The following is a 57,671-nucleotide window of genomic DNA, read 5'->3' as shown; positions in this document are numbered from 1 at the left end:
GGAACCTCTAAAAAGTTGCGGATTATTTGCACTTAAGAACATGATGATTATGGCTGAGCAGGTTATGGATACCCAAGAAGAGTTCGCTCAACATTATGATGTCCCTAAGTTCTATACACCCTCAGAAGAAGAAAAAGGCTACGAAAACGCAATAAAAGAACTTAGAAAAGAGTTTGCAAAAAAATATGTTAGTGAAATATATGAAAACCAAGTAGTTAAAGGTTTGTTTAAAGCTAAAAAAGCGCATATAATAGGAGAGAAATTATTAAATCAAAAAAATCAATACATTGAACAACTAAAAGCAGCTTTAAACAGGGAAATTGATGCTGACAAAATAACAGAAGTACGTATTGATATTAATAGTGAAGAGGAGATTAAAGAAAAATTAGGTGAATATTGTTATGTAGTCAAACTTAAAAAATTTGAAAATCCAATTTCAGTTATCTCAGCATTAAATTTGGAGCTGTATAATTACATACACCTAGTTTCCAAGGATTTAAAAAGTAATATTTTAAAAATTAGTCCTAGAAAGATAGAAGCAGCAGATGAAGTAAGCTTGCCGGAAGTCAATGATGAAGAGGTAGAAATACCGATTGAAGAAATTAATAAAAATTTTATTGAGGCTCTTAACATAAAGAGATTACCTAATAAAGATATATCCTGGTACATTAAAGAAATTACAGGTATTTACCTACCTTCTTATGAAAAGCTAAGCTTATTGCTCAATCAGGAACAACTTTATGATTTAAGAGAAAGTTTAAACATGTTTAAGGATTTTTGCGCTAGGAATATTAGAGAAAGTAAGCAAATTTATGAATTATATCAAATATTAAGAGGGCACCAAGAAATCTTGGAAAAACTAATATTAGAAAATGGTCAAGATCTTTTCTCAGTACTAACAGAAAATACTCCAAATGGAGAAATAGTATTAAAAAGTTGCATGTTTGTGGCTATAAAAGATTTAGTTAATAATCTTCAACCATCAGAAAAAATGATCGGTAATGAGCTAAGCCCTACCCATAGTAGTAGCGATGCAGATGTTAGCGAGCCTGAGTTTAGATCATCTCCGGATATTGAGGAAAATGTAAGCCCGGAAATTAATAATAATGTACCTGGTATACAGTTAAATTTCCCTAAAATAATAAGTTCACGAAATGTAATTTCTCCGGAAGAAATACTGAAGCGTAAACAACAAGATGATACAAATAGAGAAAGGTAAAAAATGAGAGGTAGCATATTTGTTACTTTAAGGCAAGATAAAAGAGTTCTCCTCAACATATTGGGTACACGGCTATACATAGGGAGTGATCAGGATTTGAAGCGAGTGCAGTATTATAAAGTGCATCTTTAAATTATTTAGCTGAGCTGATTACCTATTATTCAAAAAAATAATTAAAGAAAGTATAAGAATTGTATGGTTAATATTTAAATGAACTCTATTTCTCTTTATGCATAGTGTAGAAAATATGTAGAAAACGAAGAAAATCCAAAGTTCTCTCAATATACTAAACCTATATATTGCCTGGTGCCGAAGAGAGGATTTGAACCTCCGACCTACTGATTACGAATCAGTTGCACTACCCCTGTGCTACTTCGGCTTATAATATTTATTTATATACCTATCAATTATAAATAATCAAGATAGATTACTTAATTTCTAGCCATAGATATATTTGTATTCCCTTCCCAAAGAATAAAAGTTATGTTTTAGGCATGCCTTTTATACTTTATAGTAAATCTGAATGACTTAGTTACTCATCTTCGGAAAATTTACCTTTAAAAAGATAGATTCCCAGCTCTTTTCCAAGCGCAAAGGCTTCAGTATCACAGTTAGTTAATATAAGATGCGTAGAATTTAATGACTCAATTTTTTTATATAATAAATTAAGAACTTTTTCTTGTTCCTGATCAATTAATATCTTATCAAACTTTAATTTTATCAGATCGAACCCAAAAATTTCTGCTTCAATAAGTAAAAATATTTTATAATCGATATCATTTAAACATACTTTATAACCACAATTTTGCAGATTATTCTTAATATCCATAAACTCATCAATATTTTCAAGTACTTCGCTTATGTTAAAGGCAATTATAATATTTTTCTTAAATACTTCAGCAATTGCGGAGTCGAAGAGTTCGAATTCCTCAGATTGAAGCGTTGAAAGAGAAATGTTTATAAGGCAGCCTATGCCTTCTTCTCCTTGAGCTTCATTGATTAATCGGATTAAAAGTTTAATATCTACAATATCACATAAATATTTAAATAAATGGGGATTGTTGAGGAAATCTAACGTATGGATTAAATCATTTCTTATCTGGTTTTTACTAATTTCAATTTCTCTAATAACCATTTTAAAAGAATCATCGTCAGAGTGCATCCATATAGGTGAGTTATCAGTATAACTTTCCATATCTATTTCTGCCAAAGAATTTTCAAGACAACCGGTTAAGAGATTTGCTATATCAGATTCTATTTCAGTGGATAAATTAAATGCAAAATTATCGTTTTGAGCCTGTATTATTTTATCTTCACATCTGGCGAAAAAATCACTCCAGTCACTTTGAAGATCGTACATTTGGCAAAAGTTATTGTTTGCGATTCCGGGGCTTAGGTAAGCTAATTGATCGTCAACAAATAAATAACGCATTTGAAAAATTGCCTCTTCTATTTGTTGTAAATTTGTATTGTTGCAAATTACGAAAATGTCTCCATCCCCGAATGATACTATATCTCCAACACAAGTGCTTAGCTTATCCCTTAAAACATTAAGCGCTATATTAAAATGCTCCTCATTTTTATGTTGTTCTTCAAGGCCGGCAAGGTTAAAAATTAAACCGATACGGGCATTTTGTTTGGTATGCTGATTATTAATTATATTTATTAATTTTTGCTCTGCTTGGCTTTTATGAATATACATAATTTCTATATTTAAGAGATATATAACCAGTATATGAAAAGTTTTTTTTGTTTACAACTCTAACAATTGATAGTGACACCAAAACTTAGGATAAGTTCTATTTAAATTATATAGTGCCTGCTTAGCTTTTTCCTCATCTGAAAAAATACCGAAACAAGTGCTGCCGCTTCCGGACATTCTGGATACTATACACCCCGTTTGTTTAGCGACGATATCCAGTGTTACCGAAACCGGGGGGGCAATGATTAATGCAGGTGCAGTAAGATCATTTTTGCCGTAATATATTTGCTCAATCGCGGATTTAGCGCTAATTTCCTCCAAATTAGGAGTAAAAGATTTAACGCTTAGTTTATAAACTTCTTTTGTATTAACGTTGACGGGAGGCTTAACTAATAATAGGGGTAAAGAAATATTAAGTTTCAGGGGTAGGAGTTTTTCCCCTCTGCCTGTAGCAAAAGCACTATTATTATATATAAAGAATGGAACATCAGCGCCTACATTATAAGCAATATCCGCCATTTCCTTCATGCTTAGATTAAGGTTATATAAAGTATTTACCAACCTTATGGTGCTTGCCGCATTACTTGAGCCCCCGCCCATGCCTGCGGCAATCGGGATTTTTTTCTTAATCAGTATTTCTACCGGTTTTAAGGTGCCTACATATGCCTCTATTGCTTCAAAAGCTTTTAAAGCAATGTTTCCTTCCCTTATTTCAGCATTTTCAGTAATGCAGTTTAAGGCTAAAGATTCTTTAATTGCAATTATATCGCCGCAATTCAGCAGAGCAAAGTAACTTTCCAGAAGATGGTAGCCCTGCTCATCTCGACCGGTAACATTTAAAAATAAATTTACCTTAGCAAAAGCAATTTCTTCCAGTTGTGTCATTTTAGCTTTCTATGCAAAAATCATTAATGAGATGAACCGCCGCTACCATTATAAGTATTCATTTGCTCAAAAAACATTTCATTCGATTTAGTTGATTTTAACTTTCCGATTAGAAATTCAATAGCATCGGTAGAACCCATCGGATTTAATATTTTTCTTAATACCCACATCTTAGAGAGAGTAGATTTATCAACTAACAAGTCTTCTTTTCTGGTGCCTGACTTAGATATATCAATCGCCGGGAAAGTACGTTTATCAGCAATTTTACGATCAAGAACAATTTCAGAGTTGCCGGTGCCTTTAAATTCTTCAAAAATAACTTCATCCATTCTCGAGCCGGTTTCAATAAGAGCAGTTGCAATAATAGTAAGTGACCCGCCTTCTTCAATGTTTCTTGCCGCTCCGAAAAATCTTTTAGGTCTTTGTAAAGCATTAGAATCTACCCCGCCGCTTAAAACCTTCCCTGATGAAGGAGCAACGTTGTTATAAGCACGTGCAAGTCTTGTAATCGAGTCTAAGAGAATTACTACGTCTTTCTTATGCTCAACTAATCTTTTTGCTTTTTCAATTACCATTTCTGCTAATTGTACGTGTCGATTAGACGGTTCATCAAAAGTTGAGCTCACAACTTCCCCTTTTACCGATCTTGCCATATCGGTTACTTCTTCCGGCCTTTCATCAATCAAAAGAACGATTAATACGACTTCCGGATGGTTTTCGCTGATTGCATGCGCAATGTTTTGTAGTAAAACAGTTTTACCGGTTCTGGGTGGAGCTACTATTAAAGCCCTTTGACCTTTCCCGAGCGGAGCTACCATCTCAATTACTCTTGAGCTTAAATCTTTTGTCGGCTTATGAGTTTCCAGCCTTATCTTTTCATCCGGATAGAGGGGGGTAAGGTCTTCAAAGTGGACTCTATGGTGAATGCTTGTGGTTTCATAAGCATTCACAGTATTTACTTTAATTAATGCAAAATATCTTTCACCTTTTTTTGGCGCTCTTACCGGACCCACTACCGTATCTCCGGTTCGCATACCTAATCTTCTGATTTGGTTTGGCGATACGTAAATATCATCAGGACCGGGAACATAATTATTTTCAGATGAACGTAAAAATCCATATCCGTCTTGTAAAATTTCCAGCACTCCTTCCCCTATCATTACACCGCCTCTATCAGCAAGACGTTTTAAGATAACAAAGATAAGGTCATTTTTTGCTAAGCTACTCGGATTTTCAACTTCTAAAGATTCCGCAAGATCCAGAAGCTCGTCAGGAGCTTTTTTCTTTAGATCTTTAAGGTGGAATGTCATTTCAGGCTCGGGTTCCTGCTTATCAAATGCCTCTTCTTCAGCGCACTGTTGATTAGGGGCTTTATCTTTTTTATCTAATTCTAACTGATCATTTTTAGGTTCATTTAAAGTATTATCTAAGGTCTCTTTATTTTCATGTTTCTTTATTACTTCTTCTGGAGCATTTAAAGTTTCTTGTTGCGGTTTAGGATTAACAGCTTTTAAAATTCGCCTGCGTCTTGGAGATGATCCTTTTTTTTCTGCTTCTCGGGTAATTTTATTATCGTCAGAAATTAGCTCTTCGTTTAATGCTACTTCTTTATCATGTTTCATAGATTATTATAATCCTCATTAAGTCTATTAAAATTTATGCTTAAGCATGCTTAATCCAAGTCATAAGTCTAATGGGAGCTTTTATAAGGCGTACCCCTAAAGATTGATAGGCTTAAGTCTTTTTATTGATTAAGAAAAAGATATGTTACGCCATTATAATATCTTTTTAATCTTGGATATGTCAAATCTTTTTTGTGTAAATATTGCTTTTTGTTTAATAATAGTCTTCTTGCCTAGTTTATGAAATATATGAAATTAATGATTAGAAATGTTTCTATCTTCATTCAAAACATCAGCGATTTCTTGTAAAGTTTGCTCATTATCTTTTATGAGTCGTTCAGCATATAGTTTAAGAGCGTTTAGATTTTCTTCAGATATATTATCTAAATCCCCATGTTCAGTCTCAATAATTGGTTGAAACCTGAAATAGTCCGTATGCGGATTGTTATAATTAAAGGTATAACGCATTTCATAATCGGTTACCGCATTAACAGCATACATCATTGTCGGAATAATCTTTTTTGCCCATCCTAAAAAGCCTGAATCTACAACCTTTTCACGAGCGATATATTTGCCTTTAGCGCCATAATTGGTACCTGTACCTAACGACACTATGAAAAACGGAGTTTTTATCCCGTAAATTTCCGAAGTATATACAGCTGCGGAAAGGGTAGGGTTATTCACTGATATGCCCCCATCAATAAACACATGATTAGAGGTTTTTAGTATATTATTAATTTGGGCGGGTTTAAAATATCCGGGTGCCGCGGAAGTAGCGCGTGCTATATCTTTAAGTAAATAATTCCCTTCCTCTGTTTTGCGTGCTTTATGGGTGTGGAAGAAAAAAGTCTGATCTCTTTCAATCTCATAAGCCGGTATACTTATATTACTTAAAGTATCCTTTAACTGAGTATTACCAAAATATTTACTTAATAATTGTTCTAAATTCTTTTCCGAGTACTTAGCTCCCCACCAGCCAGCACCACTTTTAACATTTTGCCAAATTGAATTTTTAAATACTTTGTTACCTAATTCCAAATAAAGTTTAAATATGTGATCGGCTTGATACTTCGGTTTACCGCTCTCATCCGGGGTATTTAGCAATAAAACTATAATTCCTCCCGTTGAAGTGCCGGTCATTATATCAAAACAATCCGTAAGGTTGCGTCCTTCCGTTAGCCTGGATTCCAAATTTTTTAGTATTAATGCTGGAATAATGCCTCTAATCCCGCCTCCGTCAATAGAGAGGATTCTAATATGCTTGTTTTTCGGGATGGTATCTTCTTCTGAAGTTTGGGAAAATGAATTTGGAATAACTGCAGCAATGCTTAAATAAGCAGCAAGTAATGTGAGGCATAAATTACGCAGATAAACTATCAACCGATATCTCCTAATCACTCAGGCCTTTACCTTACACTATTAACATGCAAAATTTATTATTTCCAGATTTAATTAGAGAATGAATTTTTGTGAATAAAATTATAAAAAAATCTTACAACAAACGCTATTACCTTTATTTGAATAAACCAAACTATCAAAACTAATTTGCTTTGAAAGAGCGATCCCTCTTCCGTTGGGGTCGGTAATTCTGTTAGGGTCGATTTCCATATATTTTTGTGGGGCAAAGCCTGTGCCTTGATCAATGATAGTAATTGTAATTTTGGTATCGGTTCTTTCAAATTCAAGCTTACAAACCTTATGTTTATATTCTTCACGCTGAAGCCTGCTCTTAATCTCTTCAACCCATCCGCCTTCAATTAAGTATCTTTTCTTTTCTTCATAAGTAATTCCCAGATTCCCGTGTTCAACAGCATTTAACATTAATTCGGTGACACCCCACAAAACATTGCGTTCTTTAGGGCAGCTATTGGAAATTAGCGCGGAAAGAGATTTAACTTCTTCCAAATTTCTGAATTCAAAACCGGCTTTTTTTATAAGTTTTAAGGCGCTTAAGTTCAAGCTCACGGTATCAACCAGTGCAGAATATTTCTTTGCACTTTCGAGGGCGGATCTTACTATAGATAACAACAACTCTTTTTGATAAGGTTTACTTAGATAATAAAATGCTCCTGCTTCTACCCCTTCACGTACTTCTTCTACGGAAGTTGCTGCTGTTTGCATAATAACCGGGGTAGCTTTAAATCTTTCGGTAGCTTTGATTCTTTTCAACAGTGAAATTCCGTCCATATTAGGCATCATACGGTCAAGTACGACCAGATTTACTTCTTCTTTCTCTAGAATCTCCCAAGCTTTAACCCCATCCTGTGCAGTAAGTATTTCATAACCCTCTTCTTCAAAGTATTCCAATAAAATATCCAGATTGAACTCTTCATCATCTACTGCTAAAATTTTTATTTTTTTCTCATCTCCGCTCATTTTGCTCTTACCTATGTTTTAACTATAAAATTATCATTAATTATTGTTGCGCTTAAATCTCTCGGAAGAATGATTTTAAATAAAGCGCCGCCCTGAGGGGTATTTTCCGCCCAAATCCTACCCTTATGTATTTTTGTTATATCCAGGCATATTGCAAGGCCGAGTCCGGTTCCACCACTGTTTTGCTTGGTTTTACTGCTTTGGTTAAATTTTTGGAAAATCAGTTCCAACTCTCCTTCCGGGATCCCGGTGCCGTAGTCTTTAATGCTAATAAGTGTTGCCGGGTAAACATTGTTTTCTCGTTCATACAAAGTATCTTCAATATTAATTTCTATGGTAGAATTAGGGGGCGAAAATTTAATTGCATTTGAAAGCAAGTTTATTATAAGCCGCATTACAAGTTCAGTATCCAGAGTTATTTCCGAATTTGATAATTTATTAGAAAATGAAACATGTAATTGTTTATTTTCTAATAATGCAGAAAGCTCATTTAATGACTTGTTAATAATATCAACAATATTAGCTGCTTCAAATTTGGTTTTCATTTGGCCGGCTTCCAATTTGGAAAGGTCCAGCAGGTTGTTAAGAAGTTTAAGTAATCTGTTGCCGCTTGAATATATATTATCAAGATATTTTATTAGCTTCGATAGGTCTTTCCCTTCATTGTAACGATCCAATATAATTTTTGTATAACTTAAAATTGCATGCATAGGCGTACGCAACTCATGGGACATATTAGCCAGAAATTCGCTTTTTGCATGGTTGGCACTCTCAGCTTTTTGTTTGGCTTGAATTAATTCCTGGGTATTAGCCTTAAATACTTCGGTAGCTCTGGCGATTTTCCCTATTTCATCAAATCTATGCATGGAAGGTATTTCAAGATTAGTAACTACCCTACCTTGAGAAATACTGGTTAAGATTTTAGTAAGGTATGAGAGCGGACGCACTAAATGGTTTGCAGTATAGAAAGAAAGAAATATTGCTATGCTTAAGCAGATGAGAAAGATTGCTATCGTAATTTTAATAATTTTTAATGCTTCCAGGTTAATCTTTTTAGTCGGAATTTCTAATGAAAAAAGCCAATTACCTTGGTAGCCTTCAATAATAATTGGAATAGTTACTTTATACATCCCCTCATCTTCTTTACCCGATTTATGATAAAATTTTTCTTTATCGATATTTATGCCTGTAATAAAAATTCCTTGGTCAGTGGAAAGTGAAAGCACTTCATCATTTGAAATTTTTGTTTGTTTAACAATATCTTGGATGCTTGATATATAAATATCAATCCCGACCAGAGCTATGAATTCTTCGTTCATATCATACAGAGGTTTAAAAAAAGTGACCAAATTGCGGTTATCTTCATTTCTTACTACAATATAAAGATGATTATTTTTTTTATTAGCTAAGTGATATTGCTTTTTGTATTCTTGTGTATAGTCCTGTAACTTGTTTTTTATAAATTTATTATCTTTAGCTTTGAGGAGAGTGCGTCCTGTATTTTTATTATCTGCGGGATTGCTAAGCTGCTGATTATCCTTATCCCACACTATCCAAGCCATATAAACATTATCTAAATTACTAACCGTATAATCGAGAAAAAAGTTAAGTGCATGATCATTAAGCATATCGGCATTAGACAAGCCGCCGATTACTCCGCTTAAATGCTTGATAACATGGCTGACGTTATTAAGATGGTTTTGTATTTGATGGGCATGGTAATAAGTATATTTATAGGTTTCGCTCTTTGCTTTATCTTTTGAAAATTCTCCGAGCTTTTCGGTGACAAAAATAAACACAAACAATGCCGCAATAATAAACGGTAAAATCGTTACTACTAAAATCTTTGTTCTTAAACTCCAATACTTATAAAAAAACATATATGAGTTATTAGTATTATATAATTATAAGGGTACAATAAGTATTTAATTTACGCAAAGTTTATAGTTGATATACTTTAATATATATGAATAACTTATGTAGAAAATAAAGATATGGGAAATTTAAGAATTGTTGCTTTTGCGGGAAGCTTAAGGAAAGAATCTTATAATAAAAAGATTTTAGAAATAATAGCCGAAAAGGTTGCCGGATATGATGTAGAGATTAAAATATTGGATTTAAATGATTATGAGATACCGTTATTTAACCAGGACATCGAAGATGAAGGAATGCCTTTAAAAACAAAGGAATTTAAAAAAGAAATTCATAATGCTAATGCAATACTAATTGCTTCTCCGGAATATAACGGGTCTTTTTCGGGAGTATTGAAAAATGTTATTGATTGGGTATCTCGCAAGTTAAACCCGAATGAAAGCATGTATGAAGCTTTCGCTAAAAAGCCGGTAGGGTTGGTTGCTGCAAGCCCCGGGGGCTTAGGAGGAATCAGAGGTATTATACAGTTGAGGGGAGTAATGTTTGATCTGAAAGCAGCGGTAATGCCTGAATATGCCTCAATCTCGGAAGCATACAATATAGATGAGACTAAAATTGCTAAGCTGGAAGCTTTTGGGGGAAATTATATAGAGTTTTGTAAGAAGCTAATTTGATGTTAATTCTATCTGGACAACTACTATATTTATTGATATAAAATAGGTTTTAAATTTCCAGGGGACCTTAGTTCAGTTGGTTAGAACACACCGCTCATAACGGTGTTGTCGTAGGTTCAAGTCCTACAGGTCCCACCATTCCTCTTATAGCTGCAAATTAATGCTACTCTTTAAGTCTTAGATATAGAACCAGCATGTTAATTATATAAAGTGCGATTAAGCCGAAATAAATTACGCTTTTAAAGTAAATAGGGAGACCTAATACTATGAATAAAATAAAGTAAAATAAAGAAATACAAACTACTAATTTGAAAAATAACGGACGAACCATTTCAATACTTTTATATATTGATTCTTTTATTCCCTTACCTTCAATTAATATTATAAATTCCACCATAGAAAATGCTACTACTACGATAATCCCGGGAAAAAAATATAATGTTAGACCGATATTAATTAATATAGATTTTAGAGTGCAAGCCAAATAAAGGGTAATAAATTTGTTTTTAACAAAAGCTCTTATTCTTTCAAAGCATTGAAAAATATTTTGTGGTCTAGATAAAACAACTAAAGTTATAGCGATTACAAACATAGTTTGGTTAAGTAGTATAGTTAGGGCGGTAAATATTATAGGTAGAAACTTAGCTTCCTTTAATGCTTCAGGGTTCTTGGCAAATGCGGTCAGATATTCGGTAACAGGGTAAATAGCTAAGTGAGAGACCATTGAGACAATAATTACTATTATTCCGATCTGCCAAAAATTTAAGCGAAAAATGTTAATTGATTTTAGTAGCACTTGAATGAGGGTGGCTAATGTATTTTTTTTTGCATGTTCATTTAAATTTAGAACCTTTAAACTGCTTATTTTCATAGTTATGATAATACTAAAAATCATAATTATGAAGCCTTTTAGTGGGATAAGGCTGAATTAATATTATTAATCAATCTCCCAGCTAAGCAACATTTGATAAATTATTAATTTACTTTGTTTCCTGGTTAGCTTTGTTTCCGATATAGTTACCTTTAATGCCTGTATATGCGCTTAAGCTCCTATAATTATTATTCTACAGTTACTGATTTTGCTAAATTCCTGGGCTGATCTACATCATTACCTTTAAGCACTGCAAAATGGTAGGCAAGCATTTGTAACGGAATAGTATAAAGTAGGGGGGCGGTAAAATCATCTGCTTCGGGCAACTCAACGGTCATAAAACAAAAGTTTTTGAGTTGTTCTATACCACCCTTATCACTGAATAAAATGATTTTACCTCCTCTTGCGTATGCTTCCTGTAAGTTGGAAGCTATTTTAGCAAATAGCTTATCATTTGGAGCGATTACACAAACAGGTGTGTTGTTATCAATTAAGGCTATCGGTCCATGCTTTAATTCCCCTGCCGGCATACCGAGCGCAGGAAGATATGATAATTCTTTTATTTTTAATGCTCCTTCCAATGCTATAGGGTAGGCAATACCTCTGCCGATATAAATAATATTATTAAGATGAAGAATGCTCTCAGCCAGGGTTTTAACATTTCTATCCAAGTTTAATGTTTCCGTAACTTTACTAGGAGTTTCATGCAGTTTTAACAGCTCCTTTTCAAATTCTATATTGCTTAGTAGACCTTTCGCATAACTGATATAGAGAGAAAGCAGAGATAATACTATAAGTTGGCATGTAAATGCTTTAGTAGAAGCAACCCCTATTTCACTCCCTGCGCAAATAGGTAAAACAAAATCAGCAAGGTTACCCATAGAGCTCTCTTCTACGTTTACTATGGCAAATGTCTTAATTCCTTTTTCCTTAACCATTTTAAGTGCAGCGAGAGTATCGGCAGTCTCGCCTGATTGGGAGATAAAAATAAATACGTCTTTAGTATCTAAAACCGGTTCACGGTAACGAAATTCCGAAGCTATATCAATTTCAACATTGATTTTAGTTTTTTGCTCAAGCCAATATTTTGCCACTGCTCCGGCATAGTATGAAGTGCCACAGGCAATTATATATACCTTTTTAACTTCATTCCAGTTAAAGTCCATTGCCTTAAATAACAGCTCTTTCTTATTAGAATCATAATAGTGATCAAAACAGCGAGCAATCGCACTCGGTTGCTCATAAATCTCTTTAAGCATATAATGCTCAAATTCTTCTTTACTGGAAACTTCCTGGATTGAGACTTTTTTAATTTCTTTATTCAGTTCATTTCCCTTCATGTCGCAAACCTTGTATTCGCGGGGGGTAATGGTAGCGATTTCATTATCATTTAAATAAATAAGCTTATTGGTAAGCGGAAATAAGGCATAAGCATCCGAGCCGAAATACATCTCATTTTCACCTATTCCGACTGCAAGCGGCAAACCTTTCTTCACCCCTATTATCCTGTTCGGATCATGACTACTGATTACAATAAAAGCATATAAGCCATGGCAACGATCGGCTGCATTTCTTATTGCTCGGTCGAGCGGCTGTTTCCGGTCAATATAAGATTGGATCAAAGTTGCTAATACTTCAGTATCGGTATCGCCGCTAAACTTATAATTTTGTTCCCTTAGCTCTTCCTTGATTTCCATATAATTTTCGATAATACCGTTATGAACCAGGGCGATATCTTTAGTTACCATAGGATGTGCATTTTCGTATGACGGAGCCCCGTGAGTAGCCCACCTTGTGTGGCCTATACCTATCCGTCCGCGAGTCGGATTCTTTTTAAAAGCCGCTTTAAGGTCTTTTACCTTGCCGGCTAATTTCAGCAGGTTAAAGCCATTGGAAAATATTGTGGCAATACCGGCTGAATCATAACCTCTATATTCTAATCTTGCGATTGAATGTAATACTCTTTCACTTACATCCTGATAATTACTTACTATGCCTATAATTCCACACATTAAAAATGCTCTTAATTATTTTTTATGTAGAATAATTAACACCGAAATAAAAAATCCGCAACCTTTAGATGGGGGGTTGAAAAGCGATAAAATACATATTGAAGTAATATACTTTATTTATTGCAGGCAATGTCCTTCCCGGCGTAAATTATCTAAGTGTTTTAAACCTCTGTTCGGAAGTTCGGATGTAAATAACTGTGTTTTATATCTTTGTGGTATCGTGCTTATATTATGCTTGGGAGGTGGGAATTTTATTTCACAGGTAAAAATTACCTGAACGGGGTGAGGAATAACATTTAAATAATAATAAGTAGTCAATAAATGTTTCTTTTCCGCACAGGGTATATGTAGGAATAATTGATTATCATCCTGAGGTGGTAAGTTTTTTTCATATAAGGCTTGGTATACTTTCTGTTCGAGTACCTTGATATAATCTGTTTCGGGCGAATAAATTAAACTATAATCGGGATAAGATTCCTGCAATATTTCCCTAGCGCAACGCTGTTTTAAAAGTTCAAGATATTTAGGTTTTAATTGGTATTCTATTGCAATATTAGGATAGATATCCGCAATTTGAGGGTGAGAAAAAAAGTATACAATATGCTCTATAATCTCAGGGGGTAATAAATCACTTAAGACTTCTTCAATAATTTTTAAGTGTAGAAATATTAATTTTCTACCCATATCATTAACCTGTTGTTGAAGATTACCAAACTCTTCCTTTGAGGATAAGCCTAATAAGGCTAACCATTTTTTAACATTACAAGTATTATTTATTTTAAGCGTCTTAATATTATAGCTAAGTAATAATAACCCAGTATTAATATTTTCTCTTATTATAAAAGCATTTTCATTCTCCGTGCTAACGGAATTAATAAGCTCGGGATTAATAGCTAATAGCTCGGTCATTACTTCCGCATTATTCTTATAAGCAGCAATTAAAAAAGCATTGTAACCTTCGTTATCGGATAGGTTAATAAGATTGCAATGAGTTTTCAGTAAATATCTGACCACTTCAGGGTTTTCGCCTACTATTGCAGCCATCAACCCGTTTTCTCCGTAAATATTAACTGAATCTACATAATTACGATTAAGCTTTAGTATTGCTTTGACTAAATGTAGGTTGCCTATGAAAGCTGCATATATAAAACAGTTATTTTTATCCTTATCCTCGGCGTCTAAAATAATTTTGTCATTACGGTGTGCTTCTTGAAGCAAGTAATTTAAAACATTCAGCTGTCGGCGTAAAACTGCCCATAACACTATATTAGCCTCATATATATCATCTTTGATCAAAATATATTCATAAAAAGGCATCGTTTTCAGGCTATTAATTATTTCTTCTTCACTACCATAAAGCATATGTTTTAATAAAACTTTTAACTTTTGATTTTTCTTGATATAGGCAGTTCTTAAAGGGTGATAATTAAATTCTTCCCGCTGTATGCTTCTTCTATTTCGGGTTTTCTCAGTATAAGTGATCTTTAAGGATCGGTGGTTAAGCATCTTGGAAATAAGAATGTGTTATCATAAATATAATTATTATTTCATTAATTCTAAGTTTATCAACTATGCTTTTGAAAATGTTATAATTAAGAAATAAATGACCTTTTGGTGATTTTATAAATTATTACTTGCTTTTAGAAAGCAAACAGTATAGGAATATACAAGCAAATGCAGCGACCCCTTCGTCTAGCGGTTAGGACTCCACCCTTTCACGGTGGCAACGCGGGTTCGAGTCCCGCAGGGGTCGCCATTTTCTTTGCGGCTATTTCATAAGCCCAGATAGCTCAGTCGGTAGAGCAAAGGATTGAAAATCCTTGTGTCGTTGGTTCGATTCCAATTCTGGGCACCACTTTAAATTACCTATCTGCCTTTTGAATCATTATTTGCTGAGATAAATTTTTCTTTTATTGTTTCAGTAAAACTTTTTAATAATCTCGAACTCTAGTTATTTCACCCCATATCCCTTTAGCTTTCTGTGCTTGGTGGTCTTTAAGTGTAGGAAGTATATCAGTAAGGCTTGTAGCATTATAATAAAGAAATCTATAATTTTCTTAATCCTTGTCGGAAAAAAATATAAAACCTATCGTGCTTATAAGACCGAAAATAGCTATTATTTTTGGTGTGTCATCTTCTCAAGCTTGTAACAGCTGCTTCATCTTCTCAAGCTTGTAACAGCTGCTTCATCTTTCATAACTTTATGAGTAAACTTACCTATGTCCACTCTTGTTTCCTTTGCGCTCTTAGTTAAATCCTTAGTTTGAGCCCGTTCCTGTTCTCGATCTTTGCCAGTAACCTTATCAATTAACTTACCAATAAAATTTTCTAAAGATTTCCTTAACGGGGATTTATTCAATTCATCTTGAATTCCAATCTCTTTAATACAATCTTGTCTAGGAGTTGACTGAATTGCATATTCTTTAAAATCAATTTTGTTTTCTTGTTTGTTCTTTATCATAAAAGAGTTGATGCTCTTTTCCATTTTAGTAAGTAATTCAAGCATTGTACCTTCTTCAATTCTCTTGGGCTTGAATTCTATACGATCATCTTCATGTATTGGGGTAAGATCTAAAGTTCTACCATCAACTCCTTCCTCATAAACTCTTTTTGTCATATTTTTATACATTTTATCAAGTAAGCTTTCTTTATCTTCCTTTGTGCATTCGGGGATTGTTTCAGCACCGAATGTCTGAGATCGAGATGCTTTAAGTTTAATCATTTCATCTAATGTATCTGTAAAGACTTGATTGCATATTTTATCAATAATTTTCTTCATTTCTATTGGATCTCTTTCAACCGGCATAATTATATCTTTTATAAATTTAACTTACATAAATAAGTATATTCCAAAAATAGTTAATAAATGATTAATAGTATTGAAAATTTTGTTTTAGTTGACGGCTGCTAATTTTCTAATGGCTAAGGGCATCAATTAAAAATTACCTATCTACCTTTTGAATCATCATTTTCGGATATAAATTTTTCTTTTATTATTTGAGTAAAACTTTTTATTTTATTCCATACTTTGCTTATAATATCTTTCAAGCCTTCTATCTTAAGGGGTTGATTGTTTTCAAATGCTTTTGGATCAGTTGTGAGCTCAGTAGTAGCTAAAGGGGAAGAATTATTGCTTTTAATCATAAATGGAGAAGTCGATAAATTGGATTTTATAGATTTATCTGTAACCTTTTTTGAAGTTTCAATTTTCTGAGCGGTTAAAGGAGGATACGTTTCTTGTGATTGATAGGTAGATTGTTGTGCACTGTTAATCTTAGGCTGCTCTACATTTTGAGCGGGTTTCGGCTTATAAACGGGATTATCGCTAAAACTCAAATTATTATCAATAAACATTCCTTCTTGCTTGGGATAGTCCCGGGGAGGAAAGAGAATAAATTTTATGCTACTTAACACTTCTCTTACTTTATTATTTGCCGAATCAAAAGTCTTGGTCAAAATATCTGCTATATTTGTCTTGCGTTCTATGCCGAGAGTCTCTTCTGCCGTGCTTAATACCGTCTCTTTTAAAGCTTTATAATTTTTGGAATTATCATTATCTCTAAATTTTAATTTTTCATTAGCTCCCAATATAGCTTCAAAATATCCTTTATGTTCTTTTATAACCTGCTTTAAAGTGACATCTTCTCCTTCTACGTTTTCATATGAAAGCTCACCGTTTTCTTTATAACTTTTTAAGCATAAATCAGTTTTTATTTGGGCTGAGAATTTGCTTAAGTCTTCTTGCCTGGCTTTTATAATAACTTTGTAATGCTCTTTAATAATTCCTAATAATTTCTCTTTATTTATCTCGGTATCCGGAATACGTAGTTGTTTTGTCGGCATACCTAAGAGATTGCCGAATGCTTTAATTGCTTTAAAATTATTATACTCGGCAATTTTTTCAAAAGCATCATCAATAGTTTTAGTGTAATCATGCTTAGCTACTTTATCGCATTCTGCCGCAAAGGCGGGGGTAATTTTATATTTCCTGCCATATTCTCTAAAGTGGTTAGTAGGCCCTAAGCCGGGTATGTGTCTGGTATGGGAATGCGGATGGATTTTTTCTTCAAGGGAAGCATTGGCGCCGCCGAAATCAATACTGACAAATTTTCCCATACCGTTTTCAACTTCCACTCCTAAGTTTCCTGAATGCATATCCATATCATTGGTTAGCAACCTCGGTACTACCGATTCGGCAAAACCCGGCAAACTACTTAAAATCTCATTAATAAGAGCGGCTGTATTTTCTATACCGAAAGTATTCACTAATACATTTTGCGTTCCCATAAATTTCGGCCTATCTTCCGGCGGGATTAAGCCCTTGCTTGTATAAGCGTATTTAAAGAGATCTCCTTGGTAATTATTAAAAAATATGGAAGCAATATAAGGATGAGTCGGTTTTCCTGCTTCATCCGTAACTTTAGCAAAAAACACTTCCGCCTGATGCTCGGGATGGGTGGATCTGTGCATTTGAGAAGCTAAAAACTCAGCTATATTTTTAGCGGGATTCGGGTCTTGTTTAAATAAAGCGGTTCGATTAAGACTTTGATATACGCCGCCTAATTCCCCGGCTTCATTAGCACCGCCTCCTTTAGCGTCCTTGTACTGCCAAACCTCGGGTTCAACAGCATTAGGGGAAGACTGAGTGACAAACTCGTTATTTTTAGTATCAGAGTTATATCTATATAATGTCTCTCCATGCTTTTGATCTTTTGCCATTAATTAACCTTCATCTGACTTCTTTTTATCAGATATTAGTGAAAAAAAGTTAACAAAAGATTAATTTATATAAAAATGATTGTTTAACTACCTGGCACTGATTTTTTGATGACGAGGGCTGAAATCAAGTGATAGTATATCGTTTATCTCTTCACTCTTGTCTAAAATGGGGTGAACGCCGAGTATAGGAGAAATTCTTTTCACAATCTCTCCTGCAACCGGAGCGGAGACGGCTCCGCCTGAGAGCATACCGTTATTGTAAGTATTGCGTTTTGCTTCATCAACCATGACTAAAACCAAATATTCAGGCTTATGGATCGGATATGCGGCAACAAATAAAGATAAATTAGAATTTTTGCAATAACCTCGACCACAGATTTTTTCGGCCGTACCACTTTTTCCGCCTAAAAAATATCCGGGTACTTCAGCCCTTCTTCCTGAACCGCCGGTAACTACCAACCTTAGCATCTTACGCATAAGTAGCGAGGTTTCTTCTCCGATTACTCTGGGGTATTCGTCTCTGGGCGCATGATGTTTAAGTAGAGTAGGTTGTACTAACACCCCGCCGTTTACGGAAGCTGCAATAGCTCTTGCCAAATGAAGCGGAGTGACTGCTATGCCGTGCCCATAGCTGATCGTGACCATACTTACTTCATTCCATTTCTTTTTTGGCGGATAGCGAGGGGAGGATACTTCAGGAATTTCAATGCTTAGCTTGTCCAAAACTCCGAACCTCTGCATGTATTCCTGCTGATCCTTAACTCCGATATAAGAGGCTATTTGAGCGGTACCGATGTTTGATGAATACATTAAAATCTCAGGTATGGAAAGCTCTCCACCTTTACCTTTATAGTCATTGATTTTAAAATTTGCAACCTTGTAAGGAACGGAGACATTAAAAGCATCATTAACTTTTACCCTTCCTAAATCAAAGGCTGAGGCAGTGGTCAATACCTTAAATACCGATCCCATCTCATAGGAGCCTAGGCTAATTTGATTAAATCTTTGTCTGTCGTTGGTACCTTCAGTTCTATTAGGGTTAAAATCCGGTAGGCTTACCATCGAAATAACTTCTCCGTTATTAACATTCATAACCAAGCCTGAAGCACCTATGGCTTGATTTAAATCAATGGCACGCAATAATTCTTCACGTACTATATTTTGTATTCTTAAATCAAGAGAGAGTTCCAGGGGAAGTTGAGTCGACTCGGCCAAATCGTAATTAAAAGTTTTTTCTATACCTGAGAGTCCGTTACCGTCAACATCAGTAAACCCGACGCTATGAGCAAATAAGTGAGTTTGCGGGTAGACCCTCCTCTCATCTTTAGTAAAATATAAACCCGGAATTCCAAGATCATGAATGATTTGCTGCTCTTTAGGTGTGAGGTGTCTCTTTACCCATGCAAAATTTTTATTTAATTTAAATTTAGTTATTAAGTCCTGATATTTTAAGCTTGGTAAAGCTTCGGAGAGTTTTCTTGCCGCCTCATCCGGGTTAATCAGGTAACGGGGATTGGCATACAACGAAGCAGTAGTAATGTTGGTTGCAAGCAGCTCTCCGTTTCTATCGGTAATTGAAGCTCTCTTTAATAAAAATTCCTTAGAAGGTTTTCTACTTGAAGTAATTTTTATATCTTCAATTGATGAAAAACCAGTTAAATAAAAAAGTCGAGAAATTAAGGCTAAAAAAGATAAGGTTAAGCATATGATAACAAAAGTTAGCCTACTGTGGCATATATCCATGGCTTTTTCATAATTTGCAGATTTAGCTCTCTCAGTAATCTGCTGGTTATGCTGCTTTGTTCGAAGCTGCATTTTATTCCGTCCCCTCTTCCAAAAAAAGTTTGTTTATTTCCCCTAAATGCACACTTTTAATCCTCGTCGGATCTATGGATACTAAGTTTAAATTTTTTTTGGAAAGCTTAGCTAAACTTTCCGGCTTAGTAATATAGGATAATTCAGCTTTTAAAATATGTATATCTTCTTTCGTCTTAATTATTTCATTGTCGACTGAATTTAGTTCTTTGCGTATTTTTTGTACGCTATATTTAATTTCAAATAGCAATATTGAACTTAAAATCAGTGCTAGAATTCCGATCAAACTTGAAGGCTTAAATAAGGCGTTAATCATTTTATCCTCCTTATTGCTCTAAGTTTGGCCGATCTGGCTCGGGGGTTGCCTGATACTTCTTCGTTTGATGGGGTTAAAGCTCCTTTAAATACAAATTCGAAGTTCGGTTCGTTATAAAATTCAATCTGAGGTAGATGGCGATTGGTATTAATACGTTTTCCACATAACTCATTAAAATATTCTTTAACTATTTTATCTTCTAATGAATGGAAAGTGATAACTAATATTTTTCCACCCAAAGCTATATACTTAGCAGCAGCAATTAATGCATTTTCCAATTGAGTAAGTTCGTCATTAACAACAATCCTTAATGCCTGAAAAGCTTTAGTTGCAGGGTGGATGGAATGGCCATACCTACCGTTTCCGCGAGCAATTATCTCTGCCAGCTCACAAGTTGTTTCGATAGGTTTTATACTGCGGGCTTTATTAATCAGATAAGCTATTTTTCTTGATTTTCTCTCACCGCCGAATTTAAAAATTATATCAGCAAGATCCTGTTCCGAAGTGCTGTTCACTATGTCGTAAGCAGTAATGCCGCCGCTATTTTGATCCATCCTCATATCAAGCGGTGCATTTTTAGCAAAAGAGAAGCCTCGCTCGCCTTGATCCAGTTGCATGGAAGAAACTCCGATATCAAACACTATACCGTCAATTCTATCTAAATTATTGTCGAGTATAATATTTTCTAAACTACCGAATTCCCCGTTTATAAATTTAAAACGTCCTTCAAACTGCTTGGATAAATCATCTGCAAATTTTGCTACACTGCTATCTCTATCAATACCATGTACCTTGCAGCCGGCATTAGTTAAAATTTCTTTAGTATACCCGCCGGCTCCGAATGTTGCATCGATATATATACCTTCATCCTGAGGGGAAAGGGCTTCTAATACCTCTTTTATCAATACGGGTTTATGAGGCTTTGAAGTTTCTGAGGAGTTTATAATCTGCATTTATTCCACCCCTCTTTTTTGCTTTAAAGTTATTTTTTTGGAGATAGCGTAATCTCTTGACTTTTTAGAATGCTCCAGAAATTCCTCAATCGGCCATATTTCAAATGTTTTTCCCTTACCTACAAAAGCTGCTTCATTTTTTATATTGCCGAATTTAATTAAACGCTCAGGTAGAACAATACGTCCTTTACTATCAATGTTAAGCAGCTCTGCACCACCTAAAATTGCAGTTTCCAACGCATCGCGCTCTAGTGAAAAGATATCTAAATCTTCTATGTATCCCTGTAACTCCCGCATTCTTTTTTCCGTACAAACTTCAATAGCATTATTAACAAATGAGCAATACCCGTAAACAATCATACTTCCCTCAGTCTCAATTATGCTCCTGAAGGGAGCCGGAACTGAAAGGCGGTTCTTATCATCTAACTTATTTACATAAGTAGAAATAAAAATTCCCATATTATGCATGACTAGTGTTTATTAATAGTATTACACAATTTTGTATTGAATAATAGTGTTTTTTGGGAGTAAATGGGGTATAATGGGAAAGAAATGAGTATATACGGATAAGCGATGGAGCAGATAAACAGCAATAATATGAAGAATTTACGATTGGCAAGTTATGCCGTTGATATTGCGCATAGCCAGGGAAGACGGCATAAAGAAAGCTATGAAGGATATCTTTTACCATACCAAAATGACCGAAACCGTATAATAAATTCCATATCTTTCAGAAGGCTTGAGTACAAGACTCAAGTATTTATAAATTATGCGGGAGACCACTATAGAACTCGATTAACCCATAGCTTAGAAGTCGCTCAAATTGCAAAAGCTATTGCATATGAGCTGAACTTAAATGAAGATTTAACCGAGTGCATAGCTTTAGCTCATGATTTAGGCCACCCACCCTTCGGGCATGCAGGTGAAGATGCCTTGCAGGAAGTAGCAAAAGAATTCGGTGGATTTGACCATAATGCTCAAACCTTAAAAATTCTAGCCTATCTTGAACAAAGATATGCAGAATTTGATGGTTTAAATTTAACCTGGGAAACTTTAGAAGGAATTGCCAAGCATAACGGTCCGTTAACCGGGAAATACAGTAAGCCTAAAAAACTGAGTAATATATATACTGACATAACTAAAGTATTTGATCTGAAACTTGAAACTTTTGCTTCACTTGAAGCACAGGTTGCATCGCTTGCCGATGATATCGCTTATATAAATCATGACATTGATGACGGATATAGGGCAGGGTTTATTACCATTTCGGATCTTAAATCTTTAGACCTATTGGGTGAAATATTTACTATGCTTGAATCTACTTACCCGAACCTCTTTGTTTCAAAGATGATAAGTGAAGCACTAAGAAGATTGAAAAAACAAATGGTTACCGATTTAGTTGCCGAGATTAAAAGAAGAATATCTTTTTACAACATTCACTCAGCTGAGGATATTAGAAACATGCATGAACCGATTGCGGCTTTTTCAAAAGATATGGAAGTGATAAAGGATAAAATAAAAGCATTTCTGTTCGAAAGGATTTACCGTCATTATAAAGTTAATCGTACTAAAGTAAAAGCTTTTCATGTGGTGAAAAATTTATTTGAAACCCTAATGAAAAATCCGAATTGTATGCCGACCGATTGGTATGAGAAGCTGGTTGATTGTGATGAACAAAAGAAAGCTGAGATTATAATAGATTATATAGCAGGCATGACGGATAGATATGCTATTGAGCAATATAAAAAGCTCTTTGACCCTTTAGAATATTGATATAAATTACAAACGAAAAAGATAGTTAAGGACATATGAATATAAAGCTTAGCAGCAATATGGAATGCTTTCAAAGAGGAGAAGAATTCTTAAAAGTATTACATTATATAAAAGATAATAGCGCTCCCGATTATAAGCTGTTTAGCTTTAATTCAAGCTATTATTATAATTTAACTAATTTGCTGGAGCCTATTGCAAGGCAAATCAAGGAAGATTGCCGTACAGTAGTAATGGTCGGGATGGGTGGGGCTATATTAAACCCTAAAACTTTTGCTTTATTTAACCGAAATGCAGATTTAAATATAGAATACCTGGATACTTTAGACCCGATTTATTTTCAGTCATTTATTAAAAGGATTGAGCTTAAGCAAACGAAATTTTTAATTATCAGTAAATCCGGCGAAACACTTGAGACAATCTCTCTATGCCTTACATTAATCAAAATTTTTGAACAGCAGGGGATAAAAAATATCAATAAACATTTTATATTTATTACTGGGTTCAAGGATAGCACCTTAAAAGAAATTGCTATAAATTTAGGCAGCACTATTCTTCCACACGAAGAGATCGGCGGGAGGTTTGCCTCGTTTACCAATATTAACCTGCTACCTTTAATGCTTATGAATCAAGATGCTCATGCATTTTGTGAGGGGGGAGAAGAGGTGCTTAGAGATTTTCTTTATAACAGAGAGGAAAGCTTAATAGCTAAGGGGATGCCTTTTTTAACTAACATGGTTGAAAATAAGTATAGCATACATATTAATATGTCATATGCGAAGTCTTTACATAATTTTTTGGAATGGAACAAGCAAATAATTGCTGAAAGCTTGGGTAAAGAGGGCTTCGGAATTACCCCGATGTGCGCGCATGGCCCTGAAGATCAGCATAGCCAGCTGCAACTATACCTTGATGGTTCTAAAGATAAATTTTTCTCTCTTTATAACTTCGCGATATATAAAGCGCCTAATTTGCCGGCGGTAGAGTTTCAAGGGATATTTAATAAAACTATAGAAGATTTGATTTTAGCTCAGTATAAAGCGTTTGTGGATATTTTATCAGAACATAAGATACCTACCCGTCAAATCACCATGTTAGATGATTCTGCTAAAAGTTTAGGAGCCTTGATGATGTTCTCAATGATTGAAACTATAGTTTTAGGGCTGATGAATAATATAAATCCTTTCGGGCAACCGGCTGTGGAAGGGATGAAGCAATTAGTTTATAAGTTATTAAAGTAATTAACTAAAATCTCAAGCGAGCAATGACATATTGAAATAACTTACGGAAAGAATGTGATTAAAGAATTCCCGGTCATTTCTTTAGGTTTTCTTATGTCAATCAACTCCAAAAGCGTAGGCGCTATATCAGATAATGCTCCGTCTTTTAACTTTATATTCTTTTCCCCGATGTAAATTAAAGGTACTTTAAATAAAGTATGAGAAGTAAACGGTTCAAGGGTATCCGGGTTCTTCATTAATTCCGCGTTACCGTGGTCAGCTGTAATTAACATTTCCGAATCGGTTTCTTGAATAACGATTAGGATTTTACCTAGGCAATCATCAATAGCTTCTATAGCTTTTACTGTAGCTTCAATATTACCGGAATGACCTACCATATCAGCATTAGCAAAATTAACGCAAATTAAGTTGTAAGATCTGCTTTTGATAGCCTCAATTAATTTATCAGTTACATCATATACTGACATTTGAGGCGCTAAATCATAAGTTTTAACTTTCGGAGAGGGAACTAAAATTCTTTCTTCACCTTCAAATGGCTCTTCTCTTCCGCCGCTTAAAAAAAATGTAACATGGGCATATTTCTCGGTTTCCGCTATCCTTAGTTGCCGCATTCCATGCTTTGAGATCACTTCTCCTAAAGTATAAGTAATATTTTCAGCAGGAAAAAGAGTGCTTAAATATCGGTTTAGCTCCTCTGAATATTCAGTCATTCCTACTACTGATGCTAGTTTTACTTTATTTCCACGAGGAAAATCTTTAAAATCTTCTTCTACTAATGCGGTTAAAATTTGTCTAACTCTATCAGCACGGAAGTTTGCCATCAGTATAGCATCATTTTCTTTTATCCCTTGGTAGTTGTTTTCTACGTGGGGGATGATGAATTCATCGGATATATCCTGAGTATAGCTTTGCTCAATAACTTCCTGCGGAGTATTAAATTTTGGTGCTTGTGCCTTAATTATAGCATTATAACTAAGTTCAATCCTATCCCATCTTTTATCTCTATCCATTGCATAGAACCTTCCGCTTATACTTGCAATTTCTAACCCTGCTTGAGTAATGAAATTTATATAACCTTGTGCGCATTTCGGAGGGGTATCCCTACCATCAGTAATTGCATGGATTAAAACTTTAATATTATGTTTCCGGAGTATTTTGTTGAGAGCGACTATATGATCAATATGCGAATGCACTCCGCCGTCAGATATAAGCCCGATTATGTGGCAGGTTCCACCGTTTTCTTTTAATGTTGCAATCAGCTCCTTTAATGCTTCATTATCTTCTAATTGTTTTGATTCAATCGCATGATTTATTTTAGGTAAGTCTTGGAACATTACTCTTCCGCTGCCTATAGTCATGTGACCTACCTCGGAGTTACCCATCTGCCCTTCAGGTAAGCCGACATCTAAGCCACTTGTTTCAATTAAAGAGTGGGGATAATTTTGTAATATATATGAGTAATTAGGAGTATCAGCGCCTAAAATCGCATTATACTTCGGCGAAGGGTTATAACCCCAACCGTCAAGAACTAATAAAATACGAGTAGTCATATAATTACTAAATAGGGAATATTAATATAATTCTTAAACCATTATAAGGACTTTGAGCAAGTTTAATTTTTCCCCCATGCGCTTGAACGACACTTTTTACAATTGCAAGCCCAAGTCCATAACCCTCTTTGCTGTTAGAGGTTTTTTGGAATGGTTTGAAAACCATTTTTCTATCCTGCTCTTCTATACCTTTGCCGTCATCGTCAACTGTGATATAGAGGTTATCATCCAGCTTATAAACTATTACTTCTATTTTACTCTTTGCATATTTAATAGCGTTCTCAATTATATTATTAATCGCACGTTGGAATGCATTAGGGCGGAGAGGCATGTGCTGCATATTAACGGAAGTATTGATAACCAATCGGGCATCATTAAACTTTGCTAATGTTTTATTTAATAAAGCTATTATTTCTGTTTCAACCACCTCTTCATTACCCTCACCTTTGGCAAAATCCAAATAACTTATGACCATTTGCTCCATTTCATTTAAATCTTGGCTTATTTCTTCAGCTACTCCCTTATCATCCAGCATAGCAGTCTGCAATTTTAACCGAGTAAGCGGTGTTCTCAAGTCATGTGAAATATGGGCTAGAAGTTCAGTCCGATATTTTATCTGTCTCTCAATTCTTTGTTTCATTTTTATAAATGCATTACCGGCAGTTCTGATTTCTTTAGCACCTGAGGGTTTAAAGAGTTCTATATCATGTCCTTTGCCGAATTGGTCGGCGACTTCTGCAAGTTTAGTAATCGATCTTATTTGGTTTCGCATAAAGATGAGGGATATTATAATTAACAGTGAAGCAACTCCTATCATCCATAGCATAAATATATAAGTGGTAGGGCTTTTTATCCGCTTGCTTGAAAAACTTATTTCAATGTGTTTCTCTTTTATTTTATAGCCGATGACAATTGATGATTTATTGCTAATATAGCTTATATAATTTGGTTGGGTTTTAAGCTTTTCCAGCTTTGTTTTAAATTCTGAAAGGTCTTGGTCAAATTGCTTGGAAGAAAACTTATTTTTATTTTGTAGGAATGTTTCCTTAGTTAAAAATTTTACCTCCAAACCTAGGGGGCTTAGTATATTTAAAGCCTTCTTATTATTTGATTTTGTGCTGTTTATGGTGTTTAAAACTGTTTCCACTTCTCCAACCAGTGCATCTTGCATATGAGAGGTGACATTCTCCCAATGCCTTTCATAAAATATTATGGTGATCACTACTTGCAGCAACACCATAGGGAGCATGATAATTAACAAAAATCTTCCGAATAATGAACTAGGGGTGAACTTCATTTCTATTTGCCGAATTTATTAATTCAACAATTAACTTAAATCAAACAACTGGACAATGTAAACCTAACTGATATAGAAATAAATTTAGATAAAATGCAACCCCGAAAGTCATGAAAGCATATAATTTTTTAGAAAATCATTTTAAAGAAATCTCAATTATAAATCAAATTTCAGACATACTCGGCTGGGATAAAGAAGTGATAATGCCTATCGGGTCGTTGAGTGCTAGAATCGAGCAGTCATCTTATCTTATAAAACTTGCTCATGAGAAAATTTGTAGCTCACTAATAAATGAAAAAATTACTGAAGCTTTAGAGGATATGAGCTCACTAAATGATTGGCAAAAAGCTAATTTGCTTGAGATAAAAAAAATCTTTGATGACTATGCTTCCGTGGATAACAGCCTAATGAGAGAATATTCCTCACTAAGGCAAGAATGTGAGATGGTTTGGCGTTCGGCGCGAAAAAATAAATCTTTTATTGAAGTTAAGCCTTATTTTGCAAAGCTATTATTAGCGGTGCGTAAGATTGCAGCTGTGAAAGCGGATTATTTTAAAGTTTCTCCTTATCAGGCATTAGTAAATGAATATGATTCTAATAGAAAAGTTGAAGAAATAGATAGTATATTTTCCGAACTTAAAAACTTTTTACCCCAATTTATTGAAAAAGTAAGAAGTACTCAAGGCGAAAAGCCGAAACTGGGCGGGTACTTCCCGATCGAACTTCAGCAGCAGTTAGGCATAGAGATCATGAAAGATTTCGGTTTTGATTTTAATAAAGGAAGGCTCGATACCAGCACTCACCCTTTTTGCGGAGGGATACCTCATGATATAAGACTTACTACGAGATATGACGAAAATGATGCATTTATTGCTTTACAAGGCATAATCCATGAAACCGGACATGCATTATATGAGAAAAATTTACCTCTCGAATATGCCTATCAACCCGTCGGGCGTAACCTCGGAATGGCTATTCATGAAAGCCAGTCTCTGCTTACTGAGATGCAAATCGGAAGAAGTGATGAATTTGTTGAGTACCTTATCCCTAAGCTGATTAAGTATTTTTCGGTTGATAAAACCAAATTCAGCCAAGATAATATTGCAAAATATGTTAAATATGTAGAGCCTTCTTTTATTAGAGTTGATGCTGATGAAGTTACCTACCCGCTGCATGTAATAATGCGCTATGAACTTGAGAAGCAGCTTATAGGTGGTGATCTGGAGGTTGGTGATTTACCCGCCGCCTGGAACGATTACTTTAGGCAAACTATCGGGTTAACCCCTGATCATGATGCTTTAGGTGTTTTGCAGGATACGCATTGGTATAGCGGGATTTTCGGGTACTTCCCAAGCTATACGCTAGGTGCGGTTACTGCGGCTCAATTAATGAACTCAATTAAAAAAGTCATCCCCGAAATGAATGAGCAGATTAGACGGGGTGATTTAAAACCGATTTATGATTGGTTAAAAATGAATATACATTCGAAAGGGAAATTATTTTCCTCTGATCAATTGCTTGTTAATTCCACCGGTGAAAGTTTGAATCCCAGGTATTTTACTGAATATTTAGAATCTAAGTATGTACACGGTTAAAGCCTTTATAATTGGGGGTATAATTCAAATCCTACGGATTCTAAAGTGAATGCAGCATAATCCTTTGCTTCCGGGGGGACTTCATCTTTCTCGTATGTGAAGTAATCTTTTACTAATCCGGCTGTCGTTAAAATTACTCTGCCTTTAATTGAGGAAATCTCATGAATGTGAGAATAAGCTGCATCTAGTATATTACCGCTTAAAAAGCCCATGGCCATACCCAGTAATTTTGGAAAAATTATATCAATAACTCCGCCTTTTATAGCTTTGTCTATTCCCAAAACAATAGTCATAAATGCTGTATTTTGTAATATTTCAAACTTACCGTTATTACTTGAAAAGGTGCTGTATATTCCGCTTAATATTCCGTATGAGGTGCTTGCTATGGCCGCTGAAGCGAAACAATAATAATCATTGGAAAGTGCCCATAAAATTGCAGCATCAGAAGCTATGCGTACTTCGGGATCTCTAAATGTTAACATGAAATAAAAGCCTAATATGAAATTTAAGCATAGTTTAAAGATATTTAAACTATTAACAAGTAACTAGCAATAGAATAAGTAAATTTTTTTACAACTATCGGTTTTGTTCTTTTTCCTGAAATGATTGCACCATTAAAATTAAAACTCCAATTACAATAAAAGAATCAGCTAGGTTAAATGCCGGGTAATGATATTGTTTAAAGTAAAAATCTATAAAATCAACAACCGCTCCGTATGTAATCCTATCAATAATATTGCCTAAAGCTCCCCCGATAATCAGGGCAATAGGGAATAAAAGCTTATTATCATCAGATCTTATAAACCATATGATTAGTCCGGCAATTATAGTAAGAGAAACTAAGATTAAGATAATTTGGCTTTGCTCCAAATCATTAAACATCCCAAAGCTAATTCCGTGATTCCAAACTAGCACTATATTTAAGAATAACCCTACCTCTATAGCATGCGTCCCATTATGGTGAATAAAGAAATTGAGCACCAGGTGCTTGGTGATTTGATCGAGTGCGATTGCAATAATAACAATTAAAAGTAATTTTATCAGTTTTCCGTTTAGCATTTTATTTAACTCAATGTTGAAAGGATGAAATGTTGTTTATCAAGATGGAATGTTTCCATCTCAATCAGCTTTTTCTGTAATTCAAAAAAATAATTCAGCCTGTCTTCTAAATTACTGTCATTTAATGATAATTTAATCTTGTTTATTATTGATTTAAGTAGCATGAATTTTACTAAAGACCAGTTTTCCTGCCCTGTTTTAATATTCTCGACAAATTTTAAGATATCAATAATAGAATTACTATTTAAAGAGTGTTCCAATTCTTTTAAAAATTTGATTCCGTACTCGCTATGTATTTCAACCGCAAGTTTTAGATTGCCGCTTGTGATATTATATAGTTCTTCAGCTTCTTGCGGACTAATATTTTCCAGGTTTTGCTCCAATGCTGTTTTAAAATCTTCAAATGATAAAGGTTTAAGTTTTAGGTTAAGGCAGCGAGAGCGAATGGTAGGGAGGATTTTAAATGCTGAACTCGCAATTAAAAAAATAATTGTATTTTTTGGAGGTTCTTCTAAAATTTTAAGCATAGCATTTGAGGCACTAATGTTCATATAATCCGCGCCGTCAATAACTACAACCTTATATTTTGATTCACTTGCGGTTAGCCTTAAAAATTGTATTACCCCTCTGACTTCTTCAATGGTAATAGTCGGCTGTTTTCGAGGTTCTCCGTCTTTTATTTCAGCATCAATTATGATTAAGTCAGGATGGGTTAATCCTTCTATCTTTTTAATAACCGAGTTTCGGGTAGAAATCTCCAGATTTTTCGGTTGATACAGCGGGTGTTGAAGTAGAAATTTTGCAAAATGGTAAGTAAGAGTTGCTTTACCTATCCCTTTTTCTCCGGTAATCAGCCATGAGTGATGTAATCTTTTATTTTGAAATGAATCCAGGAAAAGCTGTTTAGCTTCTTGATGACCATAAATTTTATTATTTCTAAGCGGGCTTATAACCATTAAATTACCCCTAAGGCTTTAAGCTCATTATCAATCTTGATACAATTAGGATGAGTGAGTGTAAGAAGCGGTAGCCTTAATTCCGGAGTCGAAATCAGCCCCATCCTGAAAGCAGCATATTTAACCGGTATAGGGTTAGTCTCACAATACATTAAATCTATAATTTTTTGGTATTTCTCCAGCTCTTTTACCGCTTCGGCATACTGCCCGCTTAAGGTTAAGTTTTGGATATTAGACATTGCCTCAGGAAAAATATTGCCGATAATTGAAATGCAACCTTTTCCACCGTTTAAATTAAATGCTGCTGAAGTTGCATCCTCTCCCGAAAGTTGTAAAAAATCATTATCGCTTAGCATAGCTTTTAAACTAAGCGGCCTGGAGAGATCCCCGGTGGCATCTTTAATGCCTACGATGTTTTTCAGTTCAGCTAATTTTGCTATGGTTTCATTATTGATATTGACAATAGTACGGCCCGGAACATTATAAACAAAAATCGGTAAATTTATACTATCGTTTATATATTTAAAATGTTCATACATGCCTTGTTGAGAAGGCTTGTTATAATATGGGCACACTATTAGGGCTGCATCTGCGCCTAACTCTTTTGCTTTTTCCGTATATTGCAGGGTTTTAATTGTTGAATTACTTCCGGTCGCGACGATTAAAGGTATTTTTGTGCCGCTATTATCAATCTCTTTGCGAGATAACTTAATTAATGCCGTCCTTTCTTCATCACCAATAGTTGCGCCTTCCCCCGTGCTTCCTAAGACAACTAACCCATGTACTTTAGACTTAATCTGCCATCTTAAGAATCTTGCAAAACTTTCATAATCAACTTCACCCTTTATAAAAGGGGTTATAAGTGCGGTTAATAACCCTTTAAACATAGCATATTTCCTTACTTAATGTTTTTCTAATCTAATATTAGGAATTGATATTTTTATTTTTGTGCCTTGGTTAACTTTGCTTTCAATCTCCATTTTTATATCATGTAAATCTAGGATACTTTGCGCTATAGTCAACCCTAGTCCTAATCCGCTTTTAACCTTAGTTAATACATCGCCGGTGGTAGAAAACATTTCAGTAATTTTATGTAAATTATCTTCATGGATACCTTGGCCTGTATCGGAAATTTCGATAATAATACCTGCGACGGATTGTAAAGCAGAAATCAGAATATCTCCATTCGGTTTATTAAACACGATACTATTATTAATAAAATTCAATAATACAATTTTTATCTTTTCAGGATCCAGATAAATATATGGTAAATTATGTTGAATATCTAGCTTTAAATTTAGCTTATGTTGTTTGATTTTAGGTATTAATGCATTAAGTGCATTATCTATAATTTCCTTAATACTACATTTGCTCTCATTTAGTTTGACATTACCTGATTCGAAATCCGCTACTGCTATAATATTATTAATTTTTCCCAATAAGTCCCGCCCGGATTGATGGATGATTTGAATATATTCAAAATATTCAGGAAGCATAGGGCCTGCAAACTCTGAGCCGAGTACATCGCATCCACCTATGATATGATTTAGGGGAGTCCTGAGTTCGTGCTGAATATTTCTGATAAAATCTAATTTAGTTTTATTCATTGCCTCAAGTTTTTTAAGTAAAAACTCAAGTTTCTCATTAGCTTCAACTAATTCCGCTTTTTGTAAAATCACTTTTTTTAAACTACTTGCCAAAAGAGATATTTCTTTGGTTGTATATTCATTAATTTCAACTAAACGATCATTAGAGGAAATTTTTTCAGCTACATCCGACAATTCAATTACAGGTTGAACTACAAATTTATTAACAAAAATAAGAATTATTATGCATAGGCAGAAAATTAAGGAAAGGTTATAAAAGGTCTTTTTAAAGCTGGTAAGTAGTAACTCATCCCAGATTATCTCATTGAAAACTACAACTATATAAAAATTTTTTAAATTACGAAGTTTTGTTATAAATATGCTTTCAGCATCTTTAGACCAAGGTATTGCCGTAATATCAAGATGATTATAATTTTTTGAATTAATAAATTTTTTAATAAAATTATTTAAATTCTCCGATATGATACTGCCCTTTGACTTGATGATAACCTTGCCTTCTTTATCAATAATAAAAAAACTGATATTTTTATTATATATTTCGATATTCGAAAGGTGCTGTTCAAGTTTAAATAGCTCAAACCCTGAAGTTATGGTTCCCAGGTACTGTCCTGCTTCATTGGTTATACCCATCCCGAACGGTATAACTTTAGTTCCCGTGACAATATCCGTTTTATAAGATCCTATACGCAGCTTCCAAGGTTGAGTAACCGTATCGGGGAGAAAATGTCGAGTAGAAATATTTTTATATGGTGATTTCATAATGCCGAGTCCGGAATCCACCCTTATATTAAAAGCATTATCACTCCAAATTATTGCGCTCCAAGTAACTAATTCTTTAACGCTGGATTGATCATGGAATGTATCTAATAAATTTAAAATTTTTTGGTTATCATCAGCATTGAATTTTACGATTAGCTCTCCGATGTATGAAATAATGCTTCTTGCATTATCAAAAGGATCGGTAAAACTTACCTCAATGCTTTCAGCTGCATTAGTTAATTTATCTTTTATTATGGAATAATTAATGGATTGTAAATTGCTGATATACCAGGTGATTAAGATTAAAAAAAGTACTACTTCTAATATTATAAATTTGGTAATAAATTTAGCAGGCTTTTCTTTGTGTTTAATATACTGGTCTTGCAAGGCTATTTCCTACAGTAATATTCATGGTCGGGGCAGAGAGATTCGAACTCCCGACCCTCTGGTCCCAAACCAGATGCGCTACCAGGCTGCGCTATGCCCCGAACAGATCTAAGTGATATAGCAAGTTTTTTATTATTTTGCAAGGTGATAATTACAAGGTTTTGATAGAAAAAGCAATTTTTTACTATTATTAATTCTCTTAATAAAGTTACAAGCGATAAAAAGAGGGTATAAATCATTTGAAAGCTCAATGTATTTATAATTACTAATTTAACTACCTAAATAAATATGATATTTTTCCTTCTAAATTATAAACTAATATTTCTTTTAAAATGAGCATCATCTCCATTCAATCACATGTGGCATACGGCTATGTAGGCAATAAAGCGGCAGTGTACCCTCTGCAATCGATGGGGCATGAAGTGCTGCCGATAAACACGGTACAATTCTCCAACCATACGGGTTATAAAAAATGGCAAGGGGAGATATTTACTAGAGATCATATTAGAAACATTATCAGAGGGATAGAAGACATAGGTGCCGACAAAGATTGCCAAGCTATACTATCGGGCTATATGGGTAGCCATGAAATATGCTCGGAAGTATTTGAAATAGTAAAAAAGTTTAAATCTAAGAATGAAAATATTCTATATCTTTGTGATCCCGTAATTGGTAACACCTCATGTTATGTGAAGCCTGAAGTATTAGAATTTTTTAAAGCAAATCTACAAGCTGATATTATAACCCCGAATGAATTTGAAGCTGAAATTCTTTCAGGGATTAAAATAAAAACTACAAAAGATCTAAAAGATATAGCTGAATATTTTCATGATAGGGGGGTAAAGATAGTAGTGATTACAGGCTTAAATCTGAAAGAGTTATCTGAGAGCGGTTTATATATCTTTATGTCGGATCAAGTGCATACTTTTGTAACAAGAACAGTAGAATATAATTTTAATACCCCTCCCAGCGGTACCGGCGATTTATTCTCCGCGCTGTTTTTAGGTAATTATCTTTCAACTAAAAGTGCAGTACAATCCTTAAAGCGTAGCGTATATTTTATTGATCAGGTGATAAAAAATACTTTTACCGCTAAAAGCAGAGAGCTGAAGATTATAAGTGCTAACTATGCTTGCATTGATGAAACTGCTCTTCCTGATGCTATAGAAGTTTAATTATAAATAATTTTTTTCTTATTAGGTTGGCGGTTAATAATACTGTAACCATACTTAAAACTAAGATTATTAATCCGAGGTTTACGGGGCTTCCGTTATAAATATAATTTGCTAGCCAAGTAACCGCGGAACATAATAAATATCTTATACTCATGATTAGTGAGGAAGCTGTGCCTTTAATATCAGGAAATATTTCTATTGAGCGGGCAAAGATGAGTGGGTAAAGAATAGCAAAGCCTATGCAAAAAAGAGCCATCATTAAAGTAAGATAATTTTCCGAAGGGGCGGCAGGCATCATGGTTGAGCTAATTGAAATCAAGAATAATCCCAAATAAATTGATTTTTTAACTCCCAACATATTCGTGATGTTACCTGATATTAAACTGGTTAAGGCAAACGCAGCGGCAATTATGCCTTGATGGATTGTATAGGTAAGAATACCAAGCTTAAAAGTTTTCATATAAAGAAACGGTGCGATTGCGACAAATGCTATATAGCAGCCATAGAGCAAGCTTGGAATTACAGCAGTGCTGATAAAGACAGTGCTTGATAATATTGCTCTAAAATCATTAAGGGTTGCGTTTAAGTTAAATGATTTCTTTTGTTTTTTAGTTTCCGGTAAAAAAAGTAATAATAATATCCATGACATAATACATATCAATGCAACCGCTGCATAATTTCCGCGCCAACTAACTGCCTGATTAATAAAACCGCCTAGAACCGGGGAAAGTGCCATGAGAGTAGTGAATACGGCATTCATAATGCCATATAGCCTTGCCGCTTTATTTGTATTATATAGATCAGCTATAATAGCTGAAACAACAACTGCAGAAGTTGCAGCTCCCGCTCCTTGAATAAAGCGAAACAAAAGTAGCCAATTTATTGATGGCGCAAAAACACAAGCAACAGCACCAATTGTAAGGATGGCATTGCCGATCAGCATAATGCGCCTACGCCCGAAGTTATCGGATAAAGCCCCATACACTAATGAAGCTAAGCAAAAAGCAAATAAGTTATAAGTAATAGTTAACCCTACTCTATATTCGGGGACGATAAAATATTTCGCTATATCAGGAAAACTCGGTGCAGATATCTCAAGTTCTATACAGCTGTTGATGAGTGCAATTATAAGTAAAAAATTTAGTGTCATGCAAATACCTCTTGTTAATTGGTTCGGTTAATCTGTTATGTTATGATTGATTGTGTTTTTATGAATAGGTAGCAATAGTATTTTTATAGCTGCTAGCTTTATAAGTATATAGATATTCGGTTTGTAACCTAAGTTTTAGCTAAGTATTATAATTAATAAGTATGATTTAAAGCTAGTCGTTTATTTTAAAGATTTAGCTTATAATGCTAGATGTAACTGTGTATTATTCTTTTTGCTGTTTTTTACTGCACCGGCTTAGTCTTATGGTATATGTGCCAATATTTTAGAGAAATTGTTAAGAAATGGTTTATATTTTGTTAACATGGTTGACATAATAATTTTGCTCTTTATAAATTTAGGTAGGTGATTACTACATATATGTAGTGAAAATAGAGATTAATAAACCACCATAAATTTATGAGGTAAATAATGGGATTATTTGAAAAATTGGATCAAGGTAAAAAAATGCAGAAGCTCCAATTAAGCTTGATATCATGGCAACAAACGCAGCGGCGCGGGGCTATTCAGCTAGCTTTCTTGATCAGTTGACTACTGCAGGGGGTGAGCTTATTGCAGGAGATGTTACTGCATTAGCGCGCGATGCGAAAGTAGCTGGACTAAACATACTTAACACTAATAAAGCAACAATAGGCTTTAGTGCTGATATTACTGATGTAGCTACAGCTGGAACGGCGAGGACTGAATTAGAAGCTAACAAGGTTCAAGCTGCTGCAGTAGATGTGCTTAACACCAATAAAGCAACCATTGGTTTTACAGCAAATATTATTGATGTAACTACCGCCGGAGACGCAAGAGTTGAGTTGGAAGCTAAAAATGATAAAGTTGCTGCAGTGGGTGTGCTTAACACCAATAAAGCAACTATTGGCTTCACAACTGATATTATTAATGTTGCAACAGCCGGAGCTGCAAGAGTTGAGTTGGAAGCTAAAAATGATAAAGTTGATGCAGTGGGTGTACTTAACACTAATAAAGCAACAATTGGCTTCACAACTGATATTACTAATGTTGCAACAGCCGGAGCTGCAAGAACTGAATTAGAAGATAACAAGGTTAAAGCTGATGCTTACGAAACAATAGATACCGCTAATACAGCGAATTTTAAAGCTGCTACAACAGTTGCACAGCATGCTGCCGCTGTAAATGAGGCTTTAGCTCAATTAATAGTGATATGTCAAGGTGATGGAACCCCAACTCAAACAGAACTAACTGCTGGTGTATATACTGCATGTAAAGCTGCTTGTGATGGTGCTGATGGCTTCCATTTTGCTACCGGTTGGACAATAGACGGCAGTGACCTTTGCACATTGCCGGTATAATAAGTATAAAATCAGTTCTTATTTAAAAGAATAGGAACTGATTCAATAATTATAAATTTAATAAAAAAGGACAAATATATATGAAAAAGAAAATTGTAAACTTAGCAACATTTGCAGCTATTGTCTCAGCTCCGCTTTTAGCAAATGCTGAACTCAATGCACCCTATCTGAAACTTGATCTAGGTATGTCTATGCCTACTAAGCTAAAAGGTGAGGATTATGGTAACAAAAAGCCTGATAATAGTGCACACTACGGGATAGGTTTCGGGTATAAAATTCATGAAAACATGAGAGCAGATTTCACTCTTTCCAGAATGCATAATTTCAAATTTTCTGAGACACTCAGCCAGGGTGCCAGATCGGCAGCTGTTAAGCAAAACCTTCATAGTAATGTAGGTATGTTAAATGTTTATGGTGATTTCGGAAATTATAGCGGTATTGCACCATATGTAACCGCCGGTATTGGTTTTTCTCATAATAAGACTAAAGATTTTAATGTTACTAATGCTAACCAATATTATAAAGGTGCTGAGAAAGTTAACTTTGCTTGGAATTTAGGTTTAGGTGTTTCTTATAAAATGGATGAAAATGTTTGTTTAGATTTAGGCTCTATAAATATTATGATTTAGGTAAAATAACTACTTCTGAATCTTTAGTAACCAATTCAAATCCAGGGTATTCAGCAGCACTAACCAGCAAGCTTAAAGCTCATGCTATCACCGTTGGTGTAAGATATAATTTCTAATATATCTTTTTTAACTACCACTAAAGTGCGCTCGTAATAAACCTTACGACGCACTTTTTTTATATAGGGACTCCCGTAAACATGTTTACTTAAATATAATTCAGATAAACCAATCTAAAAATTATATTTATGGATAATAAATCTTCTACTTTTTTAAGACTTTCACAAAACCAATCCCAAAAAGAAATTATTATTAATGAAAATTTCGTATTACTGGATAAGCTGTTTAATAAATATATAAAGAGTATTAAGCTTTCATCACCGCCGCTGGAAGAGGTACAACATTATTTATATATTGTTGGACAAGATGCAAAAGATGAATGGAGCGGGAAGGAAAATAGAATAGCATACTACCGAGATACTTGGCAATTTATAGAACCAAGAGCAGGGGCATTTTTCTTTGTTTATGAGGAAAAAGCTTTTTACGGATTTAATGGTAATAACTGGGAGAAGCTCACTTAGGGGTGCTTTGCTTAAATTTTCTGATCAGCTCATCAAGGTTTATATCTTTAAAGTTACCTTGTAAATTAGCCACCAATGCATTTATTTGAGCTAATATAGCATTTTGATCTAGTTTCATTATCGCGCCGTAAGCAATCGCCGCAAGCAGCGCCATGGTAACTATTAAACTTTTTAAAGCACCGAACATTATATATTCCCCCTTCTTTATCACCAATATAATTAATTATAAAAAATTAAACAGTTTTCTTCCATATATTTTAATGCCTCAGTCATTCCTTTCAGCGAATAAAAATCTAAAGCGGTATCATCCGAAACATTATAGCTTCTGACACTTAAGCTACGCCCGTCCTTAATCATATCTTCTATTATTGCCTTATCCTGCGTGCTTGAATAAGTCCAAGCATAATTAGGCAGGGCAGAATTAAGCAGGTATGAACGGTTATTGGTTTTTAAAATTATCTCATTGTTTTTATCAATTAAAAATCCGGGGTTTAAAGATATGGAATATTGCTTTTTCCCTTTAAATGAAATAATCAGATAGGGAGCTTCCCTCACGCCTTCAAATGCTTTTGTTCGATAAGGCGACGCAAATGCATAGCATTTTGTAGTGTTATTAGAAACTTGATGATAAACTTCCCAATCCTGAAAAGTTTTAACTAATTTTAGTTCTGTCTGAGGTACATACACGTACCTTTGGTTCAAATCCTGCTCATCGGCATTTGCATTTGCTTGAGTTAGTAGTAGAAGTAGTATAAAAATAAAACATCTTTTCATTGCATGCGCCTTTTAAAATGCTAATATATCTCTTTAATTATAGATAGTAATCTTTAAAGGTTAAGAAATGATTAATCTTAAAACATATATTCGATATTTTGTCATTATTTTTTCGACAATTTTAGCTGATAATGCTGCTTATGCTTTTGAAACCAGTGCTAAACAGGCTTATTTAATGGACTTTAATACAGGGACATGTTTGTTTGACAAAAATGGCGAAAAAAGAATGGTTCCGTCTTCTATGACTAAGGTTATGACTGCTTATGTAGTTTTTAGTAACTTAAAAGAAAATAATATCGACCTTCATGATGAATTTTTAGTAAGTGAGAATGCTTGGAGAACAGGCGGAACAAAAATGTTCGTGAATTTAAATTCTAAAGTTAGGGTTGAAGATTTATTAAGAGGAGTGATTGTCCAATCCGGCAATGATGCATCTAAGGTATTGGCGGAAGGTATACACGGTGAGGAAAGCATATTCGCTGAAAGCATGAATGAGCATGCCAAGCAGATCGGGATGCATAGAAGTAACTTTAAGAATGCTTCAGGCTTGCCTCATGAAGAGCATTACTCAACAGCAAAAGATATTGCTGTTCTCGCGGCAGCTATAGTTAAAGATTTCCCTGAGTATTACAATTATTTTTCAGAGGCTGAATTTAAGTATAATAATATTCATCAATATAATAAAAATACCTTATTAGGTAAGAAAGGGGTAGACGGGTTGAAAACCGGCCATACCGATGCAGGTGGGTTCGGTGTGGTGGTATCGGCAAAGCGGGACGGCAGAAGATTAATTGCAGTTGTAAACGGCTTAAACAGTGAAAAGGAAAGAATAAGGGAAGCTGATAAGCTATTAAGCTATGGTTTCAGTAATTTCTTTAATAAAAAACTATTTAGTGCTGATGAAGAAGTAACAGTGGTAGATGTTTGGTACGGTAAGCAAAATGAACTAGCAGCAGTTGCTGCAAAAGATATAGAAGTAGTATTACCGAAAATTATCGGTAAAAAGAATAAACAAACTACTAAGGTGGTTTATAATTCACCTATAAAAGCTCCGATTAAGAAAGGAGATATAATCGCTCAACTTAGAATTGAAGAGAATAACCAAGTGCTCTTTTCTACGGATTTAGTCGCAAAAGAAGATGTAGCGCAAGCAAATATATTGGGTAGAGCTACGCAAAATATCAGATATTATTGGAATAAATATATCAAATCTAAATAAAATATGCGTATAGAAAAATAGAATGCATAATTATATATAATATCATTTTTTTAATTAACTAAAAATTAACTTTTATATACTATTATATAATAATTATTGTTATATTGAGAAAGTAGATATGTTTTTTTTTCCAACTGAACCAAGCCAAACTAGCCGCAGCAATACAAAATTTTTAGAAAAAGAAAAAGTTAAAAAAGCTACGGAAAAATTTAAAGAAGGTTTAGAAGATAGAATTGAGGATATCATTGAACAGCTGAAAAAAGATAGATCAAATACGAAAGCAAACATTCCTGAAGATATAAAGAATAATGTAAAAAACAAATTAAAAATAGAACTTGCTGAAAAGGTTGGTGAATACTTTTCAAATTTAGATGTTCCATTAGAAGTTAAATTCGATCCTGCTAATAAAGCTAGTCCTTTTTTTATAGTTTCTGCTATAGAAAGCTTGAAAAACCCACAACAAGACTCGAAAGGAGATAATAACCAACATGCTTCTCAAAATATCCCGCAAGAGTTACAAGAAAAAATTAAGGCTGCTAACCTTTTAGAGGATAAGTTAAATAAAAATTCTAGAGAGCTGGATAATATTATTAATTCTTGTGTAGATAATTTAGCAGCAAGTATAGAACAAGGAAAGGGTATTGATTCGGCTAAAAAAGACCTGCAATCTAAAATAGCAATAGCTGTGGGGACTATAGTAACCGTCGTTGCTGCCGCAGCTGCAATTGCGGCCGGAGTCGCGCTTGCGGTTCTTGTACCGGGTGCAGGCCTTGTCGCAGGGCTTATTCTTGCTATAGAAGGACCTATGGTAGCCGGGGTTGTAGGTGGGTTAGCTACTTGGGCAGTTAATGAGGGCATAAAATATAGTAAAGGCGAGGTGACAAGAGACGGGGTTAGCCAACTTGAATCTATGTGTAAAGTAATGGAAAAAGCCGGAGAATTAGTACAAAAACAACCTGATAGAGGAAGAGCATAACAGATATTAATTACTAAAACTTAAGGCTTTTGCAGGAATCATTATCTTTTATCAATCATAATAAAGTTTCTTATCCCAGCGTTTATGAACCCAAAACCATTGGGTCGGGTCTTTTCTAATCCATTGTTCCATTTTTAGGTTAATTCTACTCGTAATGGAATGAGTATTTTCTTCTGTACTTGCAATTATAGCCGGGAAAATTTCAATTTTATATTGCGCTCCCCTAATACGTGTAACGCAAGCAAGGTAAATCGGGATATTAAACTTTAAAGCCAGATTCGCCGGAGCCGAAGTAGTTCGGGCGGGAAGATTAAAAAAAGGTACTTCAATGCCGTCATTAGTCTTCTGATCAACCAGCATGCCGATTAAGTGCCCTAATTTTAAGCTCTCCATAATTTTGCGTATACCGCCGATCCCTTTTTTTATTAAAAGTATTCCATGCTTGTGGCGCGCTCTGCTAATTATATAATCTACAAAAGGATTATTAGCCGGCCGATAAACCAGTGAAAGATTTAAATTATTTTCCTTCAAGAAACGCGGAAAAATTTCCCAATTACCATAATGGGCGGAAAGAAAAAGTGCACTTTTGACCTTTTGAAAGCCTCCGTTTGAATAATCGCATATGGTTACCTGCTCGGTAAACTTTTTTGAAGACATGGTTTGCCAGTGAGGAATCTCACCAATCACTCTCCCTAAATTATTCCACATTTTTTTTATTATTTTATGTTTCTCTTGCTCGCTAAGGTTCGGAAAACATAAGGTAAGGTTTTTATAAGCTACCTTGTTCGCTTTAAATAGACATCCTATTATTTCAAGTAATTTACCGCTTAAGGAAGATGCAACTTCCAGAGGCAATAAGTAGCAAACCAGAAAGTATATGCAAGCAAGTAAAGCTTCCGATAAATATTTTATTTGCTTCAGCATTTATGAATCTTTGTGATATTGATCATCAGCAACTAATGCACCAAGCTTAGTTTTGCCCAATATATGTAGATGAAAATGAGGTATGGTTTGCATTCCGTCACTACCATGGTTGGTAATTAATCTGTATCCGCTTTCAGCAAGGTTGAAATCATGTGTAAGGGTTCTAACCATTTTAAAAAAATGTGCAATTTCCTGCTCGGAGGCTTTTAGAATGAAATCATCATAGGAAGTATATTCTCCCTTCGGAATTACTAAAATATGAAGTGGAGCAGCCGGATTAAGGTCATGGAAAGCAATTATATTATTATCTTCATAAATCTTATTACAAGGAATCTCATTTCTTATAATTCTAGCAAAGATATTATCGCTATCGTATTTCTTCACTTTTATCCTATTAATAGTTAAAAGAAGGGGCTTTCTGTTGCCCGGTAGCCCCCAAACCGCTAATGATTAATTCACACTTAAGCTGCTAGAGCCATAGGAGCGAATCTTTCATTGCTAGCAAAATTATCGTTTGCATTTACTATTTTGACCCATAATCGGTGGTATCATACCGGGTAAAATCTACTTTTTTTAACGCCTGTCGAAGCTAGTTCGCCCCCATAATTTTTTAATGGTGGAGGCGTCGGGTACCGCCCCCGAGTCCAAAACGCCTATTATAAGCGACATTTATTACCATAGTCATTGCTGACAATTATAAATATAATACATTTTTATGACTTCTTCAATCTTTATCGGACGAAAATAATCATTTTACTTGATGCTGCTAACCGGCAGTTACCAATATAGATTTCTCTTCTTCTTTTAGTTCTTCATTTTTGAGCTTCTTCGGAAACTCTAAAGTAAATTGAGTATATTTATTTAGCTCTGATTTACAGTAGATACCCCCTTCCATATCTTCCATAACCATTCTACAAAATGCTAATCCGATTCCTGTGCCATCTTTACTTTTAGTATAAAACCTATCAAATATATATGGTAAATCTTGGCTAGGTATACCTCTTCCATTATCCTCAAAAATCAATTTGTTATCCTCAGTCCAAATCTTAATATTTACGTTTTCTCCGCCGTATTTATATGCATTATTAAAAAGGTTTTGGAAAACCTGCTCCATATAATGCATAGATCCGTAAAACTTGAAGTTGCAGGGAATATTAACATCTATATTTTCAAGCTTAGCAAATTCTCTCCCGAACTCTACCAACACATGGTCTATGCAATCTATTAAATAATACTCATTTTTATCTTCAGCGATCACCGAGCTTTTCAAAGACATTAGTAGATTGCCTACCGTATTTATTCCTTGCGAGCTAATTTTTCTTAAGGTTAAGGCTAAATCTTTAAGTTCGGAACATTCCTTTAAAACAGAATTGCCGGATGAGCCGGATTCCAGAGTTGAAATCATTCTTGATAAAGTAATATCTATATGCTGAGCGCACATATCAATAGCAGCAAGAGGAGTTTTTACTTCATGTGCCATTGCGCCGCCGAAAAAACGCATTACCTCTAATTTTTCCTCCGTATCAATTTCTTTACGTCTTGCAAATAATAAACCTATTAATGTAGCAAAAACACAAACATAGATAGATAAATAAACAGTATCAAAATCAACCTGAGGGATAGGTGCACCGATTGCCGCCTCATAAAATAGATAGCCCAGTAATACACCGGTGAGAAATATTATAATAAAACTTGTCCAATCGACAAGCATTGCAAGCAACATAATAGCTAAAGTTAAGTTGATCAGCCATTCAACATCCGCACTCATAACAATAAACATAACGGTAGTTACAAATGGCAAACAATACATAAGAGTAAGGTGCCAATACAGGGGGAAATATTTCTTAAATCGTTTAGGCCAATATTCTTTAAATAATAATCCGACGCATAGTAGCCCGGCAATTAACCTTAAGCTAAGCATTACAAAGTAATTAAGCGGTTTTTGATGAGTCCACATAAAGTAAGGCACGATGTAGTTAACACAACAAAATATTCCGAACATTAGATGATTAGCACCAAAATTTTCTACTTTGGTTTTAGAATACCTGTATATATTCTTAGGAGTAGGTAAATGCTTAACTATCATCTTAATCATTTTTTCATAGGTTACAGTGCTAACTTGTTTAGGAGATTCCGTATTCGAGAGAACTTTTGTTAAGCCTTGTTTTAATATAAAAAGCGGGATGATATAACCTAAAAAACCTAGGGCAGCAGTAAATATCGGAATTGCTGACCCCATATTAAGGCTATTTGCTACTATAGATGCAATTATAGAGCAAATGCTGCATAACCAAAAAGAAGATTTTAAAACCCTATAGCCTAAAATGCCGAAAAATAAAGGTATGCCGAATATACTGAGTATAAGAGAACAACTTAATGTTAATATGCTAATAATATTATAATTCCTCATGGCAATCATCATTGCCAACAAACCTGCCGTTAAGGTACATAACTTCATGAAATTAAGTTTGCCGAGCTCAGTCTTAAGGGCTTTTTGCGGCATTACATTATGAGCGATTAGTATACCTGCGGAGTTAAGAAATGAATCTGCGGTGGACATTAAAACTGCTATCATACCGGAAATTGCTAATCCTTTTATCAAAGGAGGAAGGTAGTCGTTTATTAATGAGGGTATCAGCACTCGGGGTTCAGTACTCGGATATAATTTTAATGTGGAAAGGCCGATACAAATTACCATAAATACCATGGCAATTTGCAAAACAGCGTATGCATAGGTAATATGGGCGATTTGCTTATTATTTTGTGCCATTAAAAAGCGCTGGATGATTGAAGGAAAGAAAAGACTAAAAGGTAAGGAGAAAAATAGCCCGAGTAGTAAATATTCATAGAATTTAGGGTGATTTATAATTTGCATATGAGGTTCGGTTCCAATACCGCTAAAAACTTTACCTAATCCTCCTACTTGGTTAGTCGCCACATTAGCAATGATCGGTACCATGATAATCAACATTGCAAATTGGAGAATAGCAGTCACGGTTATCGATTTAATTCCGCCGAAAGTTGAGTAAGCGATAATTAGTCCGCTGGTAATTAATACTCCATAAGTATAGTTTATATTTAAAATATTTGCAGCCAAATGCCCAAGCGCGATTAATTGCATTGCAAGTAATGTAGTGCAGGCTATGAATCCGGCAATCCCTGAAAACTTTTCAGCCTTAACTCCGTAAAAGTATTTTATCAGGTCGCTTGCTGATATCATGCCGTCAAATCTGCCATCAAATTTTGGTGCGATATAATAAGCCATTATTAGGGCGCTTATTATCGGTCCTATCATAGCTAAAAGATAAACTATCCCATCCTCGAATATTTGAGCAACATCTCCGGTAGTAGAGCCTCCCCCAACCATCGTTGCAAGCAAAGTAATAAGTAATACTGGTGTACCGAATGATTTATTGGCAATGGCATATTCTCTTATGTTTTTGAGGTCTTTGCCGGCAATTATTCCAATTACTAAAGTAGCCATCAAAAATATAAGAACTATGGTTTTATCTATATCAAAATATTGCATTATGTAACCCTGTTCTACCACTAATTATAAATATATCGCTCCAGCTACCTAAAAATCATTTTACAGATAATAAAGTTTTTAACTAAGCTTTTAAAGCTTAAGTGCCCATATAACTTACGGCCATTAGGCAAATTAGTAATAAATTTTTAATATTATTGCAATCTTTTTATAAATAAAACATATGAAGCATGCTTCATATGTTTATGAAGAGCTTATGTCCAATAAGCTAAAAGCCATAATATATACGAAATACAATATAACTTAAGAATGGATAAATAGTTTGAAAATTAAACTAAAAATCATTACCTTAATATGTATTAAGAAAAAAATTACTTTTCAATTAAGTATCTATTATGCTTTATAAATATAAGAAGCTGGTTTTATTATTGTTATATATTTTAGGTATTTTGTTTCCTTATCTTGCTTTTAGTAGCCAGGATATAAAAAAAGTAGCCGATAACAAAGCTTCTAAAGTTATAATCGAGCCGAATAATATACCTAAAAATACTAATAAAAATTTAACCGAACAAGATCTGATTCATACTATTGCGGAAGCTATTAAACCGCCTATACCTACTAAAGAAGGAGTGGAAATTAATTATGGGTTTACTCCTGCCGTCCCGGTTAATCTTGGAGGAAACGCTTCTAAAAGTACTAATTTAAATATAAAGATTGAGAATCAATTAACTGCTGAACTACCCCTGGTTGAAATTATTAATAAAGGCTACCGAGCTGCTTTAGCCGGACACTATGAATCAGCAATTTTTTTATATAAAAAAGCTCTTGTACATGATTCGGATAATATAAATATTCTTTATAGTTTAGGTATTATGTACCATAAATTAAGGCAATTTAAAGAGGCTAAGTATTATTATAAAGAAGTACTGAAGCTCAAGCCGGATCAACCGAAAGCGCTGCATAATTTTTTAGCGGTAATTGCTGAAGAATCGCCGGAGAAAGGCTTGCAGGAACTAATGCTACTTAATAAAGCTAATCCGAATTATTCGCCGGTGCTCGCACAAATCGGTATGATATACGCAAGACAGGGAGAATATGATAAAGCTGAAAGCTATCTTAGGAAAGCAATGATTATTTCACCGCAGGAAATTCTTTATAAATATAATATTGCCGTAATGTATGACAAGATTGGTAAATACAAACCAGCATTGAAATTATATAAAGAAATTATTGAAGCAGGAGATTCAGGTGAAGCTTTACCGCAGAGCTTGAATATAATTAAACAAAGAGCAAGATTTTTAACAACAAAAGGGAACGGATAGATAATATTCGAACGGGGGAGATAATTTTATGGACTTAAACAGCTTACTTACCTACGCAAGGGAGCATAATGCTTCGGATCTGCATCTGGCTTGCGGTTATCCTCCGATAGTTAGAATCGGCGGTGTAATGCAAAAGCTGAATGTAAGTCAATTAACTACCGAAGATATAGAAAAGATCTTTTTCTCAATAGCTAATGAGCAGCAAGCTGAAATATTCAAACAAGATTTAGAGTTGGATTTTGCAATTGAATCCAACAAATTTAGATATAGGTCAAATATCTATAGCACAATTAATGGTCCAAGTATTGCGATTAGGATAATCTCTGACAAGATAAGGAACCTGCAAGAATTAATGGTGCCGGCAGTAGTTGAAAGGTTTACTAAAATTAAGAAAGGATTAGTAGTTGTGACTGGTGCTACCGGAAGCGGAAAAAGTACTACACTTGCAGCTATGATTGAGCATATTAATACACAATACAGCAAACATATCATAACTATTGAAGACCCGATAGAGTATAAATTCACTTCTAATAAAAGTTTAATAAACCAAAAGGAAGTAGGCGCTAATACTCACTCATTTGCTAAAGCACTCAAAAGTGCATTGAGGGAAAACCCGGATATAATAATGATAGGGGAGCTAAGAGACTTGGAGACCATTCAGCTTGCACTTACGGCCGCGGAAACAGGACATTTGGTTTTCGGAACATTGCATACCAGCTCGGCCGCTAAAACTATAGATAGGATAGTGGATGTTTTCCCGACCAATGATAAACCGATGATCAGGACAATGCTTGCAAGTTCTCTGGAAGGAATTATTTCACAGGCGTTACTGCCTAAACCTAACGGCAATGAGCGGGTAGCAGCTTATGAAGTTTTGATTGCAAATTCGGCAATCAGAAATTTAATAAGAGAAAATAAGCTTTACCAAGTTTCTTCTTTAATGCAAATTGGCAGTAAACAAGGAATGGTACTAATGGATCAATCTATTAATGCTCTTTATTCTAAAGGAATGGTTAGCGAGGAAGTTGCTAGAGATTATGCTGCACAGCTTAATAATAAAGAAGAGCAGCCGAAAACTTCGGAAAACTTAGCTTCTCCGTTTACTTATCAGGATAACGAGTTTTAATTATTATGCTAAAATCCTATCAATACGGCTTAAAAGGAGAAGAGTTGGTATGCGAGTATTTAAAACCTAAGGGTTATAAAATCTTATCAATACGGTTTAAAACTGCTTACGGAGAAATTGATATAATCGCTTGTCATGAGGACATTATTATATTTACTGAAGTTAAAGCGAGAACCAAACTAAAACACTATGAAGTTTTATCAAATAAGCAAATCAAAAGGATATCTCAAGCGGCAAATTACTATCTGGCTGAGAACGGTATTAATGATAAAAATGTAAGGTTCGATTTTATATTGTTAGAAGGCAATAAAGTAGTTTCACATATCGAAAACGCGTGGGAATATACAGAATAGTTTTTAAACTAATTATAAATAATCTTTAAATACTTATGCAATATATTTACAAAAGTAAAAAGATGAGCAACCTATAGAATGTTGCAACAGCACAATTAGCTATTATTTTGATTAATCGAAAATATTTAACTAGCTTAATATAAGCTTAAATTATAAATTGTTTCTTTATTTTATATTAAATTATATATTAACTACATAAAAACCAGGTAAATATAAAATTATGAAAAATACCGATAGCCAAGAAAATGAATCAATCACATTGCACGAAGCAGCTAGAATTGGAAATACTGCAAGGATAGAATCTTTGTTAAATGAAGGTGTGGATATAAATTCAAGAGACAGTGATAGGGACACGGCGTTAATGCGAGCTGCCTTAGTAGGAAATTTAGAAGTAGTGAAGTACCTTTTAGCTCATGGTGCAGATCCCGATTTACAAAATAATTATTATTGGACGGCGCTAATGATTGCTTCACTCGAAGGGCACTTTGAGGAAGTAAGATGCCTTGTAGAGCATGGAGCAAATATGAATTTATCAGATATTAATGGGGATACTGCATTAACAATTGCTGAGGTGCATGGGAAATTAGAAATATCTGAATACTTAGTTAAAGCAGGCGCACAACGTCTTGATGTTGTAGCATGGCAAGATAAGATTGAACAAAATTCAATCGCTTTACTCGAGGCGGCTGGAACTGGGGATTTTGTAAAAGTAAAAGCTTTATTAAGTGACGGTGTAGATATAAATTTCAGAAGAGATTATGAAAGAGATACAGCTTTAACATTGGCTGTAGAGGGAGGGTATTTAGAGATGGTAGAGCTTCTTATAGAGTATGGGGCAAATGTAAATTTACAAAATCATGATCTTAATACACCCATAATACTCGCTCTAGGGAAAAGAAGGTTTGAATTAATGAAATATCTTACTGAAAAAGGTGCTAATTTAGATTTACTAAACGTTAATAGTCACACTCTTTTAATGATAGCTACACTTAATGGGGACATAGAAAGAGTGAAATACCTTGTGGGAAAAGGTGCAAATATAGATCTGATAAATGATAATCATGAAACAGCTTTGATATATACAGTATATGCTGAGAAAAAAAATAGGGGGGTAGCTGATATATGTATCAAACAGCTGGAAATAGCGCAGTGCTTAATAGAAGCCGGTGCACACATTGATGTTAAGTTACTAAAGACCGAAAAAGAAAAGTTTTCCGCAATAGGAGAGCTATATGTGATAAATCTTCTTGAAAAGGTAGTTGCTTATAGAAACGGGATATCGACATTAACAGAAGGTATAGGTCAGCGCTTTGCTAATGGGTTGAAAGGGAACCCTTATTATAAAGACTATGCCAAAGGTTATAATAATTTATCTGTCTATATTCCTGAAGAATTAAAAGAAAAAATACTGGATGCCATACCTGATAGGCATTCACAAAAACTTGTGCGCAATCCTTCTATGTTAATGCTTAATAGTTGGGTTGAAGAAATAAAAGAGGAAAGATCGAAGCTGCAATTGAGTATATAGTATATACTATATACAGTTATTATAGTATTTGGGTTTTTCCCCATTCTTTACTTAAGAAAGGTATACTTGTAATCTTAAGCACTAGCTATTTATACTTGCTTTATATGGGTTTTGACCCTAAATTCGGTAGGAAAGTAATTTGTTTGAGGGCTTGAGTATGAATAGTTCTTTAGCTGATAAAGCTCATGAAAATTTTCAGGGAGAGGAAAAAATAATTTGGAATAAAACTTCGCTGGAGCAAGCTTTAGGCTGTGAAGTAAAAGTTTCATTTTCAGCTTGTGGGGTTTCTATAAATTCTAGAACCATTCGGAGGGGGGAAATATTTATTGCAATTAAGGGTGAAAATTTTGATGGCAATGATTTTGCATTTGACGCATTAGAAAAAGGAGCATCACTTGCAATCGTAAGCGGCGTTGATAATAATTTGCTGCATGACAATAAAAAAGTGGTTGTAGTAAAAGATACTATGGTTGCTTTAAATAAAATGGCTAAGTTTGCCCGCAGCAGACTAAAAGGAAAAGTAATCGGAATTACCGGCAGTGTCGGAAAAACCAGCACTAAAGAAATGTTAAAAATAGCTCTTGAAAATCAAGGAAATGTATTTGCCACTGAAGGCTCGTATAATAATCATATAGGCTTACCGCTTTCGCTATCTAAGCTACCTGAAGATAGTGATTATGCAATTATAGAAATGGGTATGAATCATGCCGGTGAATTAGCAGACTTAACTGTGCTTGCAATTCCGGATATTGCAGTCATCACCAATGTAGAAGCCGTACATTTAGAGTTCTTTAAGTCAGTATCAGCCATAGCTGATGCTAAATCGGAAATATTTAACAGTATGCAAGCAGGCGGGTTTGCAATTATAAATTTTGATAACCCTTATCACCAGATATTAGTTAGTAAGGCGCATAATAAACAGCTTAATGTAGTTGGGTTCAGCGAAACACAAAAAACCCCGGCACGTTTGATAAGCTATAAGTTGGAAAACGGTATTTCGCATATAAAGGCTGAGCTGTTCGGCAGAGAATACGAATATACTATAAATGCCCCCGGAAAGCACTTAGCTTATAATAGTATCGCAGTATTAGCCGCAACTAAGATTGCGGGAGCCGAAGTGGATTGTGCGGCATATAATCTTTCAAAATTTCATAGTGTAAAAGGAAGAGGAGAAATCCATAATTTAAAAAAAATTACCGTACTTGATGAATCTTATAATGCAAGCCCTGTGGCAGTTAAAGCCGCACTTAGCAATTTAGGTAATTATCAATCTAAGGGTGTAAGGCTTATTGCCGTTCTTGGTGATATGGCTGAACTTGGTGTAAATTCAGCAAATTTCCATAAAGAATTAGTTCAGGACATTATTAAAAATAAAATCGATAAGGTATTTACGGTTGGTGCGTACATGAATCATTTGCATGAAGAATTACCGAAAGAGCTGAAAGAAGCTCATACTGATACTTCCGAACAAATGGCTGAAATTATCAAAAAATATGTCAATGAAGGCGATGTTATCTTAGTAAAAGGTCGCCGCACAATGAAAATGGAAAATATAGTTGAAGCTCTAGTAAAGTAAATGAAAAGAAGTTTGTCAGAAGAAATAGCTAATTTACAAAAAGAAATCAGGCATCACGACTACCTATATTATAATCTGAATAGTCCTGAAATTTCAGATGCTAAATATGATGAATTAAGAAAGAGGCTGGAAGCTTTAGAAAAAGAGCTGAAGCGGCAAGGAGGACAAAGTACGCTTGATCTGGTCGGCTTTGAGCCGGATAGGAGATTTAAAAAAGTTAAGCATACATATCCTATGCTCTCACTTGCTAATGCTTTCGAGATGACGGATATAGAGGAATTTATTACAAAAGTTAATCGGTTTTTAGGGCTACCTGAAGATAATTCGCTTGATTTATGTTGTGAGCCCAAAATTGACGGCTTATCTTTCGCCGCCGTATTTGAAAAAGGAAAGTTAGTGAGGGGTGCAACCAGGGGAGACGGAGAATTCGGTGAGGACATTACCCAAAACTTAAAGCAGGTGATAAGCTTTCCTGAGCAGGTGGAATTAAAGGAAGATTTTGAAGTTAGAGGTGAGGTATATATGCTTAAGAGTGATTTCCTTAAGCTTAACGAGATTCAGGAAAAATCGAATAAACAAATATTTGCAAATCCTCGTAATGCCGCCGCAGGTTCATTAAGGCAGCTCGATAGCAGCATTACTAAATCAAGGAATTTGCGATATTTTATTTGGAGCGGAGATATAGGGGGAGTAAGTACGCAGCATCAACTTTTAAACAAGCTTAAAGATTTAAGGTTTTGTATTAATAGCAATATTAAAGTAGCTGGGTCAGTAGAGGAGATTGAAGAATATTATAAGGATATACAATTTAAGCGCAGTTCACTTGATTATGATATAGATGGAGTGGTTTATAAAGTTAATGATTTTGTTTTGCAGAATAGGCTAGGAATAGTAAGTAGGGCGCCAAGGTGGGCGATAGCTCATAAATTCTCAGCTGAAAAAGCGATAACAAAAATAAAAAATATAATTATACAAGTCGGCAGAATGGGGACGCTCACTCCGGTGGCCGAGCTGGAGCCGGTGAATGTAGGCGGGGTTTTGGTATCCAGAGCTACGCTCCATAATGAAGAAGAGATTATTCGTAAGGATTTTAGGATCGGTGATACTGTAGTAGTGCAAAGAGCCGGGGATGTTATACCCCAAGTAATTGAAGTAATTTTAGATCATAGGCCTTCTGATACGAAGGCATTCAGGCTACCTGATTACTGCCCGATATGTGGAAGTGAAGTTGTAAAAAATCCGGATGAAGTTGCTAAAAGGTGCTCAGGCGGGTTAAAATGTAAAGCGCAAGTGATCGAGAAATTAAAGCATTTTGTCTCTCGTAATGCTTTTAATATCGAGGGCTTAGGAGAAAAGCAAATAGAAGAGTTCTATCATGATAACTTAGTTGCTGATCCGATTGATTTATTTACACTTGAAGAGCGGGATATTAAAGCTGATCATAAAATAATGCGAAGAGAAGGGTGGGGGAAAAAATCTTCCGAAAACTTATTCAATGCTATAAACAAGTCACGTGTCATTACCTTAGATAGATTTATTTACGCACTAGGGATTAGGCATGTGGGGGAAGTTACCGCTAAGCTTCTAGCCGCACATTTCAGTAATATAGAATTATTATTAAATGCTTTTAATGTAGAAAATATTGAAGATGAACTTACCAATATCGAAGGTATCGGTGAGGTGATGGCTAAAGAAATTATTCATTTCTTTAAAGATGATTTTAATAGTAATTTGATTGCTAGGCTTTTGGAGTATATTACTGTTTTGGGCTATAGTTTTCCTAAAACAGGTGAGAACGAATACAGCGGTAAAACATTCGTATTTACCGGCAGCCTTAAAAATATGACACGCAGTGAAGCAAAAGCAATTGCCGAAAGAATGGGGGCTAAGGTTGCTTCATCAGTCTCGAAGAGCACAAACTTTGTTGTTGCAGGAGAAGATGCGGGATCTAAGCTTGAAAATGCTAAAAAGCTTGGGGTGAGCATTTTACCCGAAGAGGCATGGATAAATATAGCTAAGCAAATAGGCTAAAAATTATTTAGCAAATTTAGGTGTAAATAATCTTATTAAAGTGTTATAAAGGCACACAATTACTAATTATTTTAAAGGTAAGCCTGTGGGTAGAGAAATGCTTGAAAAATCCATTGAAAGCACTGCGGAACAACTTCACGCAATAATGGATGAATTGCTCCCTGAGCCCAGCGGGTTAATTGAGGATCAATTGTTCAAAGCATTAAGATATGTTGCTCTTTCTCCGGGAAAAAGAATTAGGCCTTACTTGGTGGTGGCAACTTCAAATGCTTTTGGGGTTTCTCTTGATTGTGCGTTAAAGACAGCAGTTGCAATTGAGTTTATCCATGCTTACTCACTAGTGCATGATGATCTACCGGCAATGGATAATGATGACTTTAGAAGGGGGCAACCGAGCTGCCATAAAAAATTTGATGAAGCTACCGCTATTTTAACCGGGGATGCGCTTCTTACTCTTGCTTTTGAAATGCTTGCACATGAATCAACCCATTCTGACCCGGGAGTTAGAACTGAGTTGATATCTAAAATAGCTATTGCATCTGGTTATAGGGGCATGGTCGGCGGACAAATGATGGATTTATTAGCTCAGCATAATACCCTAGAATTTTCCGAGGTTGTGCGGTTACAGCGCATGAAAACCGGAGCATTGTTTGCTGTTTCCTGTGAAGCTGGTGCAATTTTAGGCAAAGCTTCAAAAAATTTAAGGAATGCTTTAAGGGCCTATGCAAATAATATAGGTATAGCCTTCCAAATTACCGATGATCTGTTAGATGCCGAAGGCACAAGGGAAGAAACCGGAAAAAGTGTCAGAAAAGATAAATCTCAAGGGAAAGCAACTTTAGTTTCATGCATAGGAATAGAGAAAGCAAAGGAGCATGCGCTGGTTTTAGCTAAACAGGCAATTGAGCATTTGAACATATTTGATGGCAAAGCTAATTTGTTAAAGGAGCTTGCATACTTTATTGTTGAACGTAATAAATAGATGTAAATGCATATGGGACTAAAAAGAAACAGTTACCTATTTACCAGTGAATCAGTAGCTGAAGGGCATCCGGATAAAGTTTGCGACCAGATATCCGATTCCATTCTCGATACTTTTATTGAATCTGACCCGAATGCCAGAGTGGCATGTGAAACTATGGTGGTACCGAACCATGTTATACTGGGCGGAGAAATCAGTTCGACGCACTTACTTTCGAGGGAAGAGATTGAACGGGTAGTGAGAAATAAGATAAAAGAAATAGGTTATGAACAAGATAATTTTCATTGGAAAACGGTAAAAGTTTTAAATTTTATCGGAAGGCAATCACCTGATATAGCTTTAGGGGTTGATAGTTCAAAAGAAAAGGAAGAAGGTGCAGGAGATCAAGGGCTGATGTTTGGGTATGCTTGCGGGGAAACGGAGGATTTAATGCCTGCTCCTATTATTTATGCGCATAGGATTTTAGAGAATATCTCAGTTGCACGGAAGTTAGGAAAAATACAAGGCTTATATTCAGATGCAAAAAGTCAAGTTACTTTACTATATGACGAAGAAGGATTACCGCTTAAAGCAACCGATGTTGTGGTTTCAATCCAACATCATGCAAGTCTCACCCAAGCGAAAGTTAAAGAAATAATTTATCCTTATGTTGAAGCCACGCTGCCTAAAGGGTGGATGTGTGAGTATGATAGGCTACTCGTGAACCCGACAGGCAAATTTGTAATAGGGGGGCCTGAAAGTGATGCAGGGCTTACGGGAAGAAAGATTATAGTAGATACTTACGGTGGAGCTGCCCCGCACGGCGGAGGTGCATTTTCAGGCAAGGATCCGACTAAAGTTGATAGGTCGGCTGCATATGCGGCGCGCTACCTTGCAAAAAATATTGTTGCCTCAGGTGTAGCTAAGAAATGTTTAATTCAAATTTCTTATGCAATAGGAGTTTCACGCCCTGTTTCAATTTATGTTAATACTTATGGAACCGGCGAAGTAAAAGATAGAGAAATAGCGCTTGCTGCCCCCCAAATAATGGATTTAACTCCTAAAGGTATAAGAATTCACCTTGATTTAAATAAACCTATATATTCTAAAACTGCAACCTATGGGCATTTCGGTAGGAAGCCGGATGAGATGGGGCATTTTACTTGGGAAAAAATAGATTTAATTGAAAAAATAAAATCATACTTAGCATGAATAAAGAAAGAAAATACCTGTCATCATTTGCGCGAAGAATAAGTAGAAAATTATCTCCTTACCAAAAAGAGCTATTGGATCAATTTTTACCTATAGTATTATTTAATCAGGAAAATTTTGAAACTGTACTAAAGAGTTATACGCAAGTTAAGCTGGAAATCGGGTTCGGTAACGGAGATCATATATTAGCACAAGCAATAAAAAATCCTGAGACTTTGTTTATCGGTTGTGAGCCTTATTTAAATGGGGTAACCAGAGTGTTAGATGATATTGAAAACCTTAATTTAAAAAATATTTTGCTTTATCCTGATGATGCAAGGAACGCGCTGGAGATAATAGAGAGCGGCGCATTACAAACAGTTTATATATTATTTCCCGACCCGTGGCCGAAAAATAAGCAAAAAAAACGCAGGGTTATTAATCGAGAAACATTAAGTATGATACATGGTCGGTTAGCTGATGAGGGCGAATTAATTATTGCAACTGACCATAAAGATTATGTCCGATCTATTTTAAAAGATTTGGATGAAATAAAGTTATTCAAATTTAAAAATGAAAATATTGACCTATATAAGCAACCTGAAGGTTGGGTGAAAACTAAATATGAAACTAAGGCCTTAGCAGGCAGAAGCCATTATTTTTTATTAATTAAGCAGTAAAGCTCAATATCATAAAGCCTTAAGGAAAGCCTTTTACACAATGTTTTAATGAACATAAAAAGATTTTAAATAGCAAAAATGGCTGGGATGGCAGGATTCGAACCTACGAATGGCGGTATCAAAAACCGCTGCCTTACCACTTGGCGACATCCCAAAGTTTTAAAAACAGAAACTAATATATTACCTTACTTGCTTTTTGCAAGTCTTTTTTATATGAAAATTATTTTACAGTTATGCTTGTAAGTAGAATAAATGTATGATAATCCTACCCAGTGTTAATATTTAAGTATATTATGGAAGCAGCAAGAAATGTTACCGCTAAGCGTTACTCAGAAGCACTTTTTAGTGCCGCCCAAGGTGTGCATGCTTTAAAAGAGGTGGCTGCGGATTTAGATAAGTTGAAAGTAATCTTTAAGGAGAATCAGCAGTATTTGAAATTCATACTGCCCAAGGTAGTTCCTTCTAAAATTAAAAATATATTTTTAAATACGGCAATTTCAAAGCTTGAGCTAAATGAGATTACACATAACTTTTTAAGAGTGCTTGTTAGGCAAAATAAAGTTTATGCAATTGATGATATTCGAAAGGCGTTCTTTGAAAGCCTTGAAGCGTATAATAATGAGCTTAGAGTTTTTGTTACCAGTGCAATTGCCATGCCTGAGGCAAAAAGTAAAAAACTTTCCGATGAGCTTGAGGCAATATTTAATAAAAAAATAATTCTAAATGTAGTTGTGGATAAAAGCGTTTTAGGAGGCCTTTCAGTTAGAGTGGGGTCGCAATTATTAGATGCAACTTTAAAAAACAAACTACAAAGGATCAGAAAATTAGCTTTACAAAATTAAAATAAATTAGGAGATACTGATGAACGCATCAGAAATATCAGAAGTTTTAAAAAAACAAATTTCAAATTTTGAAAGTGATGCTGAGCTAAGTGAAGTAGGGCAGGTTGTTAAGGTTTCTGACGGGGTAGCGATTGCCTACGGCCTGGATAATGTGCAAGCCTCTGAAATGGTAGAGTTTAGCAGCGGCGTCAAAGGGATGGTGCTAAATTTGGGTGAAGATGGTGTAGGAATAGTAATCTTCGGGGAAGATAGGCAAGTTAATGAAGGTGATATTGTAAAAAGAACTGGCAAAATTATTGAAGTACCGGTCGGCAAAGGCCTCCTCGGAAGAGTTGTCGATGCCTTGGGAAATCCTATAGACGGTAAAGGTGCTTTAACTGATGTAGAATATAAAAGAGTTGAAGTTAAGGCTCCGGGAATTATTGATAGGCAATCGGTAAGCGAGCCGGTGCAAACAGGTATTAAAGCGATTGATAGTTTAATTCCGATCGGAAGAGGTCAGCGTGAATTAATTATTGGTGATAGGCAGACAGGTAAAACTGCTCTCGTTTTAGA

At 34.8% G+C, this 57,671-nt stretch carries 49 protein-coding genes, 6 tRNA genes, 1 other RNA gene and 1 pseudogene (1 of these 57 running past the window's edge); 25 read left to right on the top strand and 32 right to left on the bottom strand.

Annotated elements, in window-relative coordinates:
* A protein-coding gene (locus tag NF27_RS10440; RefSeq protein WP_039459363.1) for a hypothetical protein crosses the window boundary here: on the top strand, positions 1-1,219 show its 3' portion. The gene continues 983 nt to the left of window position 1, outside the view; the window shows 1,219 of its 2,202 coding nt (coding positions 984-2,202); the start codon falls outside the window, past its left edge; its stop codon occupies positions 1,217-1,219.
* Between the two features lie 304 nt (positions 1,220-1,523).
* Here NF27_RS10440 and NF27_RS10435 read toward each other — a convergent pair.
* The 7 genes from NF27_RS10435 to NF27_RS11520 form a co-directional block, all read right to left on the bottom strand.
* Positions 1,524-1,598, bottom strand: a tRNA-Thr gene (locus tag NF27_RS10435).
* 153 nt (positions 1,599-1,751) lie between these two features.
* Positions 1,752-2,921 (bottom strand): hypothetical protein, encoded by a 1,170-nt coding sequence (locus NF27_RS10430; RefSeq protein WP_039459361.1) that lies wholly within the window; start codon positions 2,919-2,921, stop codon positions 1,752-1,754.
* 51 nt (positions 2,922-2,972) lie between these two features.
* On the bottom strand, positions 2,973-3,806 hold the full coding sequence (locus NF27_RS10425) for a 4-(cytidine 5'-diphospho)-2-C-methyl-D-erythritol kinase (protein WP_039459358.1): 834 nt from the start codon (positions 3,804-3,806) through the stop codon (positions 2,973-2,975).
* 23 nt (positions 3,807-3,829) lie between these two features.
* On the bottom strand, positions 3,830-5,116 hold the full coding sequence (gene rho, locus NF27_RS10420) for a transcription termination factor Rho (RefSeq protein ID WP_039459420.1): 1,287 nt from the start codon (positions 5,114-5,116) through the stop codon (positions 3,830-3,832).
* Between the two features lie 567 nt (positions 5,117-5,683).
* A complete protein-coding gene (locus tag NF27_RS10415) occupies positions 5,684-6,808 on the bottom strand; it encodes a patatin-like phospholipase family protein (protein ID WP_039459356.1) in 1,125 nt (374 codons plus the stop codon).
* A gap of 99 nt (positions 6,809-6,907) precedes the next feature.
* Positions 6,908-7,804, bottom strand: a complete 897-nt coding sequence (locus NF27_RS10410) for a response regulator (protein WP_039459354.1) — start codon at positions 7,802-7,804, stop codon at positions 6,908-6,910.
* Positions 7,805-7,815: 11 nt separating this feature from the next.
* Positions 7,816-9,684 (bottom strand): sensor histidine kinase, encoded by a 1,869-nt coding sequence (locus NF27_RS11520; RefSeq protein WP_053332790.1) that lies wholly within the window; start codon positions 9,682-9,684, stop codon positions 7,816-7,818.
* Between the two features lie 114 nt (positions 9,685-9,798).
* Between NF27_RS11520 and NF27_RS10400 the strand changes: the two genes are divergently transcribed.
* Both NF27_RS10400 and NF27_RS10395 read left to right on the top strand, forming a co-directional pair.
* Entirely contained in the window at positions 9,799-10,350 is a 552-nt protein-coding gene (locus NF27_RS10400) for an NADPH-dependent FMN reductase (protein ID WP_039459353.1), read from the top strand.
* 61 nt (positions 10,351-10,411) lie between these two features.
* A tRNA-Met gene (locus NF27_RS10395) sits at positions 10,412-10,488 on the top strand.
* Between the two features lie 25 nt (positions 10,489-10,513).
* On the opposite strand, the gene NF27_RS10390 is transcribed toward NF27_RS10395, so the two are convergent.
* The 3 genes from NF27_RS10390 to NF27_RS10380 all read right to left on the bottom strand — a co-directional run bounded on the left by NF27_RS10390 (position 10,514) and on the right by NF27_RS10380 (position 14,739).
* Positions 10,514-11,221 carry a hypothetical protein gene (locus tag NF27_RS10390; protein ID WP_161791865.1) on the bottom strand — a complete coding sequence of 236 codons (708 nt, stop codon included), beginning with the start codon at positions 11,219-11,221 and terminating at the stop codon, positions 10,514-10,516.
* A 188-nt stretch (positions 11,222-11,409) separates the two neighbouring features.
* Entirely contained in the window at positions 11,410-13,233 is a 1,824-nt protein-coding gene (glmS, locus tag NF27_RS10385) for a glutamine--fructose-6-phosphate transaminase (isomerizing) (RefSeq protein ID WP_039459348.1), read from the bottom strand.
* Between the two features lie 117 nt (positions 13,234-13,350).
* A complete protein-coding gene (locus NF27_RS10380) occupies positions 13,351-14,739 on the bottom strand; it encodes an ankyrin repeat domain-containing protein (protein ID WP_039459345.1) in 1,389 nt (462 codons plus the stop codon).
* A 175-nt stretch (positions 14,740-14,914) separates the two neighbouring features.
* Here NF27_RS10380 and NF27_RS10375 point away from each other — a divergent pair.
* Positions 14,915-14,989 (top strand) — tRNA-Glu (locus NF27_RS10375).
* Between the two features lie 23 nt (positions 14,990-15,012).
* A tRNA-Phe gene (locus NF27_RS10370) sits at positions 15,013-15,088 on the top strand.
* Between the two features lie 303 nt (positions 15,089-15,391).
* On the opposite strand, the gene NF27_RS10365 is transcribed toward NF27_RS10370, so the two are convergent.
* The 6 genes from NF27_RS10365 to NF27_RS10340 form a co-directional block, all read right to left on the bottom strand.
* Positions 15,392-16,039, bottom strand: coding sequence for a hypothetical protein (locus NF27_RS10365; protein ID WP_039459342.1), 648 nt, complete (start codon positions 16,037-16,039; stop codon positions 15,392-15,394).
* Positions 16,040-16,179: 140 nt separating this feature from the next.
* Entirely contained in the window at positions 16,180-17,952 is a 1,773-nt protein-coding gene (locus NF27_RS10360) for a hypothetical protein (protein WP_039459340.1), read from the bottom strand.
* An 87-nt stretch (positions 17,953-18,039) separates the two neighbouring features.
* Positions 18,040-19,767, bottom strand: a complete 1,728-nt coding sequence (locus NF27_RS10355; RefSeq protein ID WP_053332789.1) for a peptidoglycan D,D-transpeptidase FtsI family protein — start codon at positions 19,765-19,767, stop codon at positions 18,040-18,042.
* A gap of 1 nt (position 19,768) precedes the next feature.
* Positions 19,769-20,083, bottom strand: coding sequence for a cell division protein FtsL (ftsL, locus tag NF27_RS10350; protein ID WP_039459337.1), 315 nt, complete (start codon positions 20,081-20,083; stop codon positions 19,769-19,771).
* Positions 20,080-21,036, bottom strand: a complete 957-nt coding sequence (gene rsmH / locus NF27_RS10345; protein WP_053332788.1) for a 16S rRNA (cytosine(1402)-N(4))-methyltransferase RsmH — start codon at positions 21,034-21,036, stop codon at positions 20,080-20,082. The genes ftsL and rsmH overlap by 4 nt, the downstream gene beginning before the upstream one ends.
* Entirely contained in the window at positions 21,037-21,504 is a 468-nt protein-coding gene (locus NF27_RS10340; protein ID WP_084212960.1) for a division/cell wall cluster transcriptional repressor MraZ, read from the bottom strand.
* 129 nt (positions 21,505-21,633) lie between these two features.
* On the opposite strand from NF27_RS10340, the gene NF27_RS10335 reads away from it, so the two are divergent.
* On the top strand, positions 21,634-22,809 hold the full coding sequence (locus NF27_RS10335; RefSeq protein ID WP_039459410.1) for a deoxyguanosinetriphosphate triphosphohydrolase: 1,176 nt from the start codon (positions 21,634-21,636) through the stop codon (positions 22,807-22,809).
* Positions 22,810-22,844: 35 nt separating this feature from the next.
* A complete protein-coding gene (locus NF27_RS10330; protein ID WP_039459331.1) occupies positions 22,845-24,047 on the top strand; it encodes a hypothetical protein in 1,203 nt (400 codons plus the stop codon).
* Between the two features lie 41 nt (positions 24,048-24,088).
* On the opposite strand, the gene gpmI is transcribed toward NF27_RS10330, so the two are convergent.
* Both gpmI and NF27_RS10320 read right to left on the bottom strand, forming a co-directional pair.
* The gene (gene gpmI, locus NF27_RS10325) at positions 24,089-25,597 is read right to left on the bottom strand and encodes a 2,3-bisphosphoglycerate-independent phosphoglycerate mutase (protein WP_039459329.1); all 1,509 of its coding nucleotides are present in this window, start codon (positions 25,595-25,597) and stop codon (positions 24,089-24,091) included.
* 7 nt (positions 25,598-25,604) lie between these two features.
* Complete coding sequence (locus tag NF27_RS10320) at positions 25,605-26,894, bottom strand: ATP-binding protein (RefSeq protein WP_039459326.1); 1,290 nt, start codon at positions 26,892-26,894, stop codon at positions 25,605-25,607.
* A gap of 110 nt (positions 26,895-27,004) precedes the next feature.
* Here NF27_RS10320 and NF27_RS10315 point away from each other — a divergent pair, with 110 nt between their 5' ends.
* Positions 27,005-28,489 carry a carboxypeptidase M32 gene (locus NF27_RS10315; protein ID WP_039459323.1) on the top strand — a complete coding sequence of 495 codons (1,485 nt, stop codon included), beginning with the start codon at positions 27,005-27,007 and terminating at the stop codon, positions 28,487-28,489.
* A gap of 5 nt (positions 28,490-28,494) precedes the next feature.
* On the opposite strand, the gene NF27_RS10310 is transcribed toward NF27_RS10315, so the two are convergent.
* The 6 genes from NF27_RS10310 to NF27_RS10285 all read right to left on the bottom strand — a co-directional run bounded on the left by NF27_RS10310 (position 28,495) and on the right by NF27_RS10285 (position 33,358).
* Positions 28,495-28,971 (bottom strand): hypothetical protein, encoded by a 477-nt coding sequence (locus NF27_RS10310; protein WP_039459320.1) that lies wholly within the window; start codon positions 28,969-28,971, stop codon positions 28,495-28,497.
* 94 nt (positions 28,972-29,065) lie between these two features.
* Complete coding sequence (gene lspA / locus NF27_RS10305) at positions 29,066-29,548, bottom strand: signal peptidase II (RefSeq protein ID WP_053332787.1); 483 nt, start codon at positions 29,546-29,548, stop codon at positions 29,066-29,068.
* A gap of 5 nt (positions 29,549-29,553) precedes the next feature.
* Positions 29,554-30,504 (bottom strand): AAA family ATPase, encoded by a 951-nt coding sequence (locus NF27_RS10300; protein WP_053332786.1) that lies wholly within the window; start codon positions 30,502-30,504, stop codon positions 29,554-29,556.
* Positions 30,504-31,391, bottom strand: a complete 888-nt coding sequence (gene dapA, locus NF27_RS10295) for a 4-hydroxy-tetrahydrodipicolinate synthase (protein ID WP_039459318.1) — start codon at positions 31,389-31,391, stop codon at positions 30,504-30,506. Before dapA ends, NF27_RS10300 begins: the two co-directional genes overlap by 1 nt.
* Before the next feature lie 15 nt (positions 31,392-31,406).
* Entirely contained in the window at positions 31,407-33,257 is a 1,851-nt protein-coding gene (locus NF27_RS10290) for a sensor histidine kinase (protein ID WP_039459315.1), read from the bottom strand.
* Between the two features lie 24 nt (positions 33,258-33,281).
* A tRNA-Pro gene (locus NF27_RS10285) sits at positions 33,282-33,358 on the bottom strand.
* Between the two features lie 231 nt (positions 33,359-33,589).
* On the opposite strand from NF27_RS10285, the gene pdxY reads away from it, so the two are divergent.
* The gene (gene pdxY, locus NF27_RS10280; RefSeq protein WP_068982032.1) at positions 33,590-34,432 is read left to right on the top strand and encodes a pyridoxal kinase; all 843 of its coding nucleotides are present in this window, start codon (positions 33,590-33,592) and stop codon (positions 34,430-34,432) included.
* On the opposite strand, the gene NF27_RS10275 is transcribed toward pdxY, so the two are convergent.
* The gene (locus NF27_RS10275) at positions 34,419-35,582 is read right to left on the bottom strand and encodes a multidrug effflux MFS transporter (RefSeq protein ID WP_039459312.1); all 1,164 of its coding nucleotides are present in this window, start codon (positions 35,580-35,582) and stop codon (positions 34,419-34,421) included. The genes pdxY and NF27_RS10275 overlap by 14 nt on opposite strands.
* Positions 35,583-36,076: 494 nt before the next feature.
* On the opposite strand from NF27_RS10275, the gene NF27_RS10270 reads away from it, so the two are divergent.
* The 3 genes from NF27_RS10270 (at position 36,077) to NF27_RS10260 (ending at position 38,126) form a co-directional block, all read left to right on the top strand.
* Positions 36,077-36,919: a hypothetical protein gene (locus NF27_RS10270; RefSeq protein WP_039459310.1), complete on the top strand. Its 843-nt coding sequence runs from the start codon at positions 36,077-36,079 to the stop codon at positions 36,917-36,919.
* A gap of 80 nt (positions 36,920-36,999) precedes the next feature.
* The gene (locus NF27_RS10265) at positions 37,000-37,548 is read left to right on the top strand and encodes an outer membrane protein (protein ID WP_039459307.1); all 549 of its coding nucleotides are present in this window, start codon (positions 37,000-37,002) and stop codon (positions 37,546-37,548) included.
* 245 nt (positions 37,549-37,793) lie between these two features.
* A complete protein-coding gene (locus NF27_RS10260; protein ID WP_039459305.1) occupies positions 37,794-38,126 on the top strand; it encodes a DUF2793 domain-containing protein in 333 nt (110 codons plus the stop codon).
* Here the strand turns inward: NF27_RS10260 and NF27_RS10255 are convergent.
* Positions 38,119-38,337, bottom strand: coding sequence for a hypothetical protein (locus NF27_RS10255; protein WP_161791864.1), 219 nt, complete (start codon positions 38,335-38,337; stop codon positions 38,119-38,121). The genes NF27_RS10260 and NF27_RS10255 overlap by 8 nt on opposite strands.
* A gap of 8 nt (positions 38,338-38,345) precedes the next feature.
* On the bottom strand, positions 38,346-38,900 hold the full coding sequence (locus NF27_RS10250) for a DUF1176 domain-containing protein (RefSeq protein WP_039459300.1): 555 nt from the start codon (positions 38,898-38,900) through the stop codon (positions 38,346-38,348).
* Positions 38,901-38,967: 67 nt separating this feature from the next.
* Between NF27_RS10250 and NF27_RS10245 the strand changes: the two genes are divergently transcribed.
* Together NF27_RS10245 and NF27_RS10240 are read left to right on the top strand one after the other, a co-directional pair.
* Positions 38,968-40,119, top strand: coding sequence for a D-alanyl-D-alanine carboxypeptidase family protein (locus NF27_RS10245; protein ID WP_039459296.1), 1,152 nt, complete (start codon positions 38,968-38,970; stop codon positions 40,117-40,119).
* Between the two features lie 118 nt (positions 40,120-40,237).
* Positions 40,238-41,095 (top strand): P-loop NTPase family protein, encoded by an 858-nt coding sequence (locus NF27_RS10240; RefSeq protein WP_039459294.1) that lies wholly within the window; start codon positions 40,238-40,240, stop codon positions 41,093-41,095.
* Positions 41,096-41,146: 51 nt separating this feature from the next.
* Here NF27_RS10240 and NF27_RS10235 read toward each other — a convergent pair whose 3' ends face one another.
* The 4 genes from NF27_RS10235 to NF27_RS10225 form a co-directional block, all read right to left on the bottom strand.
* Positions 41,147-42,019: a lysophospholipid acyltransferase family protein gene (locus NF27_RS10235; protein ID WP_039459291.1), complete on the bottom strand. Its 873-nt coding sequence runs from the start codon at positions 42,017-42,019 to the stop codon at positions 41,147-41,149.
* A complete protein-coding gene (locus tag NF27_RS10230) occupies positions 42,020-42,403 on the bottom strand; it encodes a histidine triad nucleotide-binding protein (RefSeq protein WP_410518036.1) in 384 nt (127 codons plus the stop codon).
* A 22-nt stretch (positions 42,404-42,425) separates the two neighbouring features.
* Positions 42,426-42,751, bottom strand: a transfer-messenger RNA (tmRNA) gene (gene ssrA / locus NF27_RS11655).
* A 34-nt stretch (positions 42,752-42,785) separates the two neighbouring features.
* The gene (locus NF27_RS10225; RefSeq protein ID WP_039459285.1) at positions 42,786-45,548 is read right to left on the bottom strand and encodes a sodium:solute symporter family transporter; all 2,763 of its coding nucleotides are present in this window, start codon (positions 45,546-45,548) and stop codon (positions 42,786-42,788) included.
* 353 nt (positions 45,549-45,901) lie between these two features.
* On the opposite strand from NF27_RS10225, the gene NF27_RS10220 reads away from it, so the two are divergent.
* The 9 genes from NF27_RS10220 (at position 45,902) to trmB (ending at position 56,274) form a co-directional block, all read left to right on the top strand.
* A complete protein-coding gene (locus tag NF27_RS10220) occupies positions 45,902-46,828 on the top strand; it encodes a tetratricopeptide repeat protein (protein ID WP_039459282.1) in 927 nt (308 codons plus the stop codon).
* 28 nt (positions 46,829-46,856) lie between these two features.
* Entirely contained in the window at positions 46,857-47,954 is a 1,098-nt protein-coding gene (locus tag NF27_RS10215) for a type IV pilus twitching motility protein PilT (protein WP_068982031.1), read from the top strand.
* A 5-nt stretch (positions 47,955-47,959) separates the two neighbouring features.
* On the top strand, positions 47,960-48,307 hold the full coding sequence (locus NF27_RS10210) for a YraN family protein (RefSeq protein WP_039459278.1): 348 nt from the start codon (positions 47,960-47,962) through the stop codon (positions 48,305-48,307).
* 220 nt (positions 48,308-48,527) lie between these two features.
* Entirely contained in the window at positions 48,528-49,835 is a 1,308-nt protein-coding gene (locus NF27_RS10205; RefSeq protein ID WP_039459275.1) for an ankyrin repeat domain-containing protein, read from the top strand.
* Between the two features lie 157 nt (positions 49,836-49,992).
* Positions 49,993-51,411: a UDP-N-acetylmuramoyl-tripeptide--D-alanyl-D-alanine ligase gene (locus NF27_RS10200; protein ID WP_053332784.1), complete on the top strand. Its 1,419-nt coding sequence runs from the start codon at positions 49,993-49,995 to the stop codon at positions 51,409-51,411.
* Positions 51,412-53,442 carry an NAD-dependent DNA ligase LigA gene (gene ligA / locus NF27_RS10195; protein WP_039459272.1) on the top strand — a complete coding sequence of 677 codons (2,031 nt, stop codon included), beginning with the start codon at positions 51,412-51,414 and terminating at the stop codon, positions 53,440-53,442. It begins immediately after the preceding gene.
* Between the two features lie 97 nt (positions 53,443-53,539).
* Complete coding sequence (locus NF27_RS10190; protein ID WP_039459403.1) at positions 53,540-54,424, top strand: polyprenyl synthetase family protein; 885 nt, start codon at positions 53,540-53,542, stop codon at positions 54,422-54,424.
* A 12-nt stretch (positions 54,425-54,436) separates the two neighbouring features.
* A complete protein-coding gene (gene metK, locus NF27_RS10185) occupies positions 54,437-55,615 on the top strand; it encodes a methionine adenosyltransferase (RefSeq protein WP_039459269.1) in 1,179 nt (392 codons plus the stop codon).
* Positions 55,612-56,274 carry a tRNA (guanosine(46)-N7)-methyltransferase TrmB gene (gene trmB / locus NF27_RS10180; RefSeq protein WP_053332783.1) on the top strand — a complete coding sequence of 221 codons (663 nt, stop codon included), beginning with the start codon at positions 55,612-55,614 and terminating at the stop codon, positions 56,272-56,274. Before metK ends, trmB begins: the two co-directional genes overlap by 4 nt.
* 79 nt (positions 56,275-56,353) lie before the next feature.
* Here trmB and NF27_RS10175 read toward each other — a convergent pair.
* Positions 56,354-56,428: transfer RNA gene (locus NF27_RS10175), tRNA-Gln, on the bottom strand.
* A gap of 139 nt (positions 56,429-56,567) precedes the next feature.
* Between NF27_RS10175 and atpH the strand changes: the two genes are divergently transcribed.
* Positions 56,568-57,116, top strand: coding sequence for an ATP synthase F1 subunit delta (gene atpH / locus NF27_RS10170; RefSeq protein ID WP_039459265.1), 549 nt, complete (start codon positions 56,568-56,570; stop codon positions 57,114-57,116).
* 19 nt (positions 57,117-57,135) lie between these two features.
* A pseudogene (locus NF27_RS10165) lies at positions 57,136-57,671 on the top strand (F0F1 ATP synthase subunit alpha); the annotation flags it as partial.

The sequence above is a fragment of the Candidatus Jidaibacter acanthamoeba genome (genome assembly GCF_000815465.1).
Taxonomy (GTDB): Bacteria; Pseudomonadota; Alphaproteobacteria; order Rickettsiales; family Midichloriaceae; genus Jidaibacter; species Jidaibacter acanthamoebae.
The sequence above is the reverse complement of the archived record's forward strand: the minus strand, read 5'-3'. Positions and strand labels throughout refer to the sequence as shown.

Bases quoted from the DNA above. Each gene is read 5' to 3' on its own strand.
- NF27_RS10430 (WP_039459361.1), bottom strand. From the start codon at position 2,921: ATGTATATTCATAAAAGCCAAGCAGAGCAAAAATTAATAAATATAATT.
- NF27_RS10425 (WP_039459358.1), bottom strand. From the start codon at position 3,806: ATGACACAACTGGAAGAAATTGCTTTTGCTAAGGTAAATTTATTTTTA.
- rho (WP_039459420.1), bottom strand. From the start codon at position 5,116: ATGACATTCCACCTTAAAGATCTAAAGAAAAAAGCTCCTGACGAGCTT.
- NF27_RS10410 (WP_039459354.1), bottom strand. From the start codon at position 7,804: ATGAGCGGAGATGAGAAAAAAATAAAAATTTTAGCAGTAGATGATGAA.
- NF27_RS11520 (WP_053332790.1), bottom strand. From the start codon at position 9,684: ATGTTTTTTTATAAGTATTGGAGTTTAAGAACAAAGATTTTAGTAGTA.
- NF27_RS10400 (WP_039459353.1), top strand. From the start codon at position 9,799: ATGGGAAATTTAAGAATTGTTGCTTTTGCGGGAAGCTTAAGGAAAGAA.
- NF27_RS10390 (WP_161791865.1), bottom strand. From the start codon at position 11,221: ATGAAAATAAGCAGTTTAAAGGTTCTAAATTTAAATGAACATGCAAAA.
- glmS (WP_039459348.1), bottom strand. From the start codon at position 13,233: ATGTGTGGAATTATAGGCATAGTAAGTAATTATCAGGATGTAAGTGAA.
- NF27_RS10380 (WP_039459345.1), bottom strand. From the start codon at position 14,739: ATGCTTAACCACCGATCCTTAAAGATCACTTATACTGAGAAAACCCGA.
- NF27_RS10365 (WP_039459342.1), bottom strand. From the start codon at position 16,039: ATGCCGGTTGAAAGAGATCCAATAGAAATGAAGAAAATTATTGATAAA.
- NF27_RS10360 (WP_039459340.1), bottom strand. From the start codon at position 17,952: ATGGCAAAAGATCAAAAGCATGGAGAGACATTATATAGATATAACTCT.
- NF27_RS10355 (WP_053332789.1), bottom strand. From the start codon at position 19,767: ATGCAGCTTCGAACAAAGCAGCATAACCAGCAGATTACTGAGAGAGCT.
- ftsL (WP_039459337.1), bottom strand. From the start codon at position 20,083: ATGATTAACGCCTTATTTAAGCCTTCAAGTTTGATCGGAATTCTAGCA.
- rsmH (WP_053332788.1), bottom strand. From the start codon at position 21,036: ATGCAGATTATAAACTCCTCAGAAACTTCAAAGCCTCATAAACCCGTA.
- NF27_RS10340 (WP_084212960.1), bottom strand. From the start codon at position 21,504: ATGCATAATATGGGAATTTTTATTTCTACTTATGTAAATAAGTTAGAT.
- NF27_RS10335 (WP_039459410.1), top strand. From the start codon at position 21,634: ATGAAGAATTTACGATTGGCAAGTTATGCCGTTGATATTGCGCATAGC.
- NF27_RS10330 (WP_039459331.1), top strand. From the start codon at position 22,845: ATGAATATAAAGCTTAGCAGCAATATGGAATGCTTTCAAAGAGGAGAA.
- gpmI (WP_039459329.1), bottom strand. From the start codon at position 25,597: ATGACTACTCGTATTTTATTAGTTCTTGACGGTTGGGGTTATAACCCT.
- NF27_RS10320 (WP_039459326.1), bottom strand. From the start codon at position 26,894: ATGAAGTTCACCCCTAGTTCATTATTCGGAAGATTTTTGTTAATTATC.
- NF27_RS10315 (WP_039459323.1), top strand. From the start codon at position 27,005: ATGAAAGCATATAATTTTTTAGAAAATCATTTTAAAGAAATCTCAATT.
- NF27_RS10310 (WP_039459320.1), bottom strand. From the start codon at position 28,971: ATGTTAACATTTAGAGATCCCGAAGTACGCATAGCTTCTGATGCTGCA.
- lspA (WP_053332787.1), bottom strand. From the start codon at position 29,548: ATGCTAAACGGAAAACTGATAAAATTACTTTTAATTGTTATTATTGCA.
- NF27_RS10300 (WP_053332786.1), bottom strand. From the start codon at position 30,504: ATGGTTATAAGCCCGCTTAGAAATAATAAAATTTATGGTCATCAAGAA.
- dapA (WP_039459318.1), bottom strand. From the start codon at position 31,391: ATGTTTAAAGGGTTATTAACCGCACTTATAACCCCTTTTATAAAGGGT.
- pdxY (WP_068982032.1), top strand. From the start codon at position 33,590: ATGAGCATCATCTCCATTCAATCACATGTGGCATACGGCTATGTAGGC.
- NF27_RS10275 (WP_039459312.1), bottom strand. From the start codon at position 35,582: ATGACACTAAATTTTTTACTTATAATTGCACTCATCAACAGCTGTATA.
- NF27_RS10270 (WP_039459310.1), top strand. From the start codon at position 36,077: ATGGCAACAAACGCAGCGGCGCGGGGCTATTCAGCTAGCTTTCTTGAT.
- NF27_RS10265 (WP_039459307.1), top strand. From the start codon at position 37,000: ATGAAAAAGAAAATTGTAAACTTAGCAACATTTGCAGCTATTGTCTCA.
- NF27_RS10260 (WP_039459305.1), top strand. From the start codon at position 37,794: ATGGATAATAAATCTTCTACTTTTTTAAGACTTTCACAAAACCAATCC.
- NF27_RS10250 (WP_039459300.1), bottom strand. From the start codon at position 38,900: ATGAAAAGATGTTTTATTTTTATACTACTTCTACTACTAACTCAAGCA.
- NF27_RS10245 (WP_039459296.1), top strand. From the start codon at position 38,968: ATGATTAATCTTAAAACATATATTCGATATTTTGTCATTATTTTTTCG.
- NF27_RS10240 (WP_039459294.1), top strand. From the start codon at position 40,238: ATGTTTTTTTTTCCAACTGAACCAAGCCAAACTAGCCGCAGCAATACA.
- NF27_RS10235 (WP_039459291.1), bottom strand. From the start codon at position 42,019: ATGCTGAAGCAAATAAAATATTTATCGGAAGCTTTACTTGCTTGCATA.
- NF27_RS10225 (WP_039459285.1), bottom strand. From the start codon at position 45,548: ATGCAATATTTTGATATAGATAAAACCATAGTTCTTATATTTTTGATG.
- NF27_RS10220 (WP_039459282.1), top strand. From the start codon at position 45,902: ATGCTTTATAAATATAAGAAGCTGGTTTTATTATTGTTATATATTTTA.
- NF27_RS10215 (WP_068982031.1), top strand. From the start codon at position 46,857: ATGGACTTAAACAGCTTACTTACCTACGCAAGGGAGCATAATGCTTCG.
- NF27_RS10210 (WP_039459278.1), top strand. From the start codon at position 47,960: ATGCTAAAATCCTATCAATACGGCTTAAAAGGAGAAGAGTTGGTATGC.
- NF27_RS10205 (WP_039459275.1), top strand. From the start codon at position 48,528: ATGAAAAATACCGATAGCCAAGAAAATGAATCAATCACATTGCACGAA.
- NF27_RS10200 (WP_053332784.1), top strand. From the start codon at position 49,993: ATGAATAGTTCTTTAGCTGATAAAGCTCATGAAAATTTTCAGGGAGAG.
- ligA (WP_039459272.1), top strand. From the start codon at position 51,412: ATGAAAAGAAGTTTGTCAGAAGAAATAGCTAATTTACAAAAAGAAATC.
- NF27_RS10190 (WP_039459403.1), top strand. From the start codon at position 53,540: ATGCTTGAAAAATCCATTGAAAGCACTGCGGAACAACTTCACGCAATA.
- metK (WP_039459269.1), top strand. From the start codon at position 54,437: ATGGGACTAAAAAGAAACAGTTACCTATTTACCAGTGAATCAGTAGCT.
- trmB (WP_053332783.1), top strand. From the start codon at position 55,612: ATGAATAAAGAAAGAAAATACCTGTCATCATTTGCGCGAAGAATAAGT.
- atpH (WP_039459265.1), top strand. From the start codon at position 56,568: ATGGAAGCAGCAAGAAATGTTACCGCTAAGCGTTACTCAGAAGCACTT.